We start from the raw sequence: 56327 nt of genomic DNA, 5'->3' as shown, positions 1-56327 counted from the left end.
CTTTCCTTCAACTTCGCCGCTTTCCCGCACGCGTGGCGTTCGCGCGGGCGCTCGACTCGCTGACCAGCCGTTAGCTGGCATCCCTGCCCTGCGGTGCCCGGACTTTCCTCACCTCCAGCACTTGTGGCACTGGGGGCGCGACCAGGAGTTCCCCCGCACCCCTCATGATACCAAAAAAGCCCTGCTTCCGGGGATGCGGTCGGAAGCAGGGAAACGTGGAAGTTCAGACGTTGAGGGAATTCAATCGCCGCCGAGGAATACGGGGGCACCGAGGTTCGTTTCGTTCTCGCTGTACCCCTGCTCACGGTGGGCGCTGATGTCGATGCCGCTGATTTCCTGTCCGGCGGTGACGCGCAGGGGCATGACCAGGCCCACCAGTTTCAGCAGCACGTAACTGCCTGCTCCGGCCCACACGAGGCTGGCGATCACGCTGATGATTTGCGTGATCATCTGCTCGGCCCAGGGTTTGCCGCTTCCGGTAGTGAAGGCCAGTGCGCCGGTCAGGAGTGCGCCCACGATCCCGGCCACACCGTGGCAGGCGAATACGTCCAGGCTGTCGTCCGCGCCGAGGCGGTGCTTGAACTGCACGGCCCAGTAACTGGCGGTGGCTCCCAGCACACCCACCAGAATGCTGGCGAGGGGAGAGACGAAGGCGCAGGCGGGCGTGATGGCGACCAGGCCCACGACCAGTCCGGTGGCGGCCCCCACGGCGGTGGGTTTGCCGTTGCCGCTGCTTTCCCACACCAGCCAGGTGAGCATGGCGGCGGCGGGGGCGATCAGGGTGGTCATGAGGGCGAGTGCGGCGGTCTGGTTGGCGGCCAACGCCGACCCGGCGTTGAAGCCCATCCAGCCGAACCACAGCAGGCCCGCGCCCAGCAGCACCAGCGGAACGTTGTGGGGAACGTGAGCGTTTTTCGGGTAGCCGATGCGTGGCCCCAGAACGAAGGCGGCGACCAGGGCGCTGATGCCCGCGCTGATGTGAATGACGGTGCCGCCTGCAAAGTCCAGTGCGCCGTCCTTGAACAGCCAGCCGTCCGCGTTCCAGACCCAGTGGGCCAGGGGCGAGTAGATAAGCAGGCTCCAGAGTGCGCCGAACAGCACGAACGCCCCGAAGCGCATGCGCTCGACCACCGCGCCGGAAATGAGGGCCACGGCAATGATGGCGAACATGGCCTGGAAGGCAGCGAACACGTAGCTGGGGATGGTGCCCGTGAGTTGCCCGCTCAGGCCGCCCAGGCCCAGGTGACCCAGCCCGCCCAGGAAGGCGTTGCCGCCCTCACCGAAGGCGATGGTGTACCCCGCCAGTGTCCACAGGATGGCGACCAGGCCGATCGAGACGACGCTCATCATCATGGTGTTCAGGACGCTCTGGGCGCGGGTCAGGCCGCCGTAGAAGAAGGCCAGGCCGGGCGTCATGAGGAGCACCAGGGCGGCGGAAATGAGCATCCAGGCGGTGTCGCCGGTGTTCAGTTCGGGTTTGGCCGTCTGGGCCAGGGCAACGCTTGAAAGAGCAAAGAGGAGGGGCAGGTATCTGTTGAGGTTCATGTCGTGTCCTCCTCAGGCGGGAGTGAGTTTGGTTTCGTTGACGGGCGTCAGGGCGGCGTTGTCTTCCTCTCCGGTGCGAATGCGAACGACGCGTTCCAGCGGCTGGACGAAGATCTTGCCGTCCCCGACCTCGCCGGTGCGTGCGCCCTGACAGATGGCCTGAATGGCGGCGTCCACGAAGGGTTCGCTGACGGCCATGCGGAACTCGACCTTGTCGTGGAATTCCACCATGACCCGGGTGCCCCGGTACTGTTCGACCAGCACGTGCTCGCCGCCGTGCCCACTGACCCGGCTGAGGGTCAGTCCGCTGATTCCGACCTGAAAGAGGGCTTCTTTGACCTGTTGCACGCGCTCCGGGCGTACCACCGCTGTGATCAGTTTCATCCCGTCACCTCTTTTCTGAACAATTTGCAGTTCTGGCATCCCCGCATGTCGAGAGGATGTCATACGGTCTGCAACCTGTCAAAACTTTCTTGCACAAATGTCTAAATCTGAGGCAACAAAATGCAAAATATGTCCGAAATCCTGCGGAGAGCTGGCGAGATCAGGGACAACAGTCCAGATTTAGATGACAAAATGCAAGATGGCCCGCCGCCCCAGCCACGCCCTCCCGCTGGTCTTCCATTTGTGGCCGCGTGAACGTGTGACGCATCCCTCCCCGACCCCTCCCCGACCGACCCCTTCCCGGCCCCTTGCTGCTCGTGCAGGCGGGCAGGGCAGCCGGGCTGACCGGCGGGCGCGACCCCAGTCGCTCTGCCGTTACACTCCAGGCATGACGCTTTCCCGACTGCCCGTGATTCTGGATGGTGACCCTGGCCTCGACGACGCCATTGCCTGGCTGCTGGCGCTGGCGTCGCCGGAACTGGACGTGCTGGGCATCACCGCCGTTCACGGGAACGTCGACCTGGGCAAAACCCTGTGGAATACCGGCGTGGTGCTGGCCCTGGCGCGTCAGAGCGTACCCTACTACGCCGGAGCGGATCGTCCGCTGGTGCGGGGCGAGTTGACCGCCGCCAACGTTCACGGGCAGACGGGCCTCCCCGCGCAGTTTCTGCCCGAGGCGGAGCAGACGCCCGAGGAACAGCACGCCGTGAACTTCATCGGGCGAACCGTGCGTTCCAGACCGGGTGAAGTGACGATCATCGCCACCGGGCCGCTGACCACGCTGGCCCTGGCGTTCCGCATCGCGCCCGACCTGCCGGATCTCGTGAAGGAGGTCGTGTGGATGGGCGGCAGTACCGGGCAGGGCAACCGCACACCCGCCGCCGAGTTCAATGCCCTGGCCGACCCGCACGCCGCCAGGATCGTGTTCGGGAGCGGCGTGAAGCTGCGTATGGTGGGCCTGAACGTGACCATGGGGTGCATCGCCACGCCCGAGCGCGTGAAGGCCCTGCAAAACCTGGGGAATGCCGCCGGGCAGGTGAGTGCCGAGATGCTGACCGCCTACGCCGACATGTACCGCCAGCGTTACGGCCTGAGCGGAGGGGCACTGCACGACCCGCTGGCGGTGGCCGCCGCGATTCAACCCGACCTGCTGAACTGGCAGGACATGCGCGTGGACGTCGAAACGCAGGAGGGTCTGAATTTCGGGCGTACCGTGTGCGACCTGTACGGCAGCACACAGCACGCGAACGCCCGCGTGGCGGTGGGGGTCAACGATGCCGCTTTCTTTAACCTTCTCTTGCAGCGGCTGGCAACCTTGCCCTGAAACGCCTTCATCTTTCTGCCACTCACCACCCCCCCCTTCCCACTTACCCTTGAACCATGAATCGTCTCGCGCACGAGTCCAGCCCGTACCTGTTGCAGCACCAGGACAACCCGGTCGACTGGTGGCCCTGGAGTGAAGAGGCATTCGCGGAGGCGCGGCGCCGGGACGTGCCGGTGCTGCTGAGCGTGGGCTACAGCACCTGCCACTGGTGCCACGTGATGGCGCACGAATCCTTCGAGGACGCGCAGACGGCGGCCCTGATGAACGAGCATTTCGTGAACGTGAAAGTGGATCGGGAGGAGCGGCCCGACGTGGACGCCGTTTACATGGCCGCCACACAGGCCCTCACGGGGCAGGGTGGGTGGCCCATGACGGTGTTCCTGACGCCGGACGGCGAGCCGTTCTACGCGGGGACTTACTTTCCACCGCATGACGGCCACGGCCTGCCCAGTTTCAGGCGGGTGATGGCCAGCATTTCGGACGTGTGGCGCAACAAGCGTGAGCAGGCGCTGGGCAACGCGCAGGCGCTGACTGCGCACATTCAGGAGGCCAGCCAGCCGCGCACCTCAGGAGGCGCGTTGCCCGCCGACGCCCTGCACCGCGCCGTGCAGAACCTCCGTCGGGCCTATGACGACGTGCAGGGCGGGTTCGGAAGCGCCCCGAAGTTTCCTGCACCCACCACGCTGGATTTCCTGCTGACCCAGGCGGAAGGGCGGGACATGGCCCTGCACACCCTGAGCCGCATGGGTGCGGGCGGCATTCACGACCACCTGGGCGGCGGCTTTCACCGTTACAGTGTGGACGCGCAGTGGCTGGTGCCGCACTTCGAGAAGATGCTGTACGACAACGCCCAGCTCACCCGCACCCTGCTGCACGCCTACCAGATCACGAAAAACGACGAGTACGCGAACCTGGCCCGCCGCACCCTGACCTACCTGGAGCGCGAGATGCTCTCCCCCACTGGCGGGTTTTACTCCGCGCAGGACGCCGACACGCCCACCGAGCAGGGCGGCGTGGAGGGCCTCACCTTCACCTGGACGCCCGAGGAAGTCCGCGAGGTGCTTGGAGACGAGGCCGAGCTGGCGTTGCGCTACTTCAACGTGACGGACGCGGGGAATTTTCTCGATCCGCACCAACCGCAGTACGGCAAAAGGAACGTCCTGCATACGCCGACCCCCCTCAACGCCCTGCAACGCGACCTGGGGGACGACGTGCCCGTACGGATCGAAGCGGCAAGAGCAGCCCTTCTGGACGCCCGAAACGAACGCACGCAACCCGGCCTGGACGATAAAATCCTGACCTCGTGGAACGGGCTGGCCCTGGCTGCGTTCGCGGACGCCGCCCGCATTCTGAAGGAACCGCGCTACCTTGAAATCGCCCACCGGAACGCCGATCTCATCCACCGGGAAATGCGACTCCCCGACGGCACGCTGAAGCACACCTTCAAGGACGGGCAGGCGAAAGTCGAGGGCTTGCTGGAAGACCACGCCCTGTACGCGCTGGGGCTGGTGGGGTTGTTCCAGGCCGGCGGCGACCTGAAGCACCTGAACTGGGCGCGGGAACTGTGGAACATCGTGCGCCGCGACTACTGGGACGAAACCGCGGGAGTGTTCTACTCGTCGGGTGGCAATGCCCAAACGCTGCTGACGCGGCAGGCGCAGGCCTTCGATTCTGCGGTCATCAGTGACAACGCCGCCGCTGCCCTGCTGGCGCTGTGGATGCACCGTTACTTCGGCGACGAGCAGGCCGAGCAGATCGCCCGCCGCACGGTCGATTCCTTCGCGGGCGACCTGCTGGCCGCCGTGGGAGGTTTTGGTGGATTATGGCAGGTCGCGGCCTTCCTGGAAGCGCCACACACCGAAATCGCCATGATCGGCACGCCGGAGGAACGCGCCCCGCTGGAACGGGTCGTAAACGAGCATTTCCTGCCCTTCACCGCCATCACGCCCGCCATGGAAGGCGGCGAACTTCCCGTGTTGGAAGGCCGCAGCGGCGGCGGACAGGCTTACGTGTGCGTGAACATGGCCTGCCAGCTTCCCACCAGAAGCCCCGAGGAGTTGGAACAGCACCTCAGGGAACTCTGAAAGTCGCCCCACTTAAGACGGCACCGTCAGCAGCGATGACGCGCAGCAGGAAGGCCCCAGGCCGAACAAGGTAATCGGCAGTCGAGGTGGCGAGGGGGCCGGGATCGCTTCCGGCGTACCCCATCCCCTCCAGAACAGTGTCGTGAGCCGTGTTCAGCGCAGCGGAAACGATGGTGTCCAGGGCCATGGTCTGACCGCAGCTGCCCTGAGAGAACATCAGGCTGCCGTATTCTTCGCCCTGCCAGTCGAAACGAAATCCACCTTTCAGCACCCGGATGTTCAGCCTTTCCCCGAACAGGCTGACCAACGCGGCGGCCAGTGCCCGCTGCTCTGCGTCCGTCACCGGTCAATCGCGGGTGAGTTCCCGCACGCCGTCGGGGGCCGCCACGAAGGCCCGTTCGGCCATGCCCAGGAAAAACCCGGTGTCCACGATGCCGAGGGTTCCTTTAATGCGGCGTTCGAGTTCGACAGGGTTAAAGTCCTTGGGAAGTTGCGCATCGTAAATGTAGTTGCCGTTGTCGGTTTCGTAGGGGTGCGCTCCGGGCTGGCGCAGGCGACCACCGGGCAGGAATTCACGCAGGCGCTCGATGGTGCTCAGGAACCCGAACTTCAGGATTTCGATGGGCAGCGGCGCTTTCTCGCCGAGGGTGCCGACAATCTTGGTGTGATCCGCGATGATAATCAGGCGCCTGGCCTGCACTTCCGTGACTTTCTCGCGCACCAGTGCGCCGCCCAGGCCTTTGATGAGGTCGAGGTTCGGGGCTATTTCGTCCGCGCCGTCGATGGCGATGTCCAGGGGGCGCGGGTCGAGGGGTTGAGTGGGGATGCCGACCTCGCGGGCGAGTTTCTCGCTGGCTTCGCTGGTGGATACGCCCACAATGCCCGTCAGTTCGCCACTTTTCAGCCTGCGCCCGATTTCTTCTATGGCGTACCTGGCGGTGCTGCCCGTGCCGAGGCCCACGCGATTGCCGCTCTGCACGAGTTGCACGGCGCGGAGGGCGGCTTCTTTCTTCAGAGGCTCAAGATCAGTCACTTTTTCATGTCCTTCTCGATGGCTTCGGCCACCGCGTCGGCGTGACCGTCGACTTTCACCGCCAGCCAGCTTTTCACCAGTTTCCCGTCCGGGCCGATCAGGAACGTCTGGCGTTTAATGCCCTGGGTCACTTTGCCGTACATGTTCTTCTCGCCGTAAGTGCCGATGCTTTTCAGGAATTCGGCGTCACGGTCGCTGAGCAGCGGGAAGGGCAGGCTGAATTTCTCCGCGAATTGCCGGTGACTGCCGGCGTCGTCGGCGCTGACACCCAGCACCACCGCGCCGTGGCTTTTCAGCAGGGCATTGTCGCGGAAATCGCAGGCTTCCTTGGTGCAGCCGGGCGTGTCGTCTTTGGGGTAGGCGTACAGCACCACGTACTTGCCTTCGTACTGCGCCAGGCTGTGCAGGGTGCCGTCCGCGTCCGGCAGGCTGAAGTCCGGGAAGGCGTCACCGGGTTGTAATCGGGTGGGTTCAGTCATGGGTTCAGGCTATCAGCCAGCGGCCGTCCGCTCGTCGCTTCTGGGAGACAGCACGGCCTGGGTACAGCGGAACAGGGCGATGATCTTGCCTTCGGGGCTGCGAACCTCGGCGTCCCAGACCTGGGTACTGCGCCCGGCGTGGACGTTGCGGGCCTCGCAGGTAATCGTGCCTTCGCGGGCGGTGCCCAGGTGGTTACTTTTCAGTTCGATGGTGGTGAAGTTCGCGCCGTCTGGTAACAGCAGGCGCGTGCCGTACCCGGCGGTGGTGTCCGCCAGGGCAATGATGGCCGCTGCGTGCAGGAACCCGTTGGGGGCCAGCAGTTCCGGGCGCAGGGTCAGTTCGCTGCGCAGCAGGGTGCGCTCGACATGCGTGAACTTCAGGCCGATCAGGCCCGGCAGGTAACCTGCATTGCGGGCGTTCAGTTCGTCCAGGGTGGGAATGGGCTGGGGCATGAGGGTGATGGTAGAGGGTTGACGGGTGACGGTCAAAATCTCTTGCCCAGCCCCCTGGCATCGATCAACGCTCGTTCCGATCCCCAGACCGGGCGGGAAAGCAACACCGTGCGGTTGGAGCAATGCAGTAGCTGTTTGCGCTCACGCTGCCTTACACCTTACTCAAGTCCGGTTGACCCCAGAACTGCGTTCCCGACAACCGAAAATCGGCTTACCGGGGCCACAACCGGCCCAGCCAGTCCTGCGGGTTGGTGCCTTCGCCGCGCACGCGCATTTCGAGGTGCAGGTGCGGCCCGGCACTGAGGCCGGTGCTGCCGACCTGCCCGATTTTCTGCCCACGCACCACCCGGTCGCCGACTTTCACCAGCACCCTGCTCTGGTGAAAGTACAGGCTGATCAGACCCGCGCCGTGGTCGATGGCGACCAGATTGCCGCGCACCGGGTACTTTCCGGCAATAACCACGGTGCCGTCGTTCACGGCCAGCACGGGCGTGCCGCTGGGCGCGGGGTAGTCCAGACCGTAGTGGTAACTGACGGGGCCGCCCGCCACGTAGGTGCGGGGTTGCCCGAAACTGCTGCTGACCGCCCTGGTGTTCAGCGCCGGGGCAAAGGGCTTGAACCAGTGCTGCGGGGTGCGCCGGGCGTAGGCGGCCTCGACCAGCTGCTCCTCGGCGGTGCGTCCGGGGTCTTGCAGAACGCCACTGATCTTGGGTGGCAGGTTCAGGTGCTGAACCGACTGGTTCAGATCCGTGACCGGAATGCGTCCGCGTACCAGCTGGTCGCCCAGCTTCACCTCGTACACCAGCGGTGTGGTTTTGCCCAGCACCACGCGGCCCAGAATGCGGTACTCGCCCGCCGCGCCGATGGGCTTCAGGCGTTCGTTGGGTTCACGGACGTCCTCGCCGACCTCACTGGGGAAGCTGACCGTGACGTTCCCGGCGTTCGGCCCACTCAGGCGCATGATGAAGGCCTGCCCCATCGTCAGGCTGGCCGGGACGCTGACGTCCACGCCGTCCAGGTGCGTGCCGGCGGGCGTGGGGGCGAGTTGGGCGGCGCTCAGGGGCGGCGGCAGCCGCTTTTCGGGCAAGCCGGTGTTGGTGGTGCTCGGTTTGGGCGTGATGATGGGGGCCAGGCCAGCCGGTCTGGCCGGGGCGCTGGGCGTGGTGGGGTCGCCGGCACTGACGCGCAGCACCTGCCCGACGCTGATGGTGTCGCCGGAAAGCTGGTTCAGGCGCTTGAGTTCCTGCACCGAGATGCGGTTCGCCGTGGCAATGGAGTACAGGGTGTCGCCCTTCTTGACGGTGTAGGCCCCCGCTACACTCATGAGAAGCGTGGCAGCCAGGACGAGCAAACGCGGGTTCATGCCCGCCAGCATAGAGTTGACAGGTGAGAAACGTGTTGAGGGTAGAGGAACCGTCAGTTCGTTTCCAGTATCAAGGTGACCGGGCCGTCGTTTGTGAGGTCGATGACCATGTGGGCGCCAAAAACCCCTTCTCCGACGGGCAGCCCCAGGTTGCGCAGGGCCGTGTTGAACACGCCGTACAGTTCCCGCGCCTGTTCAGGCGGGGCCGCGCCGATAAAACTGGGGCGATTGCCCCGGCTGGTGTCCCCGAACAGCGTGAACTGACTGATGCTGAGCACCCCCCCGCCGATGTCCTGAAGCGAGCGGTTCATCTTGCCGTGCTCATCGCCAAAAACACGCAGTTTCGCCACCTTGGCCGCGAGTTGCTGCGCGGTGGTGGCCGTGTCGGTGGGCGCGACACCCAGCAGCACCAGCAGGCCCGGCCCCGTTTCGCCGCTGAGCTGTCCTTCGACGGTGCAGGTGGCGCGGGTCACGCGCTGCAAGACGGCCCGCACTCAGTGGCCGCCCAGGGCATTCAGGCGTTCGCGCAGGCTGCCAATAGCCTGGCTGAGCAGGTCAGCCTCGGTGAAATCCAGGTTCCCGCGGGTCTTCTCGGAGAGCATAGTCAGCAGTTTCAGGCTGCGTTCGGCGGTTTGCCGGGCACGGCCCTCCAGCAGTAACCCGTCGCGGGCGGCGCTGGCGGTGGCGGCGTTCAGATCGCCCAGGGCCGCCTCCGCCGTGGCGTGCAGCATATTGACCAGTCCGACAAACTCGGCATTCGACATGCCAGCGAGAATAGCGGAGAGTGCGTAACGCCTTCCCAGGTCACCGGCAGGTCATTCCGTGGCGCCGGACTCGGCTCCAGGTTTTTCCGCCGAAGCTGTCCCTGGTGACCCTGGGCCGCGAAGACCTCATGCGCTTCCGGGGCTTTCCGGGTACACTCGGGCGCGTGAAGGTGCGGGATTGGCGTGGTGGGGCGTTTTTGCTGGGCCTGGGGCTGCTGTTTTCAGGCGCGGGCTTGGCGCGAAACGTGGTGATCGGCACAGTGGTGCAGGCGGCGGCAGTGGACTCGCGGGTGCTGGGCGGCGCGGAGATGCTGGCGGTGTGGACACTGCCGCGCCTGGGCGTCAGCGTGCGAAACGACCCGCTGGACACGCGACTGGTGTACGGGGCGCGGGAGTTGCGCTTTTCACCGGTGACAGGCTGGGTGGCCGTGGGCTTCCGGGGGGCGCCGCCGCTTCCCGCGCCCGAAGCGCTGAACGGCAGCCTGTACGTGCCGCTGGTGGCCCTCAAGGCGCTGGGCGTAAGGGTGACGAAAGAAAGCGCGAACACGCTGGAGTTCGCCGCCCCCGCCGTGGTGCCGGTGCAGACCCTGGGGCCGTCTCCCGCCCTGCCCGCCGCACCGAGTGTGTCGACTGCACCCAGTGCGACCGCTGCGGCGAAACCCACGCCAGTTCCGCCCCGCGCCCCGGTGGCGGCCCCGCTGAAAGGCACCTCACCCGCGCCCGCCACGAAGCCTGCGCCGACACCCGTCCCGGCACCCTCTGCCCCGGTGGCGGTTCCTCCGGCACCTCCTGCGCCGGCACCGACCAGCGATACGCCCGGCGTGACCGCCCCGACGCGCCAGCCACCGCAACCGCAGCCCCCACAAACACAGCCGCCGCAGCCCCAGCCCCAACAGCCACTGGCGAACCTGAACACCGTGCGGGTCAGCCGCAGCATTCACCGCAACGTGGAGGTGCAGCGCGTGGTACTGGAACTGTCGCGCGCCACGGCGCACACCATCGAGCGGCAAAAGGGTGGCCTGAGCATCAAGCTGGGCGGTGTCAGCGCGTCCGAGAGCACCTCGGCCCTCAGTTCCGGCGATACCCTTACGGTGACGCCGGACGTGGGCGGGGCGGTGGTCAGCCTGACCACAGGGGGCGGCACCAGCGAGATTTTTACGCTGGACGACCCGCCGCGCGTGGTGGTGGACACGACCACAGTGCTGGACGCCGGTGTGCCACCGCCCATCAACCCCGAGAACCTGCCGGATGGCGTGACTTACCTCAACCGGGGGCTGCTGCACCTGCTCAGCTTCGACCCGGCCAGCTACCAGCCCAGGGTGGTCAGCGCCCCGGCGGGCCGCTTTGCCGACCTGGCTTCACTGGTCAAAAGCGTGCGCGGGGTGGGGGGTGTAAATGGCGGGTACTTCGACCCGGCCAGCGCCCTGCCGGTCGATCTGGTGGTGTCGGGCGGCCTGATGACCGCTTCCAGCCTGGAACGCCGCGCCACGGTCGGGTTCACCCCGGCGGGCGAGGCGATGTTCGGTTACCCCAAACCGCGGTACGTGCTGCGCGGGAATTTCAGTTCGCTGCTGGTGAACGTCGTGGGGGCCAGGGTGCGCCGCGACCTGCTGACCGCCTTCGTGGGCGATGGCCGCACGGCGGTGGGCGCCGACGACCTGACGACCCTCTATGTGCCGCTGAACGGCGAAACCATTCAGAGCGCCGTGACCGGCCGGGTGGTGCCGCCCGCCGGGACGCTCTCGCTGACGTTCGACCCGGCGCGCTTTCCGCAGCTTCCGCGCGCCGCCGGACAGGCCCTGAAAGTGGAGCTGGTGTGGCGCAGCAGCGATGCCCCATGGGAGGCCGCGCAGGAGGCCCTCAGCGCCGGGCCGCTGCTGGTGTCGGGCGGCAAGGTGGCGCTCGACCCGGCCCGCGAGAACTTCAACACGAACGCCAGCATCTGGCGGCCCACCAAGCAGGTGGCGCTGGGCACCTTTCAGGGGCGGCCCACCATCGCTTTCTTCGAGTACGGCACGCCCGAGGCGTTCGCCGCCGCGCTGGCCGGCGTGGGCGTGCGCGACGCCGTGCGCCTGGACAGCGGCAGCAGCGCGGGTGCGTACCTGAGCAGCGGCTACGGCACGCTGGGCGGCTACCTGAACGGCATCTGGAGCCAGAACGTGCCCAACGCCATCGTTTTTGTACCGAAAACCACGCTGGGAGGCAAGTAACGCATGAAAAACCACCTCACTTCGCTGCTGGCCGCGCTGCTGCTGAGCGCCCCCGCCGGCGCCCTGAGTGGCCGCGCCGCCTTCGTCTTTCAAAGTGCGGTGAAGGCGGCGCGGCTCAAGGTTGTTCCCTGTCCCGGCAAACTGGGCAACGCCTCGACCCGCTGCGCCACCGGCAGTGCCGAGCGCCGGGTCACGCAGAAAAAACTGAGCGGCTGGAAGGGCTGGAAACAGACCGACACCTGGGTCAAGGACAGCGCGTCGTTCACCAGCAACGGCACGGACGCCTACATCCTGAGCGTTCTGCCGAAGATCGGCTCCAGCAAAGGCAGCCTGCTGATTTTCAGCGAATTCTGACGGGTGCAGGGGCCAGGCGCGGTTCAGGCCAGCAGGCGCTGACAGGCGCTTTCGCAGCGGCGGCAGCATTCGGCGCAGACCTGGCAGTGCGGCATGCCCATCTGCGCGTGGGCTTCGCATTCCTGGGCACACGCCCGGCAGGCGGCCACACAGGCCTGTAGCTGCGCGCGAATCACCTCATCGTCTCCCTGCGCGGCGCGGGCCAGCACGCCAGCGGTCGCGGCACACACGTCCGCGCACTGGCCGTTCAGGGTGATGCATTTGGTCAGGTGGGCCAGGTGCTCCTCCTCATTCAGGCAGGCGTCGGCGCACAGCGTGCAGCACCCCAGGCACTCCAGGCAGGCGCTGAGGCAGGCGGCCAGCGCAGAGAGATCGAAACGGCCGGGGTTCGGGTGGGTTTGCAGCATGGCTGAGATGGTGTCCATAGGAACTCTCCTTGAGCGGGTGAGGAAACCGGCTGTCCGGGACCAGGTTCACAGGTAGGGCAAAGGACGACCCCACAACCCTAATCCGCTACGAGGCTCGCCTGGATGAAAGGCCCCGAAGGGTAAAGTCCTGCTGAAGCTTTTTTCTGGATACAAGGCGACCGGTGCTGGCCCGCCAAAAGAGAAAGCAGGCCCCGGCAACGTGGCTGGGGCCTGCTTCCACCGACGAGGGTTTTCAGGTAAACAGCGTACTGACGCTCGCGCCGGTGTGGATGTTCAGAATGGCGTTGGCGAACAGCGGGGCGACGTCCAGCACGGCCAGTTTGCCGTTGGCGGCTTCGATCTTCGCCTGGGGGACATCCACGGTGTTGCAGCTGGCGACCTGGGTGACGTCCAGGCCAGCGATGCGCTGGATGGCCGGGCCGGTGTACACGCCGTGCGTGACTGCCACGTATACGTCCTTGGCCCCCATGCTGCGGGCAATGTTCACGGTTTCGACCAGCGAGCCGGCGGTGCTGATCTCATCGTCGATGATGAACACGGTCTTGCCGTCCACGTCCCCGATCAGGGCGCGGGGGCGCACCTCGGTGTCGGACAGGCGCTCCTTGTCGATCATGGCCAGGCCGCTGTCGAGGCGGCGGGCGATCTGCGAGGCGCGTTTGATGCTGCCGGCGTCGGGGGCCAGCACCACGCCGTCGTGCGCGTCGGGCACACACTTCTTGAAGTGCTGCGACAGCACGATGTCGGCGGACAGGTGATCGACCGGCACCTTGAAGAACCCGTGCACCTGCGGCGCGTGCAGCGTCATGGTCAGGATGCGGTCGGCGCCGGCTTCCTGCAGCAGGTCGGCGACCAGGCGGCCCGCGATGGAGATGCGGGGGCTGTCTTTCTTGTCGCTGCGGGCGTACGAGTAGTAGGGAATCACGGCGGTGACGCGCCCGGCGCTGGCCGACTTGGCGGCGTCGATCATCAGCATGAGTTCCATGATCGCGTCGCTGACCGGGGTGCTGAAGGACTGCACGATGAAAATATCCCCCTCGCGCAGGGATTCCTCGTAGTGGACGATGATGTTGTCGTTCGTGAATTTCTCGGTCTTGCTTTTGCCCAGCGGAATGCCGAGGTTGTCGCAGATGGCCTGGGCGAGTGGGCGGTTGCTCTGGCCGGCAAAGACCAGCAGGGGCGAATGTTTGCTGTCGAGTTGATCGATGGGAGCGCGGTGCGGGACGGACAAGGCGGTTCCTCCAGGGTGGACTTAGGTGAGAGGGAATTAAACCTTGGCTAAGCATACCTGCCGGGCCGGCAGCTGTCATGACGCCCGGCGTACCCCACGGGGGAACATGGCTGCCCAGGCTGGGCACGTCTGGCCTGGCGGAACGCGGCGCGGGACGAAGCGGACTATAGGTTTCTTCAGACTCCGGCCGGGGGCGTGCTACCGACCGCTACGCTGCACGCATGCAGCGACTGGACGCCGTGGTGGTGGGTTCCGGCCCGAACGGGTTGGCGGCGGCCATCACGCTGGCGCGGGCGGGGCTGCGGGTACAGGTGCTCGAAGCGCACGGGCGCCCCGGTGGTGGAGTGCAGAGTGCCGCACTGACCCTGCCGGGCTTCACGCACGACCTGGGCAGCGCCATTCACCCGCTGGCGGCGGCCAGCCCGGCCTTCCGGCAGTGGCCGCTACACGCTTTCGGGCTGGAGTGGGTGCAGCCGGAGGTGCCGGTGGCGCACACGCTGTGGCCTGGCAGCAGCGGAGCCGTGCTGCTGGAGCGCAACCTGGAGGCCACTGCCGAGGGCCTGGGACGTGACGGCCCGGCCTGGAGGGCCATATTCGGGCCGCTGCTGGCCGACTGGGAGGGACTGCTGCACGACATTCTGCGCCCGCTGCTGCGCCTGCCCGGTCATCCGCTGACGCTGACGCGCTTCGGGCTGCGCGGGCTGCCCTCGGCGGAGTTCGTGGGCCGCACGGTCTTCCAGACGCCTCAGGGGCGGGCGCTGTGGGCGGGGCTGGCGGCGCATACCACCCTGCCGCTGGGCACGCCCGGCACGGCGGCCATGACGCTGGTGCTGGGGCTGCTGGCGCACGCGGTGGGCTACCCCTTTCCGCGCGGCGGGGCGCAGGCTTTGGCGGACGCCATGACCGCCTATCTGCGTTTTCTGGGCGGCGAGGTGCTGACCGGCATGACCGTGCGCGGCCCCACGGACCTGCCCGAGGCGCGGGTGGTGCTGGTAGACAGCAGTCCCGCCGTGCTGCTGAAGCTGCTGGGCGACCGTGCGCCTGTCGCGTACCGCGCGGCCCTGGGGCGCTTCCGCTACGGCCCCGGCATCCAGAAATTCGATTACGCCCTGAGCGGCCCCCCGCCCTGGCTGGACGGGCGGGTGAACCGCAGCGCCACCGTGCATGTCGGTGGGAGCTTCGAGGACATCGTGCGCTCTGAGCGGGCTTTCACCTCCGCGCGTCCCTACGTTCTGGCCGCGCAGCACACCCTGTTCGACCCGACCCGCGCCCCGGCGGGGCAGCACACCTTCTGGGCCTACGCGCACGTTCCCAGCGGCAGTGCCGCCGACATTCGCCCGCAGGTCGAGGCGCAACTGGAACGCTTCGCGCCGGGATTCAGGGAGCGCGTGCTGGCCTGCCACGTGACCACCGCCCCGCAACTGGCGGCCTTCAGCCCGGTGATGGTGGGCGGCGACGTGAACGGCGGGGCAAGTACCCTGTGGCAACTGCTGGCCCGCCCCACCCCGGCCCTCACGCCTTACCGCACGCCGGTTCGGGGCTACTACCTGTGCAGCAGCAGCACCCCACCGGGCGGGGGCGTGCACGGCATGGCCGGGTATCACGCGGCGCTGACCGCCCTGCGCGACGAGTTCGGCGGGCAAGACCACGGCTGACAGGGGGCTGCCCACGCCGCTATGAATCCCGACCAACCCACCTTTCAGGCCGTCTGACAAGGCTTGCTAAACCTGGCCGGCCGGTAAGCGGCGCCGGGATTCGTCAGACTGGGGGGCATGGACAGCGAGAACATGGACAAGAGCGTGCAGGCCGCCTCGACCGGCAGTGGCCGCCTCACCGAGCGGCGCTACTGGGTGGATGTGCAGCGCCCGCAGTGCTCGCCGCAAGACCTGATCGAGTACATCAAGACGCACATCGAGGAATTCAGCCCCAGCCTGCTGGCCGATTTCGAGAAGGTCAAGGGGCGGGACAACCGCCTGAGCCAGGACGACGAATTTCACATCAAGATCCTGGGGCCGTGGAACGGCATGGTGCGCGTGACCGAGGTGGACGCCAACACCTTCGAGTTCATGACGCTCGAAGGACACCCGGAAGCCGGCCGCATTCGCTTTTCGGCCACGCCGGATCCGGACTTGCCGGACACGCTGCACTTCGAGATTCACTCGGTGGCGCGCTCGCGTGACGGACTGGTGGCGTTCATGTACGACACCGTAGGCATCGGCAAAAAGGTGCAGGAGCAGGTGTGGCGCACCTTCTGCCAGCGCGTCTCGGAACACTGCGGCGGCGAGCAGTTCGGGGACATTCAGGTGCGTACCGTGACCGAGGAGGACGTGCCGGACATGAAGGAGTCCGGAGGCACGCAGTGATTCGCCCCCGGCGCACGCGCCCGCCGCTGTACGAGGTGCAGAAAGCCCGGCTGGAGGAGTACAGCCAGGCCAAAAGCAGTTTCGACGAGCAGCGTGTGAGCGAGTACACGGCCGAACACGGCTGGCACATTGACGATTACGAGCAGGAGTTGCCCCCCGAGCAGCCGGGCATTCCCGAGTCGGGCGGTTCCTTTGGGGCGGCCCAGCAGGTGCTGCGCAATTACTCGTTTCCGCCGCCCAACCTGATCACCGGGATCTTCCTGCCGGACTCGCCCCTGCAAGACCGGGTGATGGTGCTGCGGGCGCGGTTTCTGGTGTTCACCTTCTGGTTCGGGGTGCGGGTGGGCGGCGTGGTCGGCGAGATTCGTCCCCTCCCAGACGGCGAGCACGAGGCGGTGTGGGGATATCACTACACGACGCTGGAAGGCCACTACGAGCAGGGCCAGATCGAGTTCACGGTGCACAAATACCTGAACAGCGGGCGGGTGGTGTTCAAGATTCATGCCATCTCGAAAACCGGGCACATTCGCAATCCGCTCTACCGCCTGGGCTTCAGACTGTTCGGGCGCATGTTGCAGCGCCGTTTCGCGTTCCAATCGCTGGCCCGCACCCGGGCGCAGGTAGAGGACATGCTGCGCCGTAACGTCACCCGGCCCGCTGAGGCCGGCCCGCAGGTGGAAGTGGTGGACAAAAAAGACGTGCCGCAGAAGGTGGTCGAGAAGACCGACGCCGTGCCCAAAGACGTGCCGGACACCCCACCCCAAGCCAATCAGTCCTAAAGTGCCCAACGATGAAGGGCCGCGCAGCCCCGAAGGACAGCGCGGCCCTGAAGGCTTCAGTTTCAGGCCCGGAGCGCCCGGCGTAACCCGATCATCAGGCTGGCCGCCGCCAGTGGGATGGCAGCCGGTGCCTGCCCCCCGGCCACCCCCAGCCCCACGCCAGTCAGGACCACCAGCCGCGCCGCCTGGAGGCGCTCGGGCGACAGTCGGCGCTGACCGTTGTCGGTTTCACTGTCCACGCCTTCCCGCGGCAACAGGAAGGGGCTCAGAAGCAGTGCTGCGCCCGCCAGGGCTGCCGATGCATTGTCCCGGCGCTCGGGCAGGTGAAGGGCGTCCGGCCAGACCTGCGGTACCAGGGCAGCGGCGGCCAGCAGCGGGGCCAGCCAGGCGGGCGGCTCCAGGCCGTCGCGGGCCAGCAGCGAGGCGGCCACAGCCAGCGCGGGCAGCAGCGCCGAGGCGTGGTCACCCGCCTGCCCGGTCGCCGCCGTGGCCCCCGTCAGCGCCAGTGAGTCGTACCAGCGCGGCGCGTCCCCGGTGCTTTCGGTGGCGAAACGCAGGCCCGCCAGGCTGGTAAAGGCCGGCAGCAGAGCCGCGAGTTCTGCCACATCATCACTTTCCTCCCCGGCCTGCCAGGTGGCCAGCGCCGCCAGGGGCAGGGCCAGGTTCGCGCTGCGGGGCGCGTCCGGATCCAGTTCACGGGCCAGCGCCCACGCCGCGAAGCCCGCCAGGCCCACGCGCAGGCTGCCGGCCCAGGAACACCCCGCTGCCCTGGCCGCCGCCGCCGCCCCCAGGCTGCCCAGCACCGCCCAGCGGTTCGAGGGGTACTTCAGGTCGATGACCCGGCCCAGGGCCGTGGGAACAGGAATGGATGGACTCATGCCCCCAGCCTAGAACATTTGACAAAAGAACGCAGTGCTTTTTGTTCGAGCGGAGCGAGTGAATTTAAACGAGCAGAACGGAGAATGGAGCGCGCTGGGGTGAAGTTCTCCAGCGCGCGGAATTCGGAGAACTGCTCTAGTTCGCACTGAAAAACCCCCGGCAAGAACACCGGGGGAAAGCGTTGGGCGTCACTTAACGCACGTTGTTGAAGGCCGGGAGAACCTTCAGTCGCCCCGGAAAATCTTGCCTACCTTGTCGAAGAACCCCTCGTGCTTCTCGGCGGGCACCTCGTCGCCCACCGCCGCCGCGTAGGCCCTGAGCGCCGCCCGCGCCTCGTCGTTGAGGGTCCTTGGCACCACCACGTCGTACGCCACGATCAGGTCACCCGTACCGGGGGCCTGGAGGCGCGGCATGCCCTGCCCGCGCAGGCGGTGCAGCTCGCCGTGCTGCGTGCCCGGCTTGACTTCCACGACCTGCGGGCCGTCCAGCGTGGGCACGGTCACCTGGCCACCCAGCGCTGCCGTGGCGAACCCTATTCTGGCGGGGAAAATCAGGTGCTCGGCCTCGCGGCGCAGTTCGCCGTGCGGCTCCATCTCGATGTGGACGTACAGGTCACCGTTGCCGCCCGGCCCCTCGTTGCCCTTGCCGGCCACGCGAATGCGGTAGCCCTCGTCGATTCCCTTGGGCAGCTTCACTTTCACGGTCTCGCCCTTCAGGGTACGCCCCCGGCCCTTGCAGACCGTGCACGGGTCGACGATCAGTTTGCCCTCGCCTTTACAGGTGCTGCACACCTGCTGGGTTTCCACCACGCCAAAAATCGTGCGGGCCTGGGCACGCACCGCGCCGGCTCCGCCGCAGGTCGTGCAGGTCACCGGGGGTTTGCCGCCCGGCTCAGTCTTGTCGCCGTGGCAGTGCTCGCAGGTGGTCAGGCGGTCCACCGGCACGTCCACTTCCTCGCCGGCCCGCGCCTGCTCCAGCGTGACCCGCGCCTCGGTCTCGATGTCGTCGCCGCGCGCCGGGCCACGCCGCCCCCGGCCTCCCATACCTCCCATCGCGCCGCCGAACAGCTGCTCGAAAATGTCCATCGGGTCGAAGCCCGCGCCGCCCATCCCACCGAACGGGTCGCCGCCCGGCATCCCCGCGCCCGGCGCGGAACCGAAACGGTCGTAGTGGGCGCGTTTCTCGGCGTCGCTCAAGACCGAGTAAGCCTCGTTGATCTGCGTGAACTTCTCGGCCGCGCCCGCCTCCTTGTTGCGGTCGGGGTGGTACTTCAGGGCCAGTTTGCGGTAAGCACTCTTGATTTCGTCGGCACTGGCGGTCTTCGCCACGCCCAGCAGTTCGTAATAGTCCATAGGTCGAATTTCGCCAGGGCAGCACCAACCACCCTGCCCCGGCCTCCAGCAATAAGGTTAACACGAACGCACTCAAGAAACATGGTCAAAGGTGGTGAGGGCTGTGAGGGTATCTCAGGCGGTAAGGAGACTCAACGCCCGCTGTAAAACACTGTCCGGACCGTCCCGGAGGAACGACTCTGGTGAAGGAACCACCTGAATATCCACGGGAGTGCCATGACCTTCCAGCAGTTCGCCGGATGGTTTAAATGAGGCCATCGACGCCACCCGGAACTGCACTCCGCTGGGCAGCACATAAGTCATGGCTGAACCGCTGCCGCCACCGCTGCTTTCACCCATGATCGTCACGTTTGGCAGTCCCTTGACGCCGCACAGGAAAATATCCGTGGCACTGAAACACATCCCGTCCGTCAAAATCACCACCGGGCAGGTGGCAGCGGGTTCCGCTGGCCCGGCAGGGTGAACCAGCATGAAATGCCAGTCGCCGAATTGCCCTGGAGGTGGCGTCCAGTTCGGTTTAAAGGAAGGTTTGAACTGCTCAATAACGGCCTTCTCCTGCGCTGTCCAGTGATCACTGCCCTCTGGAAACAGCCCCCTTCCGGCCATACGCGTGGCACTTTCCGTGTTCGACTGGCGACTGCACGCCACATTCACCACTCTTGGCCCGGCCCCGCCTGGCTGAAGCGCCCGCAGCAGGGGAAGAAATGCTTCACGCATACCACCAGAATTCCCGCGCAGATCGACAATCAGACCCTGCGCCGACTGGAATTCCGGAAGCCACTGCTGGATTTCCTGAGCGGCGCGAGGAGACATGGCGGGCAGACGCAGATAACCCACCTGTCCTAACCAGCGTGAGCCGGGCGCAGGCCACACACCGTAATCGGGTTTGTCCGGGATCAGCGTCACCACAAGGTTCCTTGTTCCCGCCACGCCCTGAAGCGTCAGGGTGGCTTCCGGAGTTTCTGGCAGCTTCAACTTGCGCCGCCACTGCTGAAGCCAGAGCAGTCCCCTGACCGTCCGCTCACGCCGCCAGGAAGCCCCTTCACCCGCCACCAGTGATCCCACCACGGGCAACCATTCCGAAACAGGTCGACCATCAATAGCCTTCAGAAACGGGCACCCAGGAAGCAGAAAGTCAGAACGATCTAGCTTAACGGCCACCACATCGTTGCCAGCAACGTGAAATAGGGCCGGAATGGCCCCGCTGATCGGCTTGAATTCACGCACGCGGGCGTGACCATCGAGACTGCGACTCAGTAAACCCTGAATGGTGGCGGCCCAGTCGGTCACACTCTGCTGCTCCGGCAAATTAGCCTGAAGCTGAGTCAGGAGTTCCGGCAGACCTTGCCCGAACTTACTGGCATGCAGATAAGCAAACCGCTCTTCGAGAATGGTCTGCAAGGCCTGCAAATCCGTGGTGGCAGTCGTGCGGTCGATCCTTGCTGGAACGGTACTTTCTGGTTGGGTCATTCACTTCATGGTAAGCCGCTACGGTCAACATTAAGCCAGTTGACTTATCCGAAATAATTCAACCCCATCGCTTCCCGCGCCGCCTGCATGGTCTGAGCGGCGACGGCTCTCCCCTGCTGCGTGCCCTCGCGGACGATGGTTCGCACCGCTTCCATGTCCTGCACGTATTCCAGTCGCCGCTCGCGGATGGGGGCCAGGACGTTTTCCAGCACCTCCACCAGATGCTTCTTGACCTTCACGTCGCCCAGGCCGCCGCGTGCGTAATGGTCTTTGAGGGCCTGCACGCCCACCACGTCGGGGTCGAAAGCATCCAGATACGTGAACACCGGGTTGCCGGCCACCTGGCCGGGGTCTTCCACACGCAGGTGGTGGGGGTCGGTGTACATGCCCATGACCTTGCGGCGCACCTCATCCGCGCTGTCCTTCAGGAAAATGGCGTTGCCCAGGCTTTTGCTCATCTTGTGGTGGCCGTCCAGACCCGGCAGGCGCGGAAAGGCGCTCAGGAGTTCCTGCGGTTCGGTCAGCACGGGCGCGTACAGGCTGTTGAAGCGCCGCACGATCTCGCGGGTCTGCTCGATCATCGGCAGTTGATCATTGCCCACCGGGACAAGGTGAGCGCCGAACGCCGTGATGTCGGCCGCCTGAGACACCGGGTAGACGAAGAAGCCGGCGGGCACGCTGTCACCGAAGCCTTTCTGTTGAATCTCGGTTTTCACGGTGGGGTTCTGCCGCAGGTGCGAGACGGTCACGAGGTTCAGGTAAAATACGGTCAGTTCGGCAATCTCGGGAATCTGCGACTGCACGACGAACCGGCACAGGTCGGGATCGAGGCCGACCGCCAGGTAGTCCAGCGCGACTTCCAGCACGTTCTCGCGCACCTTCTGCGGGGTGGCGAAGTGGTCGGTCATGGCCTGCACGTCGGCCAGCAGAATGAACGTGTCGTACTCGCGCTGCAATTTCACGCGGTTTTGCAGGGAGCCGATCAGGTGGCCCAGGTGCAGCGGGCTGGTGGGTCGGTCGCCGGTCAGGATGCGTTTTTTCATGGGGTCTCCGCTGAGCAGAAAAGGAAAAGGGAAAACGAAAAGGCCGCGCTTCGGCATTTACCGGGCGCGGCCTTGGTGGAAAGGCACAGTCTGGGGTCACCCGGCTAAGCGGGCCACCACCAGACCTGTGCAGCGAAACTCATGGACTCAATTTACCTCATGGGGAAAACGGGTAAGCCACCCGGCTTACTTTCCCCGCACCCCTCAACTTCTGGGCGCCGCTTACTTCTGGAACGTCCCGGCGCGGACGATCACCAGATTGTCAGGGTTGACATACTTCGCCAGCGCCGCGCGGGCCATCTCGGGCGTCACGGCCTTGATTTTGGTTTCCAGGTCGGCGCTGAAGGCGTAGGTGCGGTTCAGGAAGGACTGGCTGGCAAGGGCGGCGGCCAGGCCGCTGTCGCTGCTGCGGGCCAGGCGGCTTTCCTGCAGGATGGCGCTTCTGGCGGTTTCGATCTCCTGCGCGGTGAAGCCGTCTTTCAGCACGCGGGCCAGTTCCTCGCGCATGGCGCCGGCGACCTTGTCGGTCACGTTGGGGTTGAAGATGGCGTAACTGCTGTAACTGGCCTTCTCGTCGAGGCTGCTGACGTTGATGTCGCCGCCCACGCCGTAACTGAGGCCTTCTTTCTGGCGCAGGCGGTTAAACAGGCGCGAGTCGGTGCCGCCCCCGAAGATCCGCATGGCGACTGCCAGGGCGGCGTAATCGGCCTGGTCGTCGCGCAGCGGGAAGTTCAGCCGGGCCAGGTAGACGGCGTTGGCCTTGTCGGGCACGTTCAGCACGATGTCCTGCGCCCTGGGGGTGGTCAGCGGGGCCACCACGCGCTCGTACTTCACGCCGCTGGTGAAGCCGCCCAGAAGGTCCGGGATGGCGGCGCGGATGGTGGCCGGGTCGAAGTCGCCGACCACGCCCACCTGGGCCTGCGCCGCGCCCCACACGGTCTTGTAGTAGTCCTTGACCTGAGCAAGCGTCACGGCTTTCACGTCGGCAATCCCCTCGTCCAGGGTGGGCACGTAGAAAAGGTCTCCGCGCTTCGCGCCCTGCGGCATAAAGGTGCGCGAGAGGGCCAGGCCCGCCACCGCCTGCGGCTCGTTGCGGCTGGCCTCGGCGCCATCCAGGCTGGCTTTCCTGATTTCCTCGAAGTCGGCCTCGGGGAAGGTGGGTTCGCGCAACACCTTACGCACCAGTTTCAGCGCCTCGGGCAGGTGCTGGCGGTCCGTGCTGAGGCGAATGCTGGCCCCGGTCGCGCCGCCCGACACGCTGAGCTGCGTTTTCATGGCTTCGAGCTGGTCGTTCAGCTGCTGGCGGGTCAGGCCCGCGCTGCCGCGCTTGAGCAGCGGCGCGATGAAGTCGGCGCTGTCCTGCCCGGCCGTAGCGGTCTGCGCGTTGCCGAAGTTCAGGTTGATGACCATTTCGACGCGCTCACCCCGGGTCTTTTTGGGCAGCAGGGCCAGTTTCACGTTGCCCAGCGTTTCGCGGGTGGTGCGGGCTTCCAGCGCGGCGGGTTCCGGGGCGATGGTCTCGCCGGCGGCCTGCGCGGCGCGGCCCACGTAGCCCTTGAGCAGATCCTCGACCCTGGGCGCGGCGGTGACCGTTACGCGGTCCGGTTTTTCGGTGGGGATAAAGGCCCCCAGGGTGCGGTTGCTGGGTTTCAGGTAGGTCTGGGCGACGCGCCGGACATCGGCCGCCGTCACTTTTTCCAGGTCGTCGCGGTTCTTGAACAGCAGCCGCCAGTCACCGGCTGCGATGGACTCGGACAAGGTCAGGCCCACCGATTCGGGCTTGGCGAGCAGCTGCTCGTAACTGCTGACCACGCGGTTGCGCACCCGCGCCACATCCTCGTCAGTAAAAGGGGTACTGGCGGCCTGCTCGACCACTTGCAGCAGGGTGGCCTGCGCCTGGGCGGGGTTGTCGCCCTTGCCCAGCACGGCGTAGTACAGCAGCAGGCCGGGGTCGGCGGAACCGACATCGAAGCTGCCGGCGTCGTTCGCCAGTTTGGTCTGCACCAGCGCCTTGTACAGCCGTCCGGAGGGTTCGTCGGCCAGAATCTCGTTCAGCACGGCCAGGGCGGGCGCGTCCGGGTGGGCGCTGCTGGGGGTGTGGTAGGCCGCCAGCAGAATCTGCTCATCCCCGACGCGGCGCACGTTCACGCTGCGTTCGCCGTCCTGCGGATTTTCCACCGTCCACAGGGTCGGCAGCGTGCGGGTGGGTCGGGCGACCTTGCCGAATTCGGCGGCGATCAGCTTCAGCGCGGCGGCCTCGTCGAAGTTGCCGGCCAGCGTGACCACGGCGTTGTCCGGCTGGTAATAGCGTTTGTAGAAGGCCTGGAGGTTCTGAATCGGCACGTTCTCCACGTCGCTGCGGTTGCCGATGGTGGTGTTGCCGTAGTTGTGCCAGTCGTAGGCGACCGCCAGCACCTCCTTGTACAGCAGGCTGAAGGGGCTGTTTTCGCCGCTCTCGAACTCGTTGCGTACCACCGTCATCTCGGTTTTCAGGTCACTGGCCGCCACCTTGCTGTTCACCATGCGGTCGGCTTCCATCTTGACTGCCCAGGCCAGGTTGTCGCCGGTGTTGGTCAGGGTCTCGAAGTAGTTGGTGCGGTCCGTGCTGGTGGTGCCGTTGAAATTTGCGCCGCGCCTGGAGAGGTTTTCCAGAATGTTGCCGCTGGTGGGCGTGCCCTTGAAGACCATGTGCTCCAGCAGGTGCGCCATGCCGGTCTCGCCGTAACCCTCGTGGCGGCTGCCCACCAGGTAGGTGACGTTCAGGGTAAAAGTCGTCTTGGAAGTGTCGGGAAACAGCAGCACCTTCAGGCCGTTGGCCAGGCGGTACTCGCGGATGCCTTCCACCTCGGTAAAGAAGGTGACGCCCGCCGGCAACGCCACCGGGGCTTTCTGAGTCGGAGCAGGAGCCGGAATAGAAACTGGGGCCGGGACAGCCGTCTGGGCGTAGGCCGACGGGGCGCTGAGCAGAAGGGCGGAGAGCAGCAGCAGGGCGGGGTAACGCATGAAACCTCCGTGAAAGAATCCGGGAGAAAAGGCCGGGCAAAACGGGTCTATCGGGGGCAGGGGTCAACGCCTGGTGCGGGTCAACCGCCACAACGTTACGCCATTCACGAGCAGCATCAGGCCGCAAAGCAGCGCGAAGGGCCACTCTGCTTTCTGCACGAAACGGATGGTCAGGATGCCCCAGCCGCACACCAGCGCGGTGGTCAGCCACACCCGCCAGGCCGGCGTATTCATGCTGAAGTCCTCATGCCCCCAGCCTGACGCAAATTATTTCCCGAGATTGGACGCCAGTGCCCGTTTCAGGGCCGCCTCGGCGTTCAGCACCCCGCGCCCGCAGGTTTTGCGGGTGTCCGGGTCGCAGCGCCCACCCGCAAAAGGGCTCGCCGAGAGCAGCAGCATATTTTTCACCTGCGCGGGCGAAAGCTTCGGCCGCAGCGACAGGATCAGGCTCGCCACCCCGGTCACGTGCGGCGCGGCCAGGCTGGTGCCGCCCTCGGGCGTCATAACCCCAGAGGGAACCAGCGTGCTGCTGAGGGTCAGGCGCTGTCCGCTGTCGCCGCCGTGCGCCGCCAGGTTCACGTTCAGGCCCCAGTTGGCGTAGGCGGGGCGCCGGGCGCCGGCGTCCACACTGGTCACGGTCAGGACGTTGCGGCACCCGGCGGGCGAGTACCCGCGCGCGTCCGCGTCGTCGTTGCCGGCCCCCACCACCACCAGCACGCCCCGCGCCGTCACCTCGTCGACGGCCTTCTGAATGCGCGGGTCACAGCCGGTCAGCGGAATGAAATCGGCGTACAGGCTGAGGTTCAGCACCCTGGCCGGAAAACGGTTGACCGGCGTGCCCGGCACGCTGAGGCCCGCCGCCCAGCGCATTCCGTCGATCAGGTCGACCGGGTCGATCAGGCCGTCCACGCCCGCCACACGCACGGCCACCACCCGCGCCTGCGGGTTGATGCCGGCCATACCCTGGGCGTCGTGCGCCGCCGCGATGATGTTGCTGACCACCTCGGCGTGGTAGGCATTGGGGCCGCTGCCCCGCGCGTCGGCGTCACGACCGTCGCCGTCTCCAGCGCGGGCGGCACTGGACACGAAATCGAAGCCGTTCACCAGCCGCGTCCCCAGTTCCGGCGTGAGAATGAATCCGGTGTCCAGCACAGCGACCGTGACTGGCGTCTGCGCCTGCCCCCCCAGCAGCGCCCAGGCCTGCGGCACACGAATGGCCGCCATGTCCCACTGCTGCGGGTACAGCGGGTCGGTCGGCACGCGGCCTGCGGCGCCCTGCGTCGGGGGGTTGAGTGAAGCGCTGGGCGCCACCGGGACAGGCTGGATGGGTTGCAGCCGGGGCGGCGCGGGGCGGGGCGTGGGGGCGCTGACAGGCGCGATCTCCGGCAAGGCGGTCGGCGGCGTGATCGGGCCAGTGGCCGGGGATGAGGTCGCCGGGAATGAAGTCCTGGGGGATGTATTCGTCGTCTGGGGCGTGGCAGGAATGGGCGGCACAGTCTGAGTCTGGATGGTCTGGCCCAGGGCCAGCGGCAGCAGGAGGGCCAGGGACAGCAGCAAGGAAGTTTGGCGCACGCCCCAGTTTCCCGTCCCACGCTGACGGGCACCTGAGAGGCGGGTGGGGGTAGCATCACGTCATGACCGGCACCCTCCCCCCCTCCCCTTCCGTGCGGCCCGTGATCGTGCTGACCGGCGCGAGCAGCGGCATCGGCGAGGCCACTGCTCGGGAACTCGCGGCGCGCCAGTACGCCCTGGTGCTGGCGGCCCGCCGCGCCGAGCGGCTGCACGCCCTGGCCCGCGAACTCGACCCCAGCGGCAGCCGCGTCCTGGCCGTACCCACCGACCTGACCAGCGACGAGGGCCGCCGACACCTGCTGGAGCGCACCCAGGCGCACTTCGGGCGGGTGGACGTGCTGATCAACAACGCCGGCGTCACGGTGGAGCGCGGCTGGTGGTGGGACGACCCGGATCCGCTGCGCGTGCTGCGCGTCAACCTGGAAGCGCCCATCGAGATGACGCGCCTGGTGCTGCCGCAGATGCAGGCGCGGGGCAGCGGGCACATCGTGAACATCGGCTCGGTGGCCGGGCGCTCCGCCACCAACGGCCTGTACAGCGCCAGCAAATTCGGCATCAGGGGCTTTTCGCTGGCGCTGCGGCGCGAAGTGCTGGGCAGTGGCCTTCACGTCAGCCTGATCGCGCCGGGCTTCGTGAAAAGCGAGATGACCGCCGGCGCCCGCCTGCCCATGCCCGGCCCGGAGGTCGTGGCCCACGCCGTGGCCGAGGTGCTGCTGCGCCCGCGCCGTGAGGTGATCGTGCCCCGCGCCTACCGCGCGCTGGCCCTGCTGGACGCCGTGGCCCCCGGCCTGGGCGACCTGATCGTGTCCCGCTTCGTCATTCGCCGCCGGTACGGGCACGGCGGCCCGGCCCGCTGAAAGGCCGTTATCTTCACCTCTTCAGGGCGGCACCGTTCAGGCCAGCCCGATACCCGCAAAGATCAACAGGAGCCTAACGGAACCGCCAAAATTGGGCGCGGGAGCCGCTTTACACTGGGCGGGTGAACCCTGCCAAACAGGTCTTCAAGGCCGCCCTTCCCCTGCTCGAGCGCGGCCTCAGCCTGGCCGACCGGGCCTTCAGCCAGTTCATTCAGCCCCGGCGCCTGAAAGGCAAACTGATTCTGCAAATGTACGTGGGCTGGGGCACGCCCACCAATGTGGAGCTGAGCGGGCGCGTGCTTCTTCCGCGCGACATGCGGCCCGCGCAGAAAGGCGACCCGCGCTGGCGCAACTTCAGGAACATCATGCGCCGACTGTTCAGCCGCGAGGTGGGAGGCGTGAAGGTCACGGCCATTCTGGACGGCCTGAACGCCAGCGCCGTCAGCGATCTGGACGGGTTTTTCACCCTGAAGTTCCAGCCCGCCGTGCCCCTGCCGGGCGGGTGGCACGACGCGACCCTCAGCATCCACGGGCGCGAGGGCACCTCCAGCCGCGCCCGCGTGCAGATTGTGGATCGGGCCAGGTTCGGCATCATCAGTGATCTGGACGACACGGTGATCCAGTCGGACGTGACCAGCGTGCCGCGCATGCTGAGCACCGTCCTGACCGGCAACGCCCGCACGCGCAGTCCCTTCGCCGGGGTGGGTGCTCTGTACCGCGCCCTGACCCGCGAGAATCAAGAACGTAACCCGATTTTCTACGTGTCCAGCAGCCCCTGGAATTTCTTCGACCTGCTGTGGCAGTTTCTGGATTACCGCCGTATTCCGCTGGGGCCCCTGTTCCTGCGCAACTGGGGGGCCGACCTGCTCAAGGGCCACGGTGGGTACAAGCACGGCGTCATCGAGCAGATTTTCCAGAGGTTCCCCGATCTGCCGTTCGTGCTGGTGGGTGACAGCGGCGAGAAAGACCCGGAGATCTACGCGGAAGTCGTGCGCCAGCATCCGGGGCGCGTGCTGGCCGTGTACATCCGCGACGTGAACGAGGCGCACCGCGACGAGAGTGTGCTGAAGCTCCGCGAGGAAGTCAGGAAAGCCGGCGCCGACCTGGTGCTGGCGGGCGACAGCCTGAACGCCGCCAGTCACGCCATGTCCATGGGCCTGATCACCCCGCTGGAGTTCCGCAGCGTGCTGACCAGTGTGGCCCGCACCTACGAAACGTGAACGGGGCGGCGGAATTGCCCCGCTGCCTCAGACCAGCAGATTCAGTCCAGGAGTCGTTTCAGCAGGGCCAGTTGCCCGACATGGTAGGCATTGTGATCGGCCACCAGCAGAAACTCGCGCAGCCAGGTCTGATCCTTGCCATTGGGCACCACCGCGAACAGGTCGATGTCCGGACTCCTCAGCAGTTCGAGCAGAGCCGCCAGATCCTGCCGGAAAGCCTGAATCTCGCCTTGCCAGTCCTGCGCGCTGCCGTCCCGGTGCGGCCAGTAATCGTCCGGCCAGTTCAGGTGGGTGTAGGCGTCATCCCGGATAAAATTCAGGATGTCGCGCTGGGCGAAACGCAGGTGCCACAGCAGCTCGAATGCCGAGTAAGGCAGACCGTGAACCCGCTCGTTGATGCGCTCCAGCGGAAACCCCGTCAGCACGTCATCCAACGTGATGTGAGCCTGAGCTTCGGTGAGCAGCGCCCGCAGGTGTTGGCGCAGGGCGTCGTCCGCGTTGGCTGGGAATTCCGTTGGCATGCCCCACTGTAAAAGCAAACCGCCCCGGCGGGTGCCAGGGCGGTTCGTTGTATTAAGCCACCTTCCTTCCTGCTGGGCCTAAGATCGCTGGGCTCAGTACTGCCGTCCGAAGATCACGCGTTTGCCGTAAGCGCTGTCCATTCCGCACTTCACGCACTTGCCGCTGCCCTGCTCGTTGAAGAATTCGGCATCGTCGAGGGGGACGTTGCGGGTGGTGGCCTTGGTGTCTTCCTTGATGCCGGCCTCGCAGGCGGCGCTCCCGCAGTGGTAGGAACGCACCCAGTTGCCTTCCTCGATTTTCTGCTTGAAGGTGTCGTAGTCGTCGGCCTCGACGGTGTGTTCCAGCAGGTAGTCGGTGGCGCGCCGCAGCAGCCAGTCGTGAATGGTGTCCAGGCGGGCGGGCATACCGCCGACCGCTTCGGCGCGGGCCAGGGTTTCCTTGTCGCTGCTGTTCCGGTTTTTCACGACGACGACGCCCTGTTCCAGATCGCGCGGGCCGAGTTCCACGCGCACCGGCACGCCCTTGAGTTCCCAGTCGTTGTACTTGAAGCCGTTCGTCACGCCGTCGCGTTTGTCCACCTTCACGCGCAGACCCTGGGCACGGAGTTCGGCGGCCAGCTTCTCGCCCTCGGCCACCATCTCGTCGAAGTTGTCCTTGCGACCCACGGGAATGATCACGACCTGAATGGGGGCGATGCGGGGGGGCATCATCAGGCCGAAGTCGTCGCCGTGCGTCATGATGATGGCGCCGATAATGCGGCTGGAAATGGCCCAGCTGGTGGTGTGCGCAAATTCCTCTTTCTGTTCGCGGGTCTGGAACTTCACGTCGAAGGCCCGGCTGAAGTTCTGACCCAGGTAATGGCTGGTGCCGCTTTGCAGGGCTTTGCCGTCGCGCATCATGCCCTCGATGGAAAAGGTGCTGACCGCCCCGGCAAAGCGCTCGGACGCGGTTTTCTCGCCACGTACCACCGGCAGGGCCAGCACGTCACGGCAGAACTCGTGGTACAGGTCGAGGATCGTGCGCACCTCGGCGCGGGCCTCGTCCTCGGCGGCGTGCGCGGTGTGGCCCTCGTGCCAGTAGAACTCGGACGTGCGCAAAAATGCCTTGGTGCGCAGCTCGGCGCGGAACACGCTGCCCCACTGGTAATGCAGGAACGGCAGGTCGCGGTAACTGTTGAGCCAGCCGCTCCACATGTGCCCGATGATCGTCTCGGAGGTCGGGCGCATGACGTAAGGCTCGGCCAGTTCCTCGGTGCCGATCTTGTTCACGGTAAACAGCTCCGGCGCGAAGCCCTCCACGTGATCGGCTTCCTTCATGATGAAGCTCATGGGAATCAGTGTCGGGAACACCAGCGACTCGTGCCCGGTCGCCTTGAAACGGTCGTCCAGCCAGCGCTGAATATTTTCCCACAGGGCGCTGCCGTAGGGTTTTACGACCATCGCGCCCGCCACCGGGCTGTTGTCGGCCAGGTCGGCCTTTTTCACCACTTCGTTGTACCAGTCGTTAAAGTCCACGCTCTGCGGCGTGACGCCGTACTGCTGGGCCTTCTTGTCCTGCTTGCCTGAGTCCTGCTTCCCGGAATCCTTAGTCATCGCCCCTCAGAATAACGGGTCACGTAGAACACTGCGGGCATGTTGCACATCGGTTCTGTCGTGTGGGGGGTGCGGGACTTGCCGCGCGCCACCGGGTGTGGACTGGAAGTACCCGCCCGGCGCGGACTTCGTGGTGCTGGCCGACCCGGACGGGAACAGGTTCTGCGTGATTCAGGTGGAGGGGCTGCCGGCGTGGTTGACGCCCTCAGGCGTGGCGCAGATTGGCCAGGATCAGCCCGCTGACAAAGGGAACGAGCCATAAGCTCCAGACGCTGAGGCTGAAGCGGTGGAAGGTCTGCATGGCCTGCACGTCGTTTTTAAAGTAGGTGAGGGTGGCCCAGACGGCGTGCACGGCCATCAGCAGCAGGGCCAGGGCGCCCAGCGCGGAGTGGAGGTTCAGGCCCCCGCCGCCACTTTCCAGCGCGATGCGGCGCATCATTTCGGTGCCGGTGGTGTCGCAGATCAGGCCGAACCAGAAGGCGGCCAGGTGCAGGGGCCAGATGGTTCCGGCGCGTTTTTCGCCCCATACGCCGATGCTGTAGGAGATCAGGGCGGTGGTCATGGCAATGATCGCAAAGAGCAACTGGGTGGTCATGGGGGTAATTTACCGATCGGTAAGTAAGGAAACAAGAGAAGTGTTCCGACTGACCGGACGGTCAGCGATAAACTGCGGGTATGACCCTACCTGCCCTGGCCCACGAACTGGCCGCCCAACTCGCCCACCTTCCCGGCGTGCTGGGCGTGGCCCTGGGCGGTTCCTACGCCACCGGAACCGCCACGCCGGAATCCGACCTCGACCTGAGTCTGGCTTACCAGGGAAGCTTCGACCTGGCGGCCCTCGACGCCCTGTGTCAGCGCCTGGATGACAGCGGTATGGCGCAGGCGAGTCCTATCGGCGGCTGGGGGCCGTGGGTGGACGGCGGGGCGTGGTTGACGGTGCGCGGACAGCGCGTCGATTTCATTTACCGCGACCTCGGGCGCGTGCAGCAAAGCGTGCAGGACGCCCTGGCCGGCCAGGTGGCGCTGTACACCCAGCCGGGCCACCCGCACGGCATTCACGCGCACCACTACGCGGCCGAACTGGCAAGTTGCGTCATCCTCGAGGACGCTTCGGGCCAGCTGGCCGAATTGAAGCGGCAGGTGAAAAGTTACCCGCCCGCGCTGTCGCTGGCGCTGCGCCAGCATTACGGGTGGCAGAAGGGGTTCTGGCTGGCAGCGGGTCAGAAGGGGCTGAAGAAAGACGACCTGCATTACGCCGGGGGCTGCGCGTACCAGGCCGCGATGGCGTTCATTCAGGAACTGTGCGCCATTCATGAAACATGGCTGCTGAACGAGAAGGGCGCGGCCCTGATCGCGGCCCGGCTCCCCGGAGCGCCCCCAAACTTCGCGGAGAGGTTGGCGGCCGTGCTGAGCCCCCTCGACCTGAACGGCCTGCAAAAGCTGCTGGGTGAGGCCGAACTGGACTGAGGGGCGACAGCCCTGCCGGCCCCAACACGGCTGCGGGTGCGCTCAGAACCGATGTCCTCCGAATTCCCGAACGCGTGGAAACGCTCCCAGTCTGGGCTTATGCTGGGTCATGCTCAAGTCCGCCCTGGCCCAGCGCCTGCGCCCCAACTTCGATGACGACCGTGACGCCGACACGTTTCTGCTGCGCCTGGAACGCTACGGCGCCGACCTGGTCGAAAGCCTGGAAGCGGTGTACGGCGACCAGACGAACGTCCTGCTGGACGAACTGTTCGAGGTCATGATCCACGCCTTCCACGCCCGCCCGGACGACCTCAAACGCCTGGACGAGGCGCGGCTGCTGCGCCCCGACTGGTTGCAGCAACCCGACATGATCGGGTACGTGGCCTACGCAGATCGCTTCGCCGGGAATCTCAAGGGCGTGGCTCAGAAAGTCGATTACCTCCAGGGCCTGGGCGTGAAGTACCTGCACCTGATGCCCCTGTTGAACCCCCGCCCTGGCGAGAACGACGGTGGGTACGCCGTGCAGGATTACCGCGCGGTGCGCTCCGACCTGGGCAGCATGGACGACCTCTCACTGCTGGCCCGCGACCTGCGCGGCCGGGGCATCAGCCTGGTGCTGGACCTGGTGCTCAATCACGTGGCGCAGGAGCACGAGTGGGCCGCCAGAGCCCGTGCGGGCGAAGAGAAATACCGCCGTTACTTTCACATTTTCCCGGATCGCGCCGCACCGGACCGCTTAGAGCGGACACTGCCTGAAATCTTTCCGGATTTCGCGCCGGGCAACTTCACCTGGAATGAGGAAGCGGGCGGGTGGGTCTGGACGACCTTCAACGCCTACCAGTGGGACCTCAACTGGGCCAATCCGGACGTGTTCCGCGAGTTCCTGGAGATCATCCTGTACCTTGCCAACCGGGGCGTGGAGGTGTTCCGGCTGGACGCCATCGCCTTCATCTGGAAGCGGCTCGGCACCGACTGCCAGAACCAGCCGGAAGTGCATCAAATTACCCGCGCCCTGCGAAGCTGCCTGCGCATCGTCTCGCCGGGCGTGGCTTTCAAGGCGGAAGCCATCGTGGCCCCTGGCGACCTGATCCACTATCTGGGGACGCGCGACCACCACGGGAAGGTCAGTGACATGGCCTACCACAACAGCCTGATGGTGCAGCTCTGGAGCACCCTCGCCAGCCGCCAGACCCGGCTCTTCGAGGAAGCCCTGAAAGCTTTTGCGCCCAAGCCCACCAACACCACCTGGGGGATGTACGTGCGCTGCCACGACGACATCGGCTGGGCCATCAGCGACGAGGATGCCGCGCGCGCGGGCCTCAGCGGGCCCACTCACCGCCACTTCCTCTCGGACTTCTACAGCGGCGAATTTCCCGGCAGCTTCGCGCGCGGGCTGGTGTTTCAGTTCAACCCGGAGACTGGTGACCGGCGCATCAGTGGGTCGGCGGCCAGCCTAGCCGGGCTGGAGGCGGCCGAGACTCCCGAGCAGGTGAACGACGCCGTGCAGCGCCTGCTGCTGCTGCACACCGTCACGCTGGGCTTCGGGGGCGTGCCGCTGCTGTACATGGGCGACGAACTGGCCGTGTTCAACGACTACAGCTTCGCGCAGACGCCCGAACACGCCGCCGACAACCGCTGGGTTCACCGGCCACAGATGAACTGGGAAGTGGCCGGCGCCGTGCAGGCGAACGCCGACACGCCCGCCGGGCGCGTAAATGCGGGCCTGCGTCACCTGATTCGCGTGCGGCAAAGCACCCCGCACCTGCATGCCAGCATCGAAAGTCAGGTGATCCCCAGCCCGGACAGGCGCCTGCTGCTGCTGCTGCGCGGGCACCCCCTGGGCACCCTCTTGCAGGTGTACAACTTCAGCGAGGAACCCGTGCCCGTCCCCGGCCACCTCTTGCGCAGGCACCTGGGCGACACGGCCGATGAACGCCTGAGCGGCTTCCAGTACGACCTGACCCCGGCGGAATTGACGCTGCCCCCCTACGGCCGCTGGTGGCTGACCACGCCGTAAAGCCCTCGCAGGACAGAAAAGTTCGGCGCACCCGAAGCCCGTTCGGTGCGCCGTTTACAGAGAAGACCACGGACAGTTCAGTCGGGAAGACGACCGAACCCTCGCGTTCGTGCGACCAGATTGAGCGAAAAAGCCAGGCGGCTCAGCGTTTCCAGCGGGCGCCGTCCCTGGTGTCCTCGACGGTCACGCCCACGCGGTTCAAGGTGTCGCGCACGTCGTCGGCCTGGGCGTACTGCTTTTGCAGGCGGTAATGCTGGCGGGCCTTCAACACCAGTTCCATCAGGGCGTCCACCACTTCGGTGTCGTCCTGCGCGGTCTGGGCGTCGGCAGCAAACAGACCCAGCACCTCACCCCCCAGCGTGCGGTAAGCGTTCAGAGCGCATTCTATGCTCCCCTGTCCCACCTTGCCGCTGTTCAGGGCGGCGTTCACGTCGGTGGTCAGGCCAAACAGGGCGGCCACGGCTTTGGGCGTGTTGAAATCGTCGCGCAGGGCGTCCTCGAAGGCCTGGGTGTGCACGTCGATCTTGCTGTTCAGGGCGGCATCGGAACCGGCTGGGGCGTCTTTCAGAGCGCGTTCCAGGTTGGCCAGCGCCTCGGTGATGCGGCGATACCCGTTCCGGGCGGAATCGAAGACCTCCTCCGAAAATTCGGTGACGCTGCGGTAATGGCTGCTTACCAGCAGGAAACGCACCACCATCGGGTCGTACTTCTTCAGCACGTCCTGAATGGTCGTGAAGTTGCCCTTGCTTTTGCTCATCTTCTCGCCGTTCACAGTCAGCATGTTGTTGTGCATCCAGTAGCGCGCGAAGTGGTGCCCGGCGGCCTCGGCCTGCGCGATCTCGGCCTCGTGGTGCGGGAATTGCAGGTCGAGGCCGCCGCCGTGAATGTCGAAGCCCTCGCCCAGGTACTTGAGGCTCATGGCGCTGCACTCGATGTGCCACCCCGGAAAGCCCACGCCCCACGGCGAGTCCCAGCGCATCAGGTGCTCGGGTTCGGCGTGCTTCCACAGCGCGAAGTCGCGCGGATCGCGTTTCTCCTCGCGCACGGCCTCACGGGTGCCTTCCTCCTGGTCGTCCAGTTTGCGGCCCGACAGTTTGCCGTACTCCGGCCAGCTTCGCACGTCGAAGTACACGCTGCCCGCCGATTCGTAGGCGTGGCCGCGCGCGATCAGCTCCTCGATCAGTCTGATCTGCTCCTGAATGTGCCCGGTGGCGCGGGGGTTGATGCTGGGGCGCTTCACGTTCAGGTCATCCATGTCCTTGAAGAACGACCAGAAGTACTTGTCGGCCACCTCCATGGGCTCCAGTTGCTCCAGCCGGGCGCGGGCCAGCATCTTGTCCTCGCCGTCGTCGGAGTCGTTTTGCAGGTGGCCCACGTCGGTGATGTTCGCCACGAAACGCACCCGGTAACCGAAGTGCTCGAAGGTGCGGCGCACCACGTCGAAGGCCACTTCCTTTTTGGCATGGCCCAGGTGCGCGTCGCTGTACACGGTCGGGCCGCACAGGTACATGCCCACATGGCCGGGCGTGGTCGGCTCAAAGCGCACCTTCTGGCGCTGCATGGTGTCGTACAGGACGATGTTGGGGTCGGGCAGGCGGTTCGGGTCAGTCATAAGGCTCCTTGAGGGCAAAAAGAAAGCCGCGCCGAGTCCACAAGGGAAAGGCGCGGCAGGCAGGCGTCGCTTACCGCAGGGGAAGGCAACACAGCGCGTACATGAGCGGAGTGTAGCAGATGAGCAATGGGGTCAGCCATGACGCTTAGCCCACCATGCCAGAGGAAAGCGGCCCGGCTCAGTTCAGGTGCGCGACCTGACCGGTTCTGGTGGGCAGTAGCGTCACTCCGGCGCTGTCCCGGAGCGTCTGCACCAGCAGTTCAGTAAATGCCTTCACAACCGGCAGGTGGGCGCGGTGAGGTTGCACGGCCAGCGCCAGCGGACGCGAAAGCGGTTCGGGCAGCGGAAGGGCCACCAGGCCCGGCGGGAAGGGAAAGGCCGCCAGCCTGGGCATGATGGTGTGCCCCAGACCATGGGCCACCATGCCCAGAATGACGCTGTCCTCGTCCAGTTCCTCCAGGACGTTCAGGTGCAATCTCCCCTCGGTGAAAAACCCGCGCACCCGGCGGTTGCAGGAATTGACGCCGGGCGGCAGCAGCAGCGGCAGGCCGTCCAGTTCGGCCAGCGTGACCGGGTGCTCGCCGCGCGCCTGCGGGGCAATGAACAGGTACTCGTCGAGCAGCAGGGACGTCAGGTGCAGGCCCGGCACCTCGTCCGCCACCACCAGCGCCAGGTCGGCCTGGCCGCTGAGCACCTGAACCTCGCCGCCGCCGGCAACCTCGCCGTCCTGCATCTTCACTGTGACTCCGGGATGCAGGGCGCGAAATCTTGCCAGCACGGGCGGCAGCAGGTGCGTGGCGGTCGAGCGGAAGGACGCGACCCGCAGCACTCCCGACAACGCCTCGTCCTCCTGCGCGGCCAGCAGCACGTCGCAGGCGGCCTGCACGGCGGTGCGGGCGTGCGTCAGTACCCGAATCCCAGCTGGCGTCAGTACCGTGCCGGCGGGCGTGCGGCGCAGCAATGGGCGGCCCACGCCGTCCTCCAGTTTGCCGACTGCTTCACTCAGGGTCGACTGGGACACGTTCAATTCGGCGGCGGCCTCGCAGAAGCCTCCGGCGTCCGCCACAGCAATCAGGGCGCGGAGTTGGGCCAGTGTGGGCGGTGAACCCTGGCGGGAGCGCGTCATGCCCCATTGTAGAAACCTGGCATGAGTTCCCCCATCGGTTTTCCCGATGCCTGCCCGGAGTTGCGCCGCCCACCACCGATGTCCTGAACTGCCCGCGCAGGCGCACCCTGGAAGCCACCAGGAGGAACGCCATGACCTACTGCACACTCACCCCAGACCTCTTGCCGCCCGCCCTGCCGCGCCAGGCCCATACCACCCCTGAGGTGTTCGGGGTGCTGTTCGCTGAAATTATTACGCCAGACGGCAGTTCCCATCTCCCGGATCTTTGCGCCGACCTCTCGGGCTGGGAATTCCGCAGCTGGCCTATCGCCCGCCTGGGCGACGCCACCCTCGAAGCCCGGCCGCTCTACCCGCACCTGAACGCCGACCACCTGCGTCAGGATCTGAAAAACGCCGGAATAATCGTCCTGGGGCCACTGCGCGAAAAACGCTGAACGGCAGAACGCCTCATATGTCACTTTGCTTTGCGCACCCGGACGGGTTTTCCCTATCCCTCGTGGAGGCTAAAGCCCCTTAGCCTCCTTCCTGTTCCTTTCCTCCCAACCGGCTTTCTACCGCCCTGGCGTGCGCCTCGAGGCCCTCGGCACGCGCCAGCCGCGCCGCCGCCGGGCCAATACGCCGCAGGGTTTCCTCGTTCACACCGACCACACTGATGATGTTCTGGAAGTCGCGGACGTTGACGGGGCTGGTGAAGCGGGCGGTGCCTCCGGTGGGCATGACGTGGCTGGGGCCGGCGACGTAATCGCCCAGGGCTTCCATGCTGGCTTCGCCGACGAAGACGCCGCCCGCGCGCTGAACTTTGCCCAGCAGGCTCCAGGGGTCGCGGGTGAGCAGGCACAGGTGCTCGGGGGCATACAGATTGGCGAGGTCGAGGGCCTCGTCGATATCGGTGGCCAGGACAATTTTCATGCGGGCATTCACGCTGTCGCGTGCCCAGCTGCGGTTGGGTTCGGGGAGGTTCTCGAGTTGCTGGCCCAGTTCTGCCTGGACTTCCAGCAGTTTCTCGCGGCTGGTGCTGACCAGCACGGGTTCTGCGCCGTTGTGTTCGGCCTGGGCCAGCAGGTCGGCGGCGACGTGGCGGGCGTCGGCCGTGTCGTCGGCCACAACCAGCGTCTCGGTGGGGCCAGGCAGGCTCTCGATGCCGGTCTGGCCGTACACCAGGCGTTTGGCGATGACCACGAACAGGTTGCCAGGCCCGGCGATCTTATCCACGCTGGGAATGCTGGCCGTGCCGTAGGCCATAGCACCGACCGCCTGCGCCCCGCCGACCTTGAAGATGCGTGTAATGCCCATTTCCCGCGCGGCCACCAGGATGGCGGGGTGAACGCTGCCGTCTTTTCCGGGCGGCGTGGTAACGATTATTTCGGGCACGCCCGCCACCTGTGCGGGAACGCCGGTGTGAATAAGGGTCGAGATCAGGGGCGCGAGGCCGCCCGGCACATACACCCCCACCCGCCCGATGGGCCGCACGAGTTGGCCCAGGGCGCCGTCCGGGCCGTGGTTCAGAAAGCCGTGGGCAGGCTGCTGCTGGTAGAAGGCCCGCACGCGCCGGATGGCGAGGTTCACCGCCTCATGCAACGCCGGCTCGATCTGCGCGGCCTGGATTTCCTCGGCCGTAACTTCCAGGGTTTCGGGGCGGGTGCCGTCGAGTTGTGCCGTCCAGTCGCGCAGGGCGTCGTCTCCCCTGGCGCGCACGTCGGCCAGGATGCGCTCGACGACCTGGGTGGGCGTCAGGGGTTCGCCAAAGGTCTGCTCGATACGTGCCAGCACGGCGTCGGGCACCGGGGTCTGGTCGAAGTTGCGGGTCAGGGCAGCGCGGGCGTCTGGGCCTTGAAGCACTTGCATACGCGCATTGTGCTGTATGGGACAGCATGCCTGGGTCACCAGAACTAGGGCACAGCGGTTGCCGAACGCGCTGGGAGGCGAAAAGAACCTATAAGACCTGACCTGCATCTCAGTTCAGGTTCGGCATTTGCAGCCCGCGAATCATCGAGTAAACCGGGGCTAGGCCTCAAGCCCAGGCACCCAGAGCCAGGCCGGCCCAGTTCACGCCGTTCAGTACCCCTGGCGCGTTGGGTTCCGCTGTCGGCGCTACACTGGCGGATTGTGAGTGATCTGCTGACCCTGACCGCGACCCCCGGACGCCTGGATGCCGTGCTGGCCGAATTGTCGGGCGTAAGCCGCTCGCAGGTGGCGGGCTGGATCGAGGCGGGGGCGGTGCGGGTGGACGGGCGTGAAGTGACCAAGCCCAGCGCGAAACTCAGGGGCGGCGAGGTGCTGCGCGTGACGCCGCCGCCTGTGCCGGACGCCACCGTTGAGCCGGAAGACATCCCGCTGGACGTTATTTTCGAGGATGAGCAGCTGATCGCCGTGAACAAGCCGCCCGGAATGGTGACCCACCCGGCCCCTGGGGTGCATGCAGGCACGCTGGTGAACGCCCTGCTGGGCCGCGTGAAGTTGCCGGAGCAGGAGGGTTTCGACAGCGCCGAGGGCTTCCGGCCCGGCATCGTGCACCGGCTGGACAAGGACACCAGCGGCGTGATCGTGGTCGCCAAGACGGTGGCGGCGCATGCGCGGCTGGCCGCCGCCTTCAAGGAGCGGGAAACGCAGAAAACTTATCTGGCGATTGCGGCGGGCACCTGGAAGGCCGAGCGCCCGGCGCAGGTAGATGCCCCGATTGGCCGTCACCCCGCCGCGCGCCAGCGCATGACCGTGGGGGGCGTGCTGGCGCGCGAGGCCCAGACACTGTTGACTCCGCTTGCAGCGCACCCGGACGGGCATGGACGAACGCTGGCGCTGGTACAGGCCCAACCCAGGACAGGCCGCACGCACCAGATCCGGGTTCACCTGGCACACCTGGGCAGCCCCATCCTGGGCGATACGGTGTACGGGCGCGAAAGTGCCCTGATCGGGCGTCAGGCCCTGCACGCCCTGAAACTGGTGATTCCGCACCCGGTCACTGGACAGCCGTTGACGCTTGAGGCCACGCCGCCAGACGACCTGCTCACGGCCTGGGTGGCGTGCGGGGGGCAGGTTCCAGAACTCTTGACCCGCTGAGAATTACTTGCCGGGCGGCAGTTCGTTCAGTTCAATCTTGCCGTTGAAATTCCGGTACTCGATAACAGCCCGGTAATTACCGGAGATGCCTTTGTCCTGCACAGTGATGCTCCACGGGCCACCGGGAGGGCATTCCTTCCCATCAGCCTGCGTGCCGTCCGGGCGCAGCAGCCGCACCGTGGCCAGCCCACTTTTCACGGTGCAGGTGCCGATCAGGCCCACCTGCTTTCTCTCCTCGAAGGAACGCAGATTGTAAGTAGCCTTGCCGTTGGCGTTGATCATGGTGGTGGGTGTGAACGTCACGACGCCCACGCGGAAGCCCGTGGTGAAGTACCAGGCTGCCGCGAGCAGCAGCAGAATCGGAATGAGGTAACGCATTCAGGCAAGTGTAATGTTTACACAGGTTCAGTCACCAGCCCACCCCCACCGCCCTGAACCCTCCCCTCGCCCCCACACGTTTGCCTCCAGCGCGGGCAGGAGATGTTTCGCAGGGTTCACCTGGCGGCGAAAAGGGGACGAATGGCCGAGACGGCTTGCCCCTGTCCCCCACTTCCCGCTATGCTGCTGGGCATGAAGCCCTCGCCCCGTCACTCCGGTCTGGTGATGCGCGGCGTTTGCGGCCGAAGTTATTTGATGTCCGGTCTGATCACTCGAACTCTGAGCGCCTGAGAACCCCCCTGCGGTTTTCAGGCGTTTTGCTGGTGTGGTCAGACCGGGTTTTCTATTGCAGGTGGCCTTGCGGCTGCCGGCTCAAAGAGGTGATTTATGCACGTGATTCTTCCCGACGGTAAACAACTCGAACTTCAGCCGGGCGCGACGGCCCTGGACGCCGCCAGAGCCATCGGGCCGCGCCTGGCGCAAGATGCCCTGGCCGCCACGGCGAACGGCGAACTGGTGGACCTGATGACCCCGCTGCCAGACGGCGCGAACATCACCCTGATCACGAAGAAGAACCCGGCGGACGCTGCGCCGCTGTTCCGGCACTCGCTGGGGCATGTGATGAGCATGGCGGTGGGCGAATTCTATAAGGCCAAAGGGTATGGCCCGGACGCCATCAAGCGAGGGGTGGGGCCGTACATTGAGAACGGCTGGTACCAGGACTTCGACCTGCCCGAGCCGCTGCGTGAGGAAGACCTGCCGGAGATCGAGAAGATCATGCGCGACATCATCGGGCGCGGGCTGGATTTCAGCCGCCGTGAGGTCAGCAAGGCCGACGCGCTGGCGCAGTTTCCGCACGACCCGTACAAGGCCGAGCTGATCGAGGGCATCCCGGGGGGCGAGGCCGTGACCCTGTACGGGCAGGGCGATTACGTCGACCTGTGCGCCGGGCCGCACTTTCCCAGCACCGGCAGACTGCCCCAGAGCTTCAAGCTGATGAGCACCAGCGGCGCGTACTGGCGCGGCAACGAGAAGAATCCCATCCTGCAACGCGTGTACGGCGTGGCCTTCGCCACCCAGAAGGAGCTGGACGAGTACCTGCACCTGCTGGAGGAAGCCAAGCGCCGCGACCACCGCCGCATCGGCAAGGAGATGGAGCTGTTCTTCAACAGCGAGGTGGTCGGGCCGGGGCTGCCGCTGTGGCTGCCGGGCGGCGCCACGATTCGCCGCGAACTGGAGCGCTACATCGTGGACAAGGAGCTGGCTGACGGCTACCAGCACGTGTACACGCCGGTGCTGGCCAAGTCCGAACTGTACAAGATCAGCGGTCACTGGGCTCACTACCAGGAGGACATGTTCCCGGTCATGAAGCTGGACGACCAGGAAGAACTGGTGCTGCGGCCCATGAACTGCCCGCACCACATCCAGGTGTACGCCTACAAGCCGCACTCCTACCGCGAACTGCCCATCAAGATCGCGGAGATGGGCATGATGCACCGTTACGAGCAGAGCGGGCAGCTCACGGGGCTTTCGCGCGTGCGGGCCATGACGCTGAACGACGCGCACATCTTCTGCCGCCCGGACCAGATTCAGCGCGAGTTCAAGGCCGTGGTCAAGCTGATTCAGGACGCCTACGAGGTGCTGGGTTTCAAGAACTACAGCTACCGCCTCTCGCTGCGCGACCCCGGTGATGCCGAGAAGTACTTTCAGGACGACGAGATGTGGAACCACGCCGAGGCAGAACTGCGCCAGGCCCTGAAGGACATGAACCTGGAATTCTACGAGTCGCCGGGTGACGCGGCCTTCTACGGCCCGAAACTGGACGTGCAGGTGCGCAGCGCGCTGGGCAAGGACGAGACCATCAGCACGGTGCAACTGGACTTCCTGCTCCCGCAGAAGTTCGACCTGGAATACGTGGCTGAGGACGGCAGCCGCCAGCGCCCGGTGATGATTCACCGCGGCGTGATCTCCACGGCCGAGCGCATGACCGCCTTCCTGATCGAGCAGTACGCTGGAAATTTCCCGCTGTGGCTGGCCCCGCGCCAGGTCATGATCATTCCGATTGCCGACCGCCACAACGATTACGCCTGGGAACTGCGGGACGAGTTGCACCGAACCGGGCTGCGGGCCGAGGTGGACGATTCGTCGAACCGCATGCAGGCCAAGGTGCGCACCGCCGAGATCAGCCGCATTCCCGTGATGCTCATTGTGGGTGACAAGGAGCAGGAAGCCCGCGAGGTCGCCACCCGCGAGCGCACGCCCGAGGGCCACAAGGAGCGCAAGGGCGTGAAGTTTGACGACCTGAAGGCCGAATTGCTGGAACGTTACCGCAGCCGCCGTTAAACGAGCCCCTTTTGAAGGGCCACCGGGACGACCTGGTGGCCCTCTGCCTTTATCTGTTGATATCGCGCCGAATGACAGGACAGTTGCAGCAGCGCCGCCGGGAAAAGTCGCGTATAAAAGACGGACATGACCTTTTCCCCCTCTTCTGGCCCATCACCCGGGAGGCCGCCTGACCGGGCGCAACGTGACTGGCTGCGTGACTGGCTGGGGGCGCTGCGCCGGTTCGGGGTGGCGGCTTTGCCGTTGGCCCTGGCCGGAATACTGCCGTGGTGGGCGCTGCTGCTGCTGTGCCTGGTGTTCGGGGCCAGTGCCGCCAGTGAACGCGGCGGCGAAGCGCGGCTGCTGCTGGGACTGCTGGTGGTCGGCGCAGCGGTTCTTCCCGAAGTGCTCCGAATCCTCTCCGCCGGTACGGGCGCCCTCGATCTTTACCGGCAGGTGCGCTGGGAGTACCTGCTGGCCCTCCTGAACGTGGCGTTGCTGCACTGGGCGGCAAACATGCTGGCCGGCGGCAGCCGGAAGGGACTGCTGTTAACGGCCGGAGTGGCGCTGATGGCGCCTCATCCGCTGTCGGTGGTGGCCTTGGCAGGCGGGGCACTTTTCAGAGAGAGTCCGGATGACCGGCCGCTGTACCGCGAGCCCGAAGGGCCGGCAGCGGAGACGAATCACCGGCTTTACGGGGCCTGGCTGGTGGCCGGCCTGGTGGCGGTGCTCGGCTTCTCTTTCCTGTTGCCCCGGGGAAATGGTGGGGCGACCCAGGCACCTGTGGCCCAGTCCTCGCCGCTGCCTCAGCAACCTCCAGTGAAACGCGAGGAGCCCACCCAGGGCGCGGCAGCGGAGGCCACTGGGGGAAAGGCCGGTGGTGTGGCCTACACGCTGGAGAAAAGCCGGGGCTTCTCCATGCCGCCGCTGGAATTGCCCCTGCTGCTGGGCGCCCTGCTGCTGTTGGCGCTGGGTTACCGCCTGCTCGGCTTACGGGGTGGCCAGCGGCGGAAGCCGACCCTGCTGGAACTGCTGATGGCGGCGGCCATCCTGTTGAATGTGGCCCTGTTTTTCATCTTTTCCAGTTCACCGGATGCCGGGGTGCCCGCAGTGGACGGCGCCTCCGGAGGCGATCTGGGTTCAGCATTGAAGCTGCGGAAGGAGGCTTTCGAGCAGATCCGCTCTGTGCCCATGGTGATGGACGCCGTCAGTCTCTTCTTCTGGATCGTGCTGGCCATTCAGGCGGTGGTGGTCGTTCTGGCAGTGCGCTGGGCCTTACGCCAGCCGCAGGAAAAAAACCTGGAGCTGGAACCGCAAGAGGCCACGGCGGACAGCATGCCGGTGCCGGCAGACGCCCTGAGCGGGCACCGGGTGCGCCTGGCCTACCGCTCGGCGCTGGAGGCCCTCACGCAGCACGGCTGGGCGCGGCTGGGCAGTGAAACCCCGGCCCGCTATGCCGCGCGGGTGAGCGCGGCTCAGGCGGCCTTCGCCCCGGCACTGGGCCTGCTGACGGCGCTGTACCAGCCGGTGCGGTACGGTGGGCGCGTCAGCGAGCACGACGCGGCGCAGGCCGAACAGGCGGCGCGCGAACTGACCGACCTGGCCGCCCGTTACCCCTTCAATGAACCTAACGAACCGCAGGAACAGAACCTTTCTCAGGAGTTGACATGACGACCATGACAGAGCAGGGAGTAACCGGGCCGCATCCCCGCGGGCAGGTGTTCGGGCAGCGCGTGCTGGACAACGTGGCGCAGGTGCTGGTGGGCAAGGAGGCCGTCACGCGGCTGGCACTGGCGGGCATCCTGGCGGGCGGGCACGTGCTGCTCGAAGACGCCCCCGGCACCGGCAAGACCATGCTGGCCCGCGCCCTGGCGGCCAGTCTGGGCCTGAAGTTCACGCGCGTGCAGTTCACGCCGGACCTGCTGCCCAGCGACGTGACGGGCGTCAGCATCTACCGCCCGGGCCCGGCGTCCTTCGAGTTCATGCCCGGCCCGATTTTCACGGGTCTGCTGCTGGCCGACGAGATCAACCGCGCCACGCCCAAGACCCAGTCGGCGCTGCTGGAGGCCATGGGCGAAGGGCAGGTCACCGAATCCGGCGTGACGCACCGGCTGGCGCGGCCTTTCGTGGTGATCGCCACGCAAAACCCGGTGGAGCACGAGGGCACCTACCGCCTGCCGGAAGCGCAGCTTGACCGTTTCCTGCTGAAACTCTCGGTGGGGTACCCGACCCTGGAGGACGAGGTGGAGATGCTGGGCCGCCTGCAGGGACAGCACCCCATCGAGTCGCTGGGCGCGGTGACAGGCCCGGAGGAACTGCTGGCCGCGCAGCGTGACGTGCGCGGGGTGTTCGTGGCCGCGGACACCCGGCGCTACATGGCGTCCCTGAGCGCCGCCACCCGCGAGCACCCGATGGTGACGCTGGGCGGCGGGCCACGCGCCAGCCTGGCCCTGCAGGGCGCGGCGCAGGCCCTGGCGTGGCTCGGCGGGCGCCCGTTTGTGACGCCGGACGACGTGCAGCAGGCCGCCGCCGGGGTGTTGCCACACCGCCTGTCTCTGAAGATCGAGGCGCGGCTCCAGGGCCTGAACGGCGAGGGCGTGGTGCAGGAGGTGCTGACGCGCGTGCCCGTGCCGGTGGAAACCGGCGCCGCCAGGCCGTGACGCAGGCGTGACGGCCCTGTGGTGGCTGGTGTTGCTGGGCGTGGTGACGGCGGCGGTGTGGGCCGCCTACCGCCGCCCGCCACAGGTCAGCCTGACCCGTTCAGTGCCGCCGGCCGGGTTCACGGGCGGGCGCGTTCCCCTGCACGTGACTCTGCGCCTGCGCAGCCACCTGCCCATGCGCGTGGTGTGGGAAGACGAGCTGCCCCTCTCGCTGATTCCAGAAGCGCCCCTGGCAGGAAAACTGCTGCTGCTGGGCGACAGGAGCAGTGAACTCTCGACGAACCTGACCCTGAAAAAACGCGGGGTGTACTCCTGGCCCGGGGCCACCGTTCGCTGGGCCGACCCGCTGGGCCTGTTCTGGCGCAGCCTGAAGGTCAGCCCCGACACCCGGCTGGAGGTGTACCCCGGCACGCACGGCCTGACATTGCCCGACCTGCTGCGACCCCTGCTCAGCGAAGGGACGCTGACGCGCTCGCTGGGCCTGGAGGACGCCATCAGCCTGCGCGGGGCCAGGGAGTACGTGTACGGCGACCCGCCGGGGCGCGTGCACTGGAAGCTGTCGGCCCGCACCGACACCCTGATGGTGCGGGAACTGGAGCGCATGGCGGCCAGCAGCCTCACGGTGTTCGTGGACGTGTTCGGCAATTCGGACGTGTACGTGGAAAGTGCCGTGCGCCTGGCCGCCAGCCTGATCCGCGAGGCCGGGGAACTGGAGTTGCCCGTGGCGGTCGCTACCACGGGGCAGCAGTCCCCGACGGGCCGGGGCGAGGCCAGTCTGCACGCCGCGCTGCAAGTGCTGGCCCGCATCCAGCCCAATACCCTGCCCCCGGTCATTCCGCCCACCCGCGCCGGCGGCAACCTGATCATCATCACGGGCCGCGCCGGGGCCGACCTGATCAGGCAGGCCATGTACGCCCGCGCCCAGGCCAGCCGCGTCAGCATCATCGCTCTGCCGGAAGGGTTTTACCTGGAACCCGGCGAGAACCCCCGGCGGCAGTGGGGGGGCCTGCCCGACGCCGTGCGCGAACTCGAACGCATGAGCGGCGTGCTGGCCGGCAGCGGCATCCTGGTGTATGTGCTGCGTGGCAACCAGAGTGTCCTGCAAATCGCCCCCTGAAGCCCGCGGCCGTGAACGCCGGTCACATGAAGGAATGGCTCAGGCGCGGTTCAAGTTCCCCCTGCTAGCGTGAAGGCATGGAAGGCAAACCCATCAAGACCGAAGAGGAAGTCAGCAACGTCGACCTGCAGTTCATGGGCAACAACGACGAGAAACGCGACCTGAACACCACCGTGCGCATGGAAAGCCAGGCCGCCAAGGTGGCCGCCGACCCCGAGCAAAAGGGAATGGACAAGCAGGACGTGGCCGTCGCGCAGAGCATGGATGCCAGCGATCCCCCCAGCACCAACATGGGCGACACCGAGAAAACCGAGGAATAAACTCCTCTCCAGCGGAGGCGGGTCGGTGGACGGCAGGTTCATCGGCCCGCGTTCTGTAGTAGCGAACCGGCCAGCTGTTCCGGACACATCCTGCTTTGCCGGCAGGACAGCGCCCGCTTCACCGAATCGATACGGTACGCCCCCCAGGCTGCTTTACCCTGGAGGCATGAAACCGCTGCTGATCTGCACGGCCTTGCTGCTGGCCGGGTGTGCGCCTCGCCTTCAGCCTTCCTTCAACAAGGACATTCAACCGTCGGCCACGGATTTCGGCCCGCACGGCGATTTCATGGAATGGTGGTATGTCAGCGGTTACCTGCCCGAGCAGAAGCTGGCGTTCCACTGGGCAGAATTCAAGGTCGCCCCGCCGGAAATCCCGACGGACGTGTTCTTCTCGCATATCGCCGTGACGGATCTGAACACGGGCAAGGTCACGTTCATCGAGAAAAATGCCTCCCCGAACCCCTGGACGGGCAAGGCCTCCTTTCCGCCCCTGAAATTGCGTGACGGCGAGTGGACATTCGAGCAGGTGGGCAACGACTTCAAGCTCAATGCCGGGCCGCTCGTGCTGAACTTCGTGCCGCAGAAACCCCCGGTCATCCACCCGCCCGGTTACAGCGGCGTGCCGGAACTCACGGGGGCCATGTACTACCAGAGCATCACGCGCCTGGGCCTCAGCGGCACCATCAACAACAAACCCGTACAGGGCGTGGCGTGGCTGGATCACCAATGGGGCGGCATGCAGGCCGGTAAACAGGCGCGCTGGGACTGGATGAGCGTTCACATGGGCAACGGCGACGACCTGATGCTGTACCGCGTGACCACCATGGACGGCCAGCCGGTGCAGACCTTCGGCAGCATCGTCGATAAGGCGGGCGTGGCCCGCGCCGCCACGAATGTCAGCATGATGCCGGGCCGCATCTGGACGAGCGCAACTGGCCGGCAGTACGTCCTGTCATGGCAGGTGAAAGCCGACGAGTTCGACCTGAACGTGAACGCCGTGAACGACCCGCAGGAACTCCTGAGTTACGGCACCCGCGTGGCCTACTGGGAAGGCCCAATTCAAGTCCAGGGAACCTGGCAAGGGCAGAAAGCCACCGGCCAGGGCATGATGGAACTCGTCGCAGGCGAACTGAAGTAATGAACAGGGATTGGATTCGGCCCCTCAGCGAATTGGATGAGGTGGATTGGAGTTCATATCGGCATTCCTATGGCTCTGCCGAAAATGTTCCGACTTTACTCCGCCAAGTTGCTTCCGAGGACTTCAGGGCCGGAGCAGAAGCACTAGATGATTTATCGAACAGTATTTTTCATCAGGGTATTGCCCCAGACGAGGTTTTTTTACCGGTGCTGCCCTTTTGGCTATGGTTGGTTCTCAATGGGCCGGAAGTGCATCGACCTGAACTCTTGAACATCCTTCATCAGGTGCTCCACAGCATGAAGGACTTTCGCGCCTTCGCCTGGGACGAGGGGTATTACCCACCAGACTGGCTAGCTTTACAGCAACGACTTCTGGGACTTGATTCTCTATTTACACCACTCCTTAATGACACCAACCTTGCGGTGGCAATTGCGGCGGGCCGCTATTTCAACGTATTGGCACTGTATAACCAGCGACTTGCTTCCGAACGCCTTAAAGAAATTGTTTCAACGCTGCCGGACGAGCGTCAATGCGTGGCAGTTGGGATGCACCTGGCGGAGCTTTTAAAGGATGAGGAAGTTCCAACCAGCGCTTGGGATGACCTTGTGAAACTTCACGATGAGCAAACTTCACAGGCCTTGCGTTGGATGCTGGCGCTCGTGCTAGCCGAAGCCTTAAGAAACCATGTCCCTGACAGCGTTATTACGACCCTCAAGGATGTGTTGATGGAGAATAAGGCACTTGATGAGCTTTTAGGGCCAGAGGTGCTGCCCGTCAGTTCAGTGGTTCCTTCTGCAATTGCTCTCGATCAGGTTGGAAAACGCGCCGAATCACTAGCTCCACTTCTCGCTGAGCAACTTCGAATTCAGGAATACGGTAGTTACTGGATCGAAAAAGCCATTCTACACCTGACGTTCGAGCCAATTGGGAGCCTGACGCCCGAGTCCTTGAACCCCATGCAGCGAGAAGTTCTTCATGTACTTGCTGACTATCACGAGACAAAAGGAGAAGCAGCAATGCTGGCCTTGACTTCACATTGTCCCGGTATGCGTGAATATCTCGATACGCTTTGGACTGGTGAAGTCAAGCGCCTTTCGTCACCCTGACCACCTTTCTTAACCCTCAATAAACTTGACAATACCACACTCAACTTCCAGAATAGGGGTAGTTAGATCATCCCTCTCCCTCTGGAGGTTTTCACTTTGAATCCTGAACGCTTTACCGAGGCGAGCGCCACCGCCATCAACGCGGCGCAGACGCTGGCGCAGCAGAACCGCAACCAGAACCTGACGCACTTTCACCTGCTGCGCGCCCTGCTGGACAACGACACCGCCGCCCGCGCCATAACCCAGGCCGGCGGGAACCTGAACGAAGCCAGGGCCGCACTGGACGCCGAAATCGCCAAACTGCCGAAAGTGCAGGGAACGGACGGGCAACTGTACCTCGACCCGGCGCTGAACCGCGCTTTCCAGAAGGCCGACACCATCGCGGGCCAGATGGGCGACAGTTTCGTGGCCGCCGACGCGCTGCTGCTGGCCCTGCGCGGCGAGTACCGCGGGCGCGGCCTGCCCGACGAAAGCAGCCTGAACAGGGCCATCACCGAGCAACGCAAGGGGAAAACCGTGACGAACAAAACTTCCGAACAGCAATTCGATGCCCTCGCCAAGTACGGCGTCGACCTCACGCAACGCGCCAAAGACGGCAAATTCGACCCCGTGATCGGCCGCGACGAGGAAATCCGCCGCACCATGCAAATTCTGCTGCGCCGCACCAAGAACAACCCGGTCCTGATCGGTGAGCCCGGCGTGGGCAAGACCGCCATTGCTGAGGGCCTGGCCATGCGCATCGTGAAAGGCGACGTGCCGGAAGGCCTGAAGAACAAGAAGATCGTCAGCCTGAACATGGGCAGCCTGCTGGCGGGGGCCAAGTTCCGCGGCGAGTTCGAGGAACGCCTGAAAGGCGTGGTGGACGAGGTGGTGCAGTCGGCGGGCGAGATCATCCTGTTTATCGACGAGCTGCACACCATCGTGGGCGCGGGCAAAACCGAGGGTTCACCGGACGCGGGGAACATGCTGAAACCCGCGCTGGCCCGTGGTGAACTGCACATGATCGGCGCGACCACCCTGGACGAGTACCGCGAAATCGAGAAAGACCCCGCCCTGGAGCGTCGTTTCCAACCGGTGTTTGTCGATGAACCCAGCGTAGAGGACACCATCTCGATTCTGCGCGGCATCAAGGAGAAGTACCAGACGCACCACAACGTGGAAATCACCGACCCGGCGCTGGTGGCTGCTGCGCAACTGAGCAACCGTTACATCACGGACAGGCAACTGCCGGACAAGGCCATCGACCTGATCGACGAGTCCGCTGCCCGCCTGCGCATGGCGCTGGAAAGCAGCCCGGAGCGCATCGACCAACTGTCGCGCCGCAAACTGCAACTGGAAATCGAGCGCGAGGCCCTGCGCAAAGAGAAGGACGCCGACAGCCAGAACCGCCTGCTGGACATCGACAACCAGCTAAAGACCATTACGGACGAGCTGAACGAGGTGCGCAGCCGCTGGGAAGCCGAGCGGGGGGACGTGGCGGCCCTGCGTGACAAGCGCGAGAAACTGGACTCCGTGCGCACCCAGATCGAGCGGGCCAAGCGCGATTACGACCTGGAAGCTGCCGCCAAGCTGGAGTACGGCGAACTGCCCGCGCTGGAAAAAGACGTTCACGACATGGAAGCCAAGCTGAAGAACGCCGAATTTGCCCACACCCAGGTCACCGAGGAGGACGTGGCGTCGGTGGTGAGCCGCTGGACGGGCATCCCGGTGTCCAAACTGATGGAAGGCGAACGCGAGAAGCTCATGCGCCTGGAAGAACAACTGCACAAGCGCGTGATCGGGCAGGATCGGGCCATCGTCAGCGTCTCGGACGCCATCCGCCGCGCCCGCGCGGGCCTGAACGACCCCAACCGCCCGCTGGGCAGCTTCATGTTCCTGGGGCCGTCGGGCGTGGGCAAAACCGAACTTGCGAAAGCCCTCGCCGAATTCCTGTTCGACAGTACCGACGCGATGGTGCGCATCGATATGTCCGAGTACATGGAGAAACATACGGTGGCCCGCCTGATCGGTGCCCCTCCCGGATACGTGGGCTTCGAGGAAGGTGGTCAACTCACCGAAGCGGTGCGCCGCCGCCCCTACGCCGTCATTCTCTTCGACGAGATCGAGAAAGCCCACCCGGACGTGTTCAATGTCCTGCTGCAAGTGCTGGACGATGGCCGCCTCACCGACGGTCAGGGCCGCACGGTGGACTTCCGCAACACCCTGATCATCATGACCAGCAATATCGGCAGCCCCCTGATTCTGGACATGCAGCACAGAGGCGAGGACGCTGAGGCGATCAAGAACGCCGTACTGGAGGAACTGCGCAGCGAATTCCGCCCCGAATTCCTGAACCGCGTGGACGACATCATCGTGTTCGATGCCCTGACGCAGAAAGACCTGCACCAGATCGTGGACATTCAACTGTCGAGCCTGCGCAAACGCCTCCAGGAACGCCGCGTCACGCTGCACCTCAGCGACGGGGCCAAAGATAAACTCGCGGAACTGGGGTACGACCCCGCCTACGGCGCAAGGCCGCTGAAACGCGCCATCAGCAACTACGTGGAAACGCCGCTGGCCAGAGAAATCCTTCAGGGCAAGGTTCCCGACGGCAGCGTCCTGAACGTGGACTACAGTGACGGTGGGTTCCAGTTCAGCGCCGGATCACTCAACTGACGCCAATACCAAACGGAAAGCTCCCGCCCACGACAGGCGGGAGCTTTTTTCAGTCGCCAGCCACTTACCACCAGGGAGAGCCACCCATAGGACACCACTCTACCCGGCGTTCAATGGTGACCCATGCTGAAACCGTTCAGGTCAGGACAAGCCCACGGTAGACGCGCTCCACATTCAAACCCGCGTCAAGGCACGGCAGTGGAATCTCGCCGGATTCGTACTCGGTGAGTTCCCAGCCGCCTTCCGTGCGCTGATAGGCGTAGATGCGCGGCTGAGTCTGCTCGACCAGCAGATACGTTTGCAGGCCCGGCAGGGCGGTGTAAGCAGCAAATTTCCCGGTACGGTCATGCGCCGCCGTGCTGGGCGACAGCACCTTGGTCAGCAGGCAGGCGTCGACCTCGAAGTCCTGTTCCGGGTTATCCGGGCCGCAGCAAACCATCACGTCGGGGTAGTAGAAGGTGCGCCAGGCCGAAGCCATGAGTTTCATATCGGAGACGTAAGGGCGGCACCCTCGCTCTGTCGCCAGGTTCTCCAGCATGGAACCGATTCGCAGAGTCAGGCGCGTGTGCGTCTTGCTCGCTCCGGCCTGGACATGTAGGGGATACACGAACCCGTCCACGAACTCGCGTTTCACGGGACTGTCGCGCTCGGTTCGCAGGTATTCCTCGGCACTCATGCGCTGGAAAGCAGGTTCCGACATACGTCCAGTGTACGGCGGTGGCCTGTCTGAAGGCAGGTTCATGTTGGGCTGTTACACTGCTTTGCATTGCCGGGCCGGCATTGGCTCCCTGCCTGAAGGGGCGGCCCGCTTGACACCGACATTCAAAGTAGTTATCCCTTGCGGTTCAGGTCACGTGGGGCAGGAGTTCACATGACGAGAGACGACCGTAACGACCGCAACAGAAACAGGAACGCGACTACCGGGCAGAACAGCCAGCAGCGCCCTCAGAATCAGGCCAACCAGAATGGTCGCCGGGATGGGCGGCCCAACCGTGGCCCGCAACAGCGGCCTGCGCCGGGGCCGGAGGTTCGTATGGCCTTCGGTGAGTCCGGCGACTGGCAGGCAGAAACGGTGAACACGTCCGGGAACCGCCCGGAGCGTGCACCGCGTGCCGGCCAACCGAAGCAAGGAGAACGGAGCGCGGAACCCCGCCAGCCGAGGCGCGAGAGCACCAGAACAGAGACTCGCCAGAGCCGGCAGGAGAAGCCCGCTCAGAAAGCCAGACCGCAAGGCAATGCGCCCCGTCAGAAAGCACCTGAAGTGGCTCCTGCCCCCCTCATGAAGTTGAGTGACCCGTCCGAGTGGCGACAGATGCTGGCGGGGCGCACCCCCACGCCGGTTCAGGAACTGGCTGTTCCTCAACTGCTGGCAGGGCATGACGTGATTGCGACGGCCCGCACAGGAAGCGGGAAGACGCTGGCGTTCCTGATTCCGGCGGCGGCGCGGGGCATCGGCACGCAGGCGAAGTCGCGGGGCATGACGCCGGAGGTGCTGATCGTCTCCCCCACCCGTGAACTGGCGGTGCAAATCCGGGACGTGGCGCGGGAACTGGGGATGCCTGCCGGGCGCATCACGGGCGGCATCACGCCCGGCGAGACGAAACGCGAGGCGAGCGGCAAGGGCGTGGTGAGCGGCACGCCGGGCCGCCTGAAAGACCTGATCGGCAAGAACGAGTTGCAGCTTCAGTTCGTGCGTTACCTGGTGCTGGACGAGGCGGACGAGTTGCTGTCGCTGGGCTTCCTGAAGGACGTGGAATGGATCGTGAACCAGGCGCGGGCGCAGGCAGCTTCGAATGGACAGGGGGGTGAAGTGCAGGTGGCGCTGGCGTCGGCCACCTTCCCCGACGAGGTGCGGGCGGTGGCGTCGCGCGTGCTGCGTCAGCCGGTGCGAATCGACATCGAACCGCCCGCGAAGGAAAAACCGCTGGCTGCCGGGGAAATCGCGGCGGCGGGCGAGGGCCGGGCCGAGCACCTGGCGGTAGACAGCACCCGGGACGAACTCCTGAAACACGCTGCTGACGAGATCCGGCTGGCGCTGGCCGAGCCGGGCGGCTGCGCGGTGGTGTTCTGCCGTACCAAGGCCCTGGCGAAACGGCGCGCCGAGGCGCTGGGCCGCCTGCTGCCCGGCGAGAACGTCGTGGCCTTGCAGGGCAACATGGATCAGAAGAAACGCGAGGCAGTGATGACCAGCCTGCGGGAAGGAAAAGCGCGGGTGCTGGTCGCCACCGACATCGCGGGGCGCGGGATTGACCTGCCGGAAGTGCGGTTGGTCATTCACGCCGATGTCGCCAGCACCTCCGAGGATCATGTGCACCGGTCGGGGCGCACGGCCCGCGCTGGACGCGGCGGCAAGAATCTGGTGCTGCTGATCCCCGAGCAGCGCGAACGCTGGAAGCAGGTGCGGCGCGGCCTGCCCCAGCACTTGCACCCGCCCTTCACCAGGGAAGAACACCTGATCGACAGGAACATTCAGGAAAAGCAGGGGCGCGGTTCCGGCAACGGCCTGAATGAGCCGCGCACTGCGAGCAGGAATGGTGGGCAATACCAGCAAAGAAACCAGCAGGGGCCAGGCCGGAATCAGGGCGCTGGATCATCTGCTCAACAGCGTGAAGGCGAGCATCGCAGCCCCAGACGCCCACGCCGACGCTAGCCTTCGGCTCCCCTAAACCGGGCGTCCCGCCATCATGAAACTGGCGGTCATGCCGCCGTCGACCGGCAAAATGACTCCGGTCAGGAAGCTGGCTTCGGGACTGCCGAGAAAGTACACCGCCTGCGCGACTTCGCGGGGCGTGCCGAGGCGGCGCAGGGCGTGCAAGTCCTCGTAGTCCTGGCGGGTCTGGGCCGGGTGGTCGCTGGACTCGATGGCTTCCAGTACCGCTTCGGTGCTGATGGCGCCGGGGGCCACAGCATTCACGCGCAGCCCGTGCGGGGCCAGGTCGAGGGCCATGGCGCGGGTCAGGTTCACCAGGCCGCCCTTGCTGGCGTTGTACGCGGCGTTGTTCTGCTCGGCGAGCAGGCCCTGCACGCTGGCCACATTGACCACTGCCGAGCCGTGCGGCATCAGCGGCACCAGGGCGCGGGTCAGGAGCAGGGGCGCGGTCAGGTTCACGTTCAGGGTTCTGGCCCAGCCGCGTTCCGAGACGTTCAAGACGCTGCCGTGCGCGTTCTGGTAGGCGGCGTTGTTGACCAGCACCGTCACCTGCCCCAGCTCATGCGCGGCCCGCACGATGCGGTTGCGTCCGGCGGCGGTGCTGATGTCGGCTTTCAGGCGGCGCTGGCCTTTCAGGGTCGGGGGCAGATTGAGGTCGACGCTCAGTACCTGATGGCCGCGCTCGGCGTACAGTTCTGCGATGGCCCGCCCGATGCCGCGGGCTGCTCCGGTGACGATGACGTGCTTCTGAAGGTTGTCCATGCCTTCAGTTTGCGAGTTCCCGGGCGTTTCTGCCAGTCCACGCGCCCCGGTCGCGATACGTTAAAGCTTCAAACCCACCCCAAGGAGTGAATATGCCGACACCCGAAGACCGCCTGAAGGAATTGAAGTTGACCCTGCCTGAAGTGGGGCCGCCGCTGGGCAGTTACGTTCATGCCGTGCAGACGGGGAACCTGCTTTTTCTGGCAGGAAAAGGGCCGGGAACGCCGGAGGCCCCACACCTGAAAGTAGGCCGCGAGATCAGCGTGGCGCAGGCGCAGGCGGACGCCCGGCAGGTGGGCCTGACCCTGATTGCCGTGATGAAACAGGAACTGGGCGACCTCAGCCGCGTCCGGCGCATTGTCAAGGTTCTGGGCATGGTGAACGCCACGCCGGAATTCGGGGAGCATCCGGAAGTCATCAACGGGTGTTCGAACCTGTTCGTGGAGGTGTTCGGTGAGGCGGGCAGACATGCCCGTTCCGCTGTGGGGATGGGGTCGCTGCCACGCGGCATCAGCGTGGAAATCGAGGCGATTGTGGAAGTCGCCGGCCGATAGCCCTGACGACTTTAAAAACACAAGGTGAATCGTCTTCTGTTTTCCGAGCGGACGCCAGCAGAAGAAATGACGGTCTTGAATAGCGTGGAGTGAATTCGGACGTTCTTCTCGAAGGCATCGAATACGATTCAAAGCCGCAACATTTCAGCCGTCGGGCATGCGCAAAAATACCGCCCACCTCAAGTCACGAGGTGGACGATTGGTGCTCTCTCACCTTACTTGCAGCGGATGTCCTGCTTGAAATACTGGTTGCTGATCTTGGCGTAGGCGCCGTTGCTCTGCGCTTTGGCGAGTTCGGCGTTCAGTTCCTTCAGCAGGCTGCTGTTGCCTTTTTTGACGGCCATGGCGATCTTCTCGGAGTACAGCATGTCGCCCTGTTGCAGTTTGCCTTTCTGTGCTTTGATCAGGTCGAGGCCGGTGAACTTGTCGCCCACCCAGGCGTCGGCGCGGCCCATCATCAGGGCGGTCTGGGCGTCGGTGTCCTTGGGGAACACGACGGCCTTCACGCCCGGAAGTTTCTGCACGTTCTCCAGGTAAGTGGTGCCGACCTGCACAGCGACTTTCTTGCCGTTCAGATCATCGGCGGTCTTGGGGCCGCCCATCTTGGAAACGACCGTGCCGCCGGTGCAGTAGTGCGGGTGACTGAAGTCCACGGCTTTGGCGCGTTCGGGCGTAATGCCGTGGCTGGCGATCACGAAGTCGTAACGCCCCTGTTGCAGGCCGATCAAGAGGCCGTCGAAGGGTGCGGTCACCCAGTTCACTTTCAGGTTCATCTGCTTGGCCAGGGCGTTGGCCAGGTCGACTTCAAAACCGCTCAGCTTCTTGCCGTTCAGCACGTTGAACGGAGGAAAGGCCCCCTCGGTGGCGATCTTGATGGTGCCGGACTTCTTGATTTCGTCCCAGGTGCGGGCGCTGGCGGTGCTGGTCAGGGTGAGCAGGGCAGCAAACGTGAGCAGGGCTGACGGCCTGACAAACTTTATGAGAGAGGGCGTAAAACCAGCGTCCAGCCGACTTCCAGCAGAGTGATGAGGTCGGGAGATTTCTTCTTCCGCTTTCCCAAAGGATCTGGATCTGGCCCACCTGGC

Annotated in this window: 51 protein-coding genes and 1 other RNA gene (1 of these 52 running past the window's edge); 23 read left to right on the top strand and 29 right to left on the bottom strand. The window is 65.6% G+C overall.

Annotated features, from left to right (window positions below; genetic code table 11):
* From rnpB to E5Z01_RS10545, 3 genes are all read right to left on the bottom strand, one after another.
* An RNA gene (gene rnpB, locus E5Z01_RS10555) (RNase P RNA component class A) lies at positions 1 to 157 on the bottom strand (it extends 274 nt beyond the left edge of the window).
* Between the two features lie 83 nt (positions 158 to 240).
* Entirely contained in the window at positions 241 to 1545 is a 1305-nt protein-coding gene (locus tag E5Z01_RS10550; protein ID WP_135229320.1) for an ammonium transporter, read from the bottom strand.
* Positions 1546 to 1557: 12 nt separating this feature from the next.
* A complete protein-coding gene (locus E5Z01_RS10545) occupies positions 1558 to 1929 on the bottom strand; it encodes a P-II family nitrogen regulator (RefSeq protein WP_167757868.1) in 372 nt (123 codons plus the stop codon).
* 388 nt (positions 1930 to 2317) lie between these two features.
* Between E5Z01_RS10545 and E5Z01_RS10540 the strand changes: the two genes are divergently transcribed.
* Positions 2318 to 3253, top strand: coding sequence for a nucleoside hydrolase (locus E5Z01_RS10540; protein WP_135229319.1), 936 nt, complete (start codon positions 2318 to 2320; stop codon positions 3251 to 3253).
* 56 nt (positions 3254 to 3309) lie between these two features.
* Complete coding sequence (locus tag E5Z01_RS10535; protein WP_135229318.1) at positions 3310 to 5337, top strand: thioredoxin domain-containing protein; 2028 nt, start codon at positions 3310 to 3312, stop codon at positions 5335 to 5337.
* Here the strand turns inward: E5Z01_RS10535 and E5Z01_RS10530 are convergent.
* The 7 genes from E5Z01_RS10530 to E5Z01_RS10500 all read right to left on the bottom strand — a co-directional run bounded on the left by E5Z01_RS10530 (position 5324) and on the right by E5Z01_RS10500 (position 9429).
* Entirely contained in the window at positions 5324 to 5680 is a 357-nt protein-coding gene (locus E5Z01_RS10530; RefSeq protein ID WP_135229317.1) for a hypothetical protein, read from the bottom strand. The genes E5Z01_RS10535 and E5Z01_RS10530 overlap by 14 nt on opposite strands.
* A 3-nt stretch (positions 5681 to 5683) precedes the next feature.
* A complete protein-coding gene (rpiA, locus tag E5Z01_RS10525; protein ID WP_135229316.1) occupies positions 5684 to 6370 on the bottom strand; it encodes a ribose 5-phosphate isomerase A in 687 nt (228 codons plus the stop codon).
* Positions 6367 to 6849 (bottom strand): thioredoxin-dependent peroxiredoxin PrxQ, encoded by a 483-nt coding sequence (gene prxQ, locus E5Z01_RS10520; protein WP_135229315.1) that lies wholly within the window; start codon positions 6847 to 6849, stop codon positions 6367 to 6369. The genes rpiA and prxQ overlap by 4 nt, the downstream gene beginning before the upstream one ends.
* Positions 6850 to 6861: 12 nt before the next feature.
* The gene (locus E5Z01_RS10515; RefSeq protein WP_167757867.1) at positions 6862 to 7302 is read right to left on the bottom strand and encodes a PaaI family thioesterase; all 441 of its coding nucleotides are present in this window, start codon (positions 7300 to 7302) and stop codon (positions 6862 to 6864) included.
* A 211-nt stretch (positions 7303 to 7513) separates the two neighbouring features.
* Positions 7514 to 8665: a LysM peptidoglycan-binding domain-containing M23 family metallopeptidase gene (locus E5Z01_RS10510; RefSeq protein ID WP_135229314.1), complete on the bottom strand. Its 1152-nt coding sequence runs from the start codon at positions 8663 to 8665 to the stop codon at positions 7514 to 7516.
* 53 nt (positions 8666 to 8718) lie between these two features.
* Entirely contained in the window at positions 8719 to 9159 is a 441-nt protein-coding gene (gene dtd / locus E5Z01_RS10505) for a D-aminoacyl-tRNA deacylase (RefSeq protein WP_135229313.1), read from the bottom strand.
* Positions 9160 to 9429: a DUF1844 domain-containing protein gene (locus E5Z01_RS10500; protein ID WP_135229312.1), complete on the bottom strand. Its 270-nt coding sequence runs from the start codon at positions 9427 to 9429 to the stop codon at positions 9160 to 9162.
* Positions 9430 to 9533: 104 nt separating this feature from the next.
* Here E5Z01_RS10500 and E5Z01_RS10495 point away from each other — a divergent pair, with 104 nt between their 5' ends.
* Both E5Z01_RS10495 and E5Z01_RS10490 read left to right on the top strand, forming a co-directional pair.
* Entirely contained in the window at positions 9534 to 11639 is a 2106-nt protein-coding gene (locus E5Z01_RS10495; RefSeq protein ID WP_338069143.1) for a phosphodiester glycosidase family protein, read from the top strand.
* Between the two features lie 3 nt (positions 11640 to 11642).
* On the top strand, positions 11643 to 11993 hold the full coding sequence (locus E5Z01_RS10490; RefSeq protein ID WP_119762024.1) for a hypothetical protein: 351 nt from the start codon (positions 11643 to 11645) through the stop codon (positions 11991 to 11993).
* A 23-nt stretch (positions 11994 to 12016) separates the two neighbouring features.
* On the opposite strand, the gene E5Z01_RS10485 is transcribed toward E5Z01_RS10490, so the two are convergent.
* Entirely contained in the window at positions 12017 to 12418 is a 402-nt protein-coding gene (locus E5Z01_RS10485; RefSeq protein ID WP_135229311.1) for a four-helix bundle copper-binding protein, read from the bottom strand.
* 235 nt (positions 12419 to 12653) lie between these two features.
* Positions 12654 to 13649 carry a ribose-phosphate diphosphokinase gene (locus tag E5Z01_RS10480; RefSeq protein ID WP_119762028.1) on the bottom strand — a complete coding sequence of 332 codons (996 nt, stop codon included), beginning with the start codon at positions 13647 to 13649 and terminating at the stop codon, positions 12654 to 12656.
* 221 nt (positions 13650 to 13870) lie between these two features.
* Here E5Z01_RS10480 and E5Z01_RS10475 point away from each other — a divergent pair, with 221 nt between their 5' ends.
* The 3 genes from E5Z01_RS10475 (at position 13871) to E5Z01_RS10465 (ending at position 16791) form a co-directional block, all read left to right on the top strand.
* On the top strand, positions 13871 to 15304 hold the full coding sequence (locus tag E5Z01_RS10475; RefSeq protein WP_135229310.1) for a phytoene desaturase family protein: 1434 nt from the start codon (positions 13871 to 13873) through the stop codon (positions 15302 to 15304).
* Positions 15305 to 15421: 117 nt separating this feature from the next.
* Positions 15422 to 16012, top strand: a complete 591-nt coding sequence (locus E5Z01_RS10470; protein WP_240738294.1) for a DUF1990 family protein — start codon at positions 15422 to 15424, stop codon at positions 16010 to 16012.
* Positions 16009 to 16791, top strand: a complete 783-nt coding sequence (locus tag E5Z01_RS10465; protein WP_240738293.1) for a DUF1990 family protein — start codon at positions 16009 to 16011, stop codon at positions 16789 to 16791. The genes E5Z01_RS10470 and E5Z01_RS10465 overlap by 4 nt, the downstream gene beginning before the upstream one ends.
* Positions 16792 to 16853: 62 nt before the next feature.
* Here the strand turns inward: E5Z01_RS10465 and E5Z01_RS10460 are convergent, their stop codons facing one another.
* From E5Z01_RS10460 to E5Z01_RS10430, 7 genes are all read right to left on the bottom strand, one after another.
* Positions 16854 to 17669, bottom strand: coding sequence for a hypothetical protein (locus E5Z01_RS10460; protein WP_135229309.1), 816 nt, complete (start codon positions 17667 to 17669; stop codon positions 16854 to 16856).
* 225 nt (positions 17670 to 17894) lie between these two features.
* Positions 17895 to 19022 (bottom strand): molecular chaperone DnaJ, encoded by a 1128-nt coding sequence (gene dnaJ, locus E5Z01_RS10450; RefSeq protein ID WP_135229307.1) that lies wholly within the window; start codon positions 19020 to 19022, stop codon positions 17895 to 17897.
* 114 nt (positions 19023 to 19136) lie between these two features.
* On the bottom strand, positions 19137 to 20492 hold the full coding sequence (locus E5Z01_RS10445; protein WP_135229306.1) for a S41 family peptidase: 1356 nt from the start codon (positions 20490 to 20492) through the stop codon (positions 19137 to 19139).
* Positions 20493 to 20536: 44 nt separating this feature from the next.
* Complete coding sequence (trpS, locus tag E5Z01_RS10440; protein WP_135229305.1) at positions 20537 to 21535, bottom strand: tryptophan--tRNA ligase; 999 nt, start codon at positions 21533 to 21535, stop codon at positions 20537 to 20539.
* 222 nt (positions 21536 to 21757) lie between these two features.
* The gene (locus tag E5Z01_RS10435; protein WP_135229304.1) at positions 21758 to 24538 is read right to left on the bottom strand and encodes a M16 family metallopeptidase; all 2781 of its coding nucleotides are present in this window, start codon (positions 24536 to 24538) and stop codon (positions 21758 to 21760) included.
* Positions 24539 to 24601: 63 nt separating this feature from the next.
* The gene (locus E5Z01_RS19505; protein WP_167757866.1) at positions 24602 to 24772 is read right to left on the bottom strand and encodes a hypothetical protein; all 171 of its coding nucleotides are present in this window, start codon (positions 24770 to 24772) and stop codon (positions 24602 to 24604) included.
* Between the two features lie 33 nt (positions 24773 to 24805).
* Positions 24806 to 26110, bottom strand: coding sequence for a S8 family serine peptidase (locus tag E5Z01_RS10430; protein WP_240738292.1), 1305 nt, complete (start codon positions 26108 to 26110; stop codon positions 24806 to 24808).
* Positions 26111 to 26172: 62 nt separating this feature from the next.
* On the opposite strand from E5Z01_RS10430, the gene E5Z01_RS10425 reads away from it, so the two are divergent.
* Both E5Z01_RS10425 and E5Z01_RS10420 read left to right on the top strand, forming a co-directional pair.
* Positions 26173 to 26967, top strand: a complete 795-nt coding sequence (locus E5Z01_RS10425; protein ID WP_135229303.1) for an SDR family NAD(P)-dependent oxidoreductase — start codon at positions 26173 to 26175, stop codon at positions 26965 to 26967.
* 122 nt (positions 26968 to 27089) lie between these two features.
* Complete coding sequence (locus E5Z01_RS10420; RefSeq protein ID WP_135229302.1) at positions 27090 to 28187, top strand: App1 family protein; 1098 nt, start codon at positions 27090 to 27092, stop codon at positions 28185 to 28187.
* A gap of 41 nt (positions 28188 to 28228) precedes the next feature.
* Here E5Z01_RS10420 and E5Z01_RS10415 read toward each other — a convergent pair whose 3' ends face one another.
* From E5Z01_RS10415 to E5Z01_RS10400, 3 genes are all read right to left on the bottom strand, one after another.
* Positions 28229 to 28708: a DinB family protein gene (locus tag E5Z01_RS10415; RefSeq protein WP_135229301.1), complete on the bottom strand. Its 480-nt coding sequence runs from the start codon at positions 28706 to 28708 to the stop codon at positions 28229 to 28231.
* A 93-nt stretch (positions 28709 to 28801) separates the two neighbouring features.
* Complete coding sequence (proS, locus tag E5Z01_RS10410; RefSeq protein WP_135229300.1) at positions 28802 to 30301, bottom strand: proline--tRNA ligase; 1500 nt, start codon at positions 30299 to 30301, stop codon at positions 28802 to 28804.
* 205 nt (positions 30302 to 30506) lie between these two features.
* Positions 30507 to 30896, bottom strand: coding sequence for an HsmA family protein (locus E5Z01_RS10400; RefSeq protein ID WP_135229299.1), 390 nt, complete (start codon positions 30894 to 30896; stop codon positions 30507 to 30509).
* Between the two features lie 80 nt (positions 30897 to 30976).
* Here E5Z01_RS10400 and E5Z01_RS10395 point away from each other — a divergent pair, with 80 nt between their 5' ends.
* Positions 30977 to 31768: a nucleotidyltransferase domain-containing protein gene (locus E5Z01_RS10395; RefSeq protein ID WP_135229298.1), complete on the top strand. Its 792-nt coding sequence runs from the start codon at positions 30977 to 30979 to the stop codon at positions 31766 to 31768.
* Between the two features lie 109 nt (positions 31769 to 31877).
* On the top strand, positions 31878 to 33785 hold the full coding sequence (locus tag E5Z01_RS10390; protein WP_135229297.1) for an alpha-amylase family protein: 1908 nt from the start codon (positions 31878 to 31880) through the stop codon (positions 33783 to 33785).
* Between the two features lie 142 nt (positions 33786 to 33927).
* Here the strand turns inward: E5Z01_RS10390 and cysS are convergent, their stop codons facing one another.
* A complete protein-coding gene (cysS, locus tag E5Z01_RS10385) occupies positions 33928 to 35397 on the bottom strand; it encodes a cysteine--tRNA ligase (RefSeq protein WP_135229296.1) in 1470 nt (489 codons plus the stop codon).
* Between the two features lie 178 nt (positions 35398 to 35575).
* The gene (locus E5Z01_RS10380; RefSeq protein ID WP_135229295.1) at positions 35576 to 36523 is read right to left on the bottom strand and encodes a LysR family transcriptional regulator; all 948 of its coding nucleotides are present in this window, start codon (positions 36521 to 36523) and stop codon (positions 35576 to 35578) included.
* Between the two features lie 131 nt (positions 36524 to 36654).
* Between E5Z01_RS10380 and E5Z01_RS10375 the strand changes: the two genes are divergently transcribed.
* Positions 36655 to 36957, top strand: a complete 303-nt coding sequence (locus E5Z01_RS10375; protein WP_240738291.1) for a hypothetical protein — start codon at positions 36655 to 36657, stop codon at positions 36955 to 36957.
* 79 nt (positions 36958 to 37036) lie between these two features.
* Here the strand turns inward: E5Z01_RS10375 and hisD are convergent, their stop codons facing one another.
* Positions 37037 to 38368 carry a histidinol dehydrogenase gene (gene hisD, locus E5Z01_RS10370; RefSeq protein ID WP_135229294.1) on the bottom strand — a complete coding sequence of 444 codons (1332 nt, stop codon included), beginning with the start codon at positions 38366 to 38368 and terminating at the stop codon, positions 37037 to 37039.
* Positions 38369 to 38629: 261 nt separating this feature from the next.
* Between hisD and E5Z01_RS10365 the strand changes: the two genes are divergently transcribed.
* A complete protein-coding gene (locus E5Z01_RS10365; RefSeq protein WP_135229293.1) occupies positions 38630 to 39580 on the top strand; it encodes an RluA family pseudouridine synthase in 951 nt (316 codons plus the stop codon).
* 3 nt (positions 39581 to 39583) lie between these two features.
* Here E5Z01_RS10365 and E5Z01_RS10360 read toward each other — a convergent pair whose 3' ends face one another.
* Positions 39584 to 39958, bottom strand: coding sequence for a hypothetical protein (locus E5Z01_RS10360; protein WP_135229292.1), 375 nt, complete (start codon positions 39956 to 39958; stop codon positions 39584 to 39586).
* Between the two features lie 387 nt (positions 39959 to 40345).
* Between E5Z01_RS10360 and thrS the strand changes: the two genes are divergently transcribed.
* From thrS to clpB, 8 genes are all read left to right on the top strand, one after another.
* The gene (gene thrS / locus E5Z01_RS10355; protein ID WP_135229291.1) at positions 40346 to 42301 is read left to right on the top strand and encodes a threonine--tRNA ligase; all 1956 of its coding nucleotides are present in this window, start codon (positions 40346 to 40348) and stop codon (positions 42299 to 42301) included.
* 126 nt (positions 42302 to 42427) lie between these two features.
* The gene (locus tag E5Z01_RS10350) at positions 42428 to 43951 is read left to right on the top strand and encodes a DUF4129 domain-containing protein (RefSeq protein WP_135229290.1); all 1524 of its coding nucleotides are present in this window, start codon (positions 42428 to 42430) and stop codon (positions 43949 to 43951) included.
* Positions 43948 to 44940, top strand: coding sequence for an AAA family ATPase (locus tag E5Z01_RS10345; RefSeq protein ID WP_135229289.1), 993 nt, complete (start codon positions 43948 to 43950; stop codon positions 44938 to 44940). The genes E5Z01_RS10350 and E5Z01_RS10345 overlap by 4 nt, the downstream gene beginning before the upstream one ends.
* Before the next feature lie 7 nt (positions 44941 to 44947).
* Positions 44948 to 46057, top strand: a complete 1110-nt coding sequence (locus tag E5Z01_RS10340) for a DUF58 domain-containing protein (RefSeq protein ID WP_240738290.1) — start codon at positions 44948 to 44950, stop codon at positions 46055 to 46057.
* Positions 46058 to 46134: 77 nt separating this feature from the next.
* The gene (locus E5Z01_RS10335; RefSeq protein ID WP_135229288.1) at positions 46135 to 46377 is read left to right on the top strand and encodes an M-like protein; all 243 of its coding nucleotides are present in this window, start codon (positions 46135 to 46137) and stop codon (positions 46375 to 46377) included.
* 166 nt (positions 46378 to 46543) lie between these two features.
* The gene (locus E5Z01_RS10330) at positions 46544 to 47515 is read left to right on the top strand and encodes a lipocalin family protein (protein ID WP_135229287.1); all 972 of its coding nucleotides are present in this window, start codon (positions 46544 to 46546) and stop codon (positions 47513 to 47515) included.
* Entirely contained in the window at positions 47515 to 48621 is a 1107-nt protein-coding gene (locus E5Z01_RS10325; protein ID WP_135229286.1) for a hypothetical protein, read from the top strand. The genes E5Z01_RS10330 and E5Z01_RS10325 overlap by 1 nt, the downstream gene beginning before the upstream one ends.
* A gap of 96 nt (positions 48622 to 48717) precedes the next feature.
* Positions 48718 to 51276 (top strand): ATP-dependent chaperone ClpB, encoded by a 2559-nt coding sequence (gene clpB, locus E5Z01_RS10320; RefSeq protein ID WP_167757865.1) that lies wholly within the window; start codon positions 48718 to 48720, stop codon positions 51274 to 51276.
* Positions 51277 to 51412: 136 nt separating this feature from the next.
* Here clpB and E5Z01_RS10315 read toward each other — a convergent pair whose 3' ends face one another.
* A complete protein-coding gene (locus tag E5Z01_RS10315) occupies positions 51413 to 51976 on the bottom strand; it encodes a Uma2 family endonuclease (RefSeq protein WP_135229284.1) in 564 nt (187 codons plus the stop codon).
* Between the two features lie 171 nt (positions 51977 to 52147).
* Between E5Z01_RS10315 and E5Z01_RS10310 the strand changes: the two genes are divergently transcribed.
* Complete coding sequence (locus tag E5Z01_RS10310) at positions 52148 to 53926, top strand: DEAD/DEAH box helicase (protein ID WP_240738289.1); 1779 nt, start codon at positions 52148 to 52150, stop codon at positions 53924 to 53926.
* A 12-nt stretch (positions 53927 to 53938) separates the two neighbouring features.
* Here the strand turns inward: E5Z01_RS10310 and E5Z01_RS10305 are convergent, their stop codons facing one another.
* On the bottom strand, positions 53939 to 54688 hold the full coding sequence (locus E5Z01_RS10305; RefSeq protein WP_135229283.1) for an SDR family NAD(P)-dependent oxidoreductase: 750 nt from the start codon (positions 54686 to 54688) through the stop codon (positions 53939 to 53941).
* A gap of 92 nt (positions 54689 to 54780) precedes the next feature.
* Here E5Z01_RS10305 and E5Z01_RS10300 point away from each other — a divergent pair, with 92 nt between their 5' ends.
* A complete protein-coding gene (locus E5Z01_RS10300; protein WP_135229282.1) occupies positions 54781 to 55242 on the top strand; it encodes a RidA family protein in 462 nt (153 codons plus the stop codon).
* A 215-nt stretch (positions 55243 to 55457) separates the two neighbouring features.
* Here E5Z01_RS10300 and E5Z01_RS10295 read toward each other — a convergent pair whose 3' ends face one another.
* The gene (locus tag E5Z01_RS10295) at positions 55458 to 56222 is read right to left on the bottom strand and encodes an ABC transporter substrate-binding protein (protein WP_420810842.1); all 765 of its coding nucleotides are present in this window, start codon (positions 56220 to 56222) and stop codon (positions 55458 to 55460) included.
* Between the last annotated feature and the right edge of the window lie 105 nt (positions 56223 to 56327).

It is taken from the genome of Deinococcus fonticola, from assembly GCF_004634215.1.
Lineage (GTDB): Bacteria > Deinococcota > Deinococci > Deinococcales > Deinococcaceae > Deinococcus > Deinococcus fonticola.
The sequence above is the reverse complement of the archived record's forward strand: the minus strand, read 5'-3'. Positions and strand labels throughout refer to the sequence as shown.

Coding starts and splice junctions, on each gene's coding strand:
- E5Z01_RS10540 (WP_135229319.1), top strand. CDS start 2,318: ATGACGCTTTCCCGACTGCCCGTGATTCTGGATGGTGACCCTGGCCTC.
- E5Z01_RS10315 (WP_135229284.1), bottom strand. CDS start 51,976: ATGTCGGAACCTGCTTTCCAGCGCATGAGTGCCGAGGAATACCTGCGA.
- E5Z01_RS10345 (WP_135229289.1), top strand. CDS start 43,948: ATGACGACCATGACAGAGCAGGGAGTAACCGGGCCGCATCCCCGCGGG.
- E5Z01_RS10475 (WP_135229310.1), top strand. CDS start 13,871: ATGCAGCGACTGGACGCCGTGGTGGTGGGTTCCGGCCCGAACGGGTTG.
- E5Z01_RS10500 (WP_135229312.1), bottom strand. CDS start 9,429: ATGTCGAATGCCGAGTTTGTCGGACTGGTCAATATGCTGCACGCCACG.
- trpS (WP_135229305.1), bottom strand. CDS start 21,535: ATGAAAAAACGCATCCTGACCGGCGACCGACCCACCAGCCCGCTGCAC.
- proS (WP_135229300.1), bottom strand. CDS start 30,301: ATGACTAAGGATTCCGGGAAGCAGGACTCAGGCAAGCAGGACAAGAAG.
- E5Z01_RS10310 (WP_240738289.1), top strand. CDS start 52,148: ATGACGAGAGACGACCGTAACGACCGCAACAGAAACAGGAACGCGACT.
- dnaJ (WP_135229307.1), bottom strand. CDS start 19,022: ATGGACTATTACGAACTGCTGGGCGTGGCGAAGACCGCCAGTGCCGAC.
- E5Z01_RS10485 (WP_135229311.1), bottom strand. CDS start 12,418: ATGGACACCATCTCAGCCATGCTGCAAACCCACCCGAACCCCGGCCGT.
- E5Z01_RS10470 (WP_240738294.1), top strand. CDS start 15,422: ATGGACAGCGAGAACATGGACAAGAGCGTGCAGGCCGCCTCGACCGGC.
- thrS (WP_135229291.1), top strand. CDS start 40,346: ATGCACGTGATTCTTCCCGACGGTAAACAACTCGAACTTCAGCCGGGC.
- E5Z01_RS10510 (WP_135229314.1), bottom strand. CDS start 8,665: ATGAACCCGCGTTTGCTCGTCCTGGCTGCCACGCTTCTCATGAGTGTA.
- E5Z01_RS10375 (WP_240738291.1), top strand. CDS start 36,655: ATGACCTACTGCACACTCACCCCAGACCTCTTGCCGCCCGCCCTGCCG.
- E5Z01_RS10535 (WP_135229318.1), top strand. CDS start 3,310: ATGAATCGTCTCGCGCACGAGTCCAGCCCGTACCTGTTGCAGCACCAG.
- E5Z01_RS10325 (WP_135229286.1), top strand. CDS start 47,515: ATGAACAGGGATTGGATTCGGCCCCTCAGCGAATTGGATGAGGTGGAT.
- cysS (WP_135229296.1), bottom strand. CDS start 35,397: ATGACTGACCCGAACCGCCTGCCCGACCCCAACATCGTCCTGTACGAC.
- E5Z01_RS19505 (WP_167757866.1), bottom strand. CDS start 24,772: ATGAATACGCCGGCCTGGCGGGTGTGGCTGACCACCGCGCTGGTGTGC.
- E5Z01_RS10390 (WP_135229297.1), top strand. CDS start 31,878: ATGCTCAAGTCCGCCCTGGCCCAGCGCCTGCGCCCCAACTTCGATGAC.
- E5Z01_RS10460 (WP_135229309.1), bottom strand. CDS start 17,669: ATGAGTCCATCCATTCCTGTTCCCACGGCCCTGGGCCGGGTCATCGAC.
- E5Z01_RS10330 (WP_135229287.1), top strand. CDS start 46,544: ATGAAACCGCTGCTGATCTGCACGGCCTTGCTGCTGGCCGGGTGTGCG.
- E5Z01_RS10360 (WP_135229292.1), bottom strand. CDS start 39,958: ATGCGTTACCTCATTCCGATTCTGCTGCTGCTCGCGGCAGCCTGGTAC.
- prxQ (WP_135229315.1), bottom strand. CDS start 6,849: ATGACTGAACCCACCCGATTACAACCCGGTGACGCCTTCCCGGACTTC.
- E5Z01_RS10415 (WP_135229301.1), bottom strand. CDS start 28,708: ATGCCAACGGAATTCCCAGCCAACGCGGACGACGCCCTGCGCCAACAC.
- E5Z01_RS10515 (WP_167757867.1), bottom strand. CDS start 7,302: ATGCCCCAGCCCATTCCCACCCTGGACGAACTGAACGCCCGCAATGCA.
- E5Z01_RS10380 (WP_135229295.1), bottom strand. CDS start 36,523: ATGACGCGCTCCCGCCAGGGTTCACCGCCCACACTGGCCCAACTCCGC.
- hisD (WP_135229294.1), bottom strand. CDS start 38,368: ATGCAAGTGCTTCAAGGCCCAGACGCCCGCGCTGCCCTGACCCGCAAC.
- E5Z01_RS10545 (WP_167757868.1), bottom strand. CDS start 1,929: ATGAAACTGATCACAGCGGTGGTACGCCCGGAGCGCGTGCAACAGGTC.
- E5Z01_RS10490 (WP_119762024.1), top strand. CDS start 11,643: ATGAAAAACCACCTCACTTCGCTGCTGGCCGCGCTGCTGCTGAGCGCC.
- E5Z01_RS10395 (WP_135229298.1), top strand. CDS start 30,977: ATGACCCTACCTGCCCTGGCCCACGAACTGGCCGCCCAACTCGCCCAC.
- E5Z01_RS10300 (WP_135229282.1), top strand. CDS start 54,781: ATGCCGACACCCGAAGACCGCCTGAAGGAATTGAAGTTGACCCTGCCT.
- E5Z01_RS10550 (WP_135229320.1), bottom strand. CDS start 1,545: ATGAACCTCAACAGATACCTGCCCCTCCTCTTTGCTCTTTCAAGCGTT.
- E5Z01_RS10335 (WP_135229288.1), top strand. CDS start 46,135: ATGGAAGGCAAACCCATCAAGACCGAAGAGGAAGTCAGCAACGTCGAC.
- E5Z01_RS10435 (WP_135229304.1), bottom strand. CDS start 24,538: ATGCGTTACCCCGCCCTGCTGCTGCTCTCCGCCCTTCTGCTCAGCGCC.
- E5Z01_RS10305 (WP_135229283.1), bottom strand. CDS start 54,688: ATGGACAACCTTCAGAAGCACGTCATCGTCACCGGAGCAGCCCGCGGC.
- E5Z01_RS10400 (WP_135229299.1), bottom strand. CDS start 30,896: ATGACCACCCAGTTGCTCTTTGCGATCATTGCCATGACCACCGCCCTG.
- E5Z01_RS10425 (WP_135229303.1), top strand. CDS start 26,173: ATGACCGGCACCCTCCCCCCCTCCCCTTCCGTGCGGCCCGTGATCGTG.
- E5Z01_RS10350 (WP_135229290.1), top strand. CDS start 42,428: ATGACCTTTTCCCCCTCTTCTGGCCCATCACCCGGGAGGCCGCCTGAC.
- E5Z01_RS10445 (WP_135229306.1), bottom strand. CDS start 20,492: ATGACCCAACCAGAAAGTACCGTTCCAGCAAGGATCGACCGCACGACT.